The following is a 57671-nucleotide window of genomic DNA, read 5'->3' as shown; positions in this document are numbered from 1 at the left end:
ATTTTCCAATTTATGAAAATCGTCTTTGCCAACTATTATAGTCGAGGAAAAAATGATTATGATATCGATGCATTAATAGATATTCCAGGTAAGGATATTTATCGATATGTAGATGACCATGGCGTTGAAGCGGTGTACGAACAATTCGAAAAAGCCTTTGTAGATGCCGAATATATTATTCCTACACGCTTTAAGGAATATGAAAATCGAACACGTGATGAGTACCTACGTGTCCGCAATAATTATTATTTCTTATGGGAAATGGCAGAAGAGATGAAGAAGGAATTTTTCCGCAAAACAGGTATATTAAGAAGTCGTTTTTATGCGGATAGCGATATGCAGCACGATAGTGATTTAAATGTCACAGCAGTAGATCGCTGGTGCCTATCGTTGGTAGAAAATAATCAATTTAAGGAAGTTTATGACTTCCCAAATGTCTTTTTCAACATTAAAGAAATCAATCATCTCATAAAGGCAGATATTTATGATATCGTACGAGAGTTTTTAGAGGAATTTTATGAGACTGGCATACTGAGTGACTATTCCATCATTAAATTGACGGGACAATCCTGTAAAATAGACGCATTTCGCGAGGCTTTAAAGGAATTTGTACCAGGACGCAGCATTGAATTTAGACAAAAGGCTGAAAATATCGGTAAAGTTCCAGAGTTAAAGCTTGCTTGTTTAAGGGGAGCACTTCGTTATTTAAATGCTAAGAAAATCGGCATGATTGAAACAGAAGTGACGAACCATGCGCCAGTTGTGCCTTATGCTGTCAGTGCCTTTACGCATAATCGTCAGGAAAAATTACTGATTAGTAGCTTAGAAAGACTGAATCAAATACATGGTACGATTTCTCGCCCATGGGGTGTAAAAGAGGTGGAGTTTTTCCTCACTGGCAGCGACCATCACACAGCGTATAAATACACTTATTTTAATCGTCAGGAGGATTATGCACCTGTTCTTTATGAGAATATTGCAATGCACTATCAAGATAAAATTCCGCAGGACGAGACGGATTCTATCACGAATGGAGAAGTGAAGTTCTTTGTCTTTGCAGGCGAAGATCATTGGGGCTTCCATGTAGTTCCAGTAGCAAGAAAAGACGAACAGTTGTTTATCGGTAGCAAGGAATTCTTTGCCTTTGAAACCGATTTGTCTGAGCTAGATTTCTTTGATGGATTAAAGTAATGCAGCCTCCGGCGGATGTCATGGAATCGGCTTTGTATAATCAAAAACCGATTCCTGACTCAATTATGCCGAGGCATAATTGATCAGTGAAAAACAAGAAAAGAGGTGGGTGACAGCTTGTTTGCCAATCAATATCCACATTTTCAAAAAGGCCGCATTTTAAAGCGAGAAATGCTGGAAAATTTGCGGGATTATCCCAGAAGATTTTTAGATTTATATTTCCAAGATTATTCAAATGGCATCATTGCGGGTGCCAATATTATCGTAGCAGATACAAGCCTCATTATAGCGAAAGGCATTATCAAGCATAACGGAAAGCTCTATATGCTACATAGTAGCTATGAGCTTCCTTATGAGGCAACAGGAAGCGAGACGATTCTAAAAGTACGGTTTGCTGAAGAAGTGAATGAATTAGATTTTAAAAACCATACAACAGAAATAGTCCTAGATGATTCATTAGAACTTGCAAATAATGAGCTAGAGTTGGCGCGCTTTAAATTAAAATCGGGTGCAAAACTGCGCTCGGAGTATATTGATTTTTCCGATTTTGCTACTGAATACAATACGGTAAATTATCTTCACAGTCAGTATGCAGGTTTTCAAAAAAGCACATACCATCCAATCATTTTGCGCTATTTTGCACGAGAGCTGTTAAAAAATCGCCCAGCGAATCCGTATGATATAGCTTTTGCTTTAGAGTGCATAAATCAGGAGCGGGTTCAACGAGATGCGATTGATTTTTATATTTGCAATCGGCTAGAGCTAGACTACCAAACATTTTCTAATAGTCAAATTCATAAATACTTGAACCGTATTTTATTGGAATCAAAGCGCGGAGGTCGTATGACAGGACACAGTCAAGGGCGACCAAAGCGCATGATTGTTGACTAGCTGATAGTCTGCTGATGAAGAAATGTTCAAGAAATGGAAGGTGAATAGATTGAAATTTTTAGATGAACAAATTATCGCTCTTAGAAATGAAATGCGAGAGCAGGAACAACATGAATTAGCTCAAAAGGAAGCAGCTTTAAAAGAGAAGCAAGCGCCGCCTGAGGAGCCTATACAGGAGGAACAGCCTGAGCTAGAAGCAATTGACCTTTACAAGGACTTTGTCAATATAGACGAGCAGGAAGTACCGGTCATTGATCAGCATGTCCTGGATGGAAAAATTTCGTTCCGAATGCCGAAGATATTTTCAATCATGCCAGCTCAGTTAGCCTCATTAAAATACCCTTCAGAACGAAGACCAAACATTATATATACGGATGAATCATCTACTATCAATCTAGCTTTCAACAAGACATCACATTCTTTACCTGATGAGGGTGTAGCTGAGTTTCAGGAAAATATGATTGACGTTCTTGAGCAATCTCAGCCCGCAGCAGAATGGTTTGATACAGATGTAATCAAAATAGATGACAAAACAGTCGGATTTATCGAGGTCATTACACCTGCTATTGATGGTGAGATTTTTAATTTAATGTTCTTTGTATCGATTGATGAGAAAGCGCTTATTGGTACGTTCAATTGTACGGAGGAAGATACTGAGACTTGGCGTCCTATCGCTAGAGCGATGATGAAAACAATGAAATTCGCTTCTAACGGAAGTGGAGGGGGCGTATTACGATGAGTGGAGTAGTAACTGCCTATCATAATATTCAAATATTACCATTTAAGCTAGTGAGCATTCAAGAGCTTACACTCACAAAGAAAATGAATGAGCACGCGACATTACGCTTCACGGGTATTGTACCTGAGGAAGTTCGAGATCAGTATGTCGAAATGACAGAGGTCCATTCAGCTATTGAAGTGAATCAGCTCGATCATTTAGGTGCACCTACCCCGTTATTTAAGGGGATTATATTAGGTGTCAAAGTAAGTGCGATTCGAGATATTTATTATATCGAAGTAGAAGCTGCTTCCAATACATATCAACTCGATATTAAGAAGAAAAACTGCTCCTATCAGGATAAAGGGATGGCCTATTCATCTCTATTCAAACGAATGAGTTCCTTTTATCCTGGTCTCGATGTGATCGATGAGGCTACAAAGGGAGGAAAATTAGAGAAGTTTACCCTACAGTACCGAGAAACCGATTGGGAATTTTTAAAACGTCTTGCCTCCCGCTATAACACTGGACTAGTTCCTGCTGCTACCTTTGATAAGCCAAAGTTCCATTTAGGTGTCCCTGCTGGTCATGCGAAAGGAAAGCTAGAAGACTATCATTATACGACAAGAAAAAAACTAGCAGACTATCTCCTCTATACAGAGAACGGCAATGGTGGTATGGGAGAACATGACTTTATGTACTATGAAGTGGAAACCGATAAGGTACTTGCAATAGGTGACCACGTAACCTTTCATAAACACATCCTCTATGTTTGTGAAGCCTATACGTCGATGAAGGATGGTTTACTAAAGCATCGTTATACACTTTCAACGAAGAAAGGTATGAACAAGAGTGAAACCTTTAACGAAGAAATTTCGGGTGTATCCATCGAAGGTAAGGTGTTGGAAGTTGCCAAGGATCATATTAAGGTCCATCTAAATATTGATGAAAAACAGGATAAAGGGAAGGCGCATTGGTTCCTTTATTCAACGCCTTATACAGCTGAAGGGCATAGTGGTTGGTATTGTATGCCTGAAATTAACGACTTTGTTCATGTATATTTCCCTTCTTATCGTGAAGAAGAGGGAATTGCCAGCAGCTCGATTCGAAAAAATTTAGACAGCACCGCAACGAATAAACTAGATGATCCTTCGACGAAATATTACAGAACTGCCTTTGGTAAAGAAATTAAGATGAGCCCTACGGAAATTGTCATTACAGCACAGGATAACGATATTTTTATCCGTTTAAATGAAGCGAGCGGTATTGAAATTTTTAGTAAAAAGGAAATTAAACTTATTTCCGAGGCAGATATTTCAGTCAATGCAAGCAAGAAAATTCTTATGTCTGCGGAGGAAGAAATTTCACTAAAATGCAAGGGAAGTAAAATAACGATGGATGGCAGTGTGCAAATTTTCGGGAAAGAAGTAAAGGCCAATTAATAGCCCTATAGATGGGTTTCTTAATGAAGAGAAAGAAGGAGACACATATGCAAGCAGAGGAAATTTTACAGCATTTTTATGAAACGGAAGTAGAGAAAAGACGGTTGAAATATCTCTTGGCGTTAGAGGATTTTTTCCAAGCCTCAAAAGAAGAGCTTGCTGAGGAATTTAGAAAATCCTTTCAAATCATTTGTCGTCAGCTACAGCAGCAACAATCCCTTCAACAGAAAGGGCCAATTGGACATATCACGTTTTCCATGCTGCGTACAGAGCTACTGGAGGGGCGTCACCACTATCTAGTGGAGGGAACAGATGAGGAATGGTTCTTTGACCTTCGACCTATTTTAACTACCTATGATGCAAGCTGGGCTCTGAGCTTTTTAGAGCAATTCGTTGAGGAACTATATTTATACAGCAAAACATTCATGGGGGCCATTACCCAAGCGGATATTGAGCAAATCAAGCTTAAGGAAGTAACTCATTTTCATCAATATGTTATTAGCCTTGCTAGATATGCATTGCCAGATATTATTAGATGTCCCGAATATTTAGCACTTGATCGTGATGCTGCTGTAGAAATTCGTATAGGTGAATTTCTGGATGTCAATGAAGTTGTCTATAGCGAGGATTTCTCTTCGAAAGATATCGAAGAAATTAAGGCTTGGCTGGCTCAAAAATTAGAGGATGAATATGCGTATGAAGTATTTAGCAACTTAAATCTATCTGGTGGCAACTATGAAGACTTAGATATTCAATATGCCTTTTTCCAGAAAACAAATTTAGCACAGAGTCAAATGCGTAATTGCTTACTCATTGGCGCCAATCTTAGGAATAGTAAACTAATGGAAGCTGATTTAAGCTTCAGTACGATTCATGAAGCCGATTTTAGCAATAGTCAATTGCAAGGTGCTAACTTCCAACAAGCTCAGGGTGCAAGCGGACTAACTGATCGACAAAAGTGGGAAATGCCAGGCTATCTCCCAGTGCGCTTTACTGATGCTAATTTAGAGGGAGCTGATTTTGAGCTAGCTAATTTACGAGGTGCTAGCTTTATCGGCGCTAACGTCAAGAATACCCATTTTGAAGGAGCTAATTTAGAAAAAGCTGTGTTCTCGAAGGAAGCACGAGAGCATCTGAAGCTAGATCCATTCCAAATAGCAAGTGTCATTTGGAAATAGATGTCGTGAAAAAGGAGATTAAAAGATGAACTATTTTATTCTATCTCAGGATGAGCGTATCTCGAATGCTGTAGAACCAGTTGGACTATCAAAAATTATAAAAAAAGAACTATTAACAGTGGAAAAAATGGAGGAGCTAGATGAGCTCGAGCGTCAATTTCCTGTTTTAGATAAAAGTGAAAATGTCTATATCGATTTTATCGAAAAGCCCATTGCTCTTTTAGCTAATCCAGTGAAGCAGTTAGTGGAAAAATATGAGCCGCGCTTACCATTTAAAGCAGTTGTTCTCGTAGATATGCCGAAATTAAAACAGACGTTATATTGGCTCTCCATTCCGCCAAAAGTGGCCTGTCTTTCAGCACAAACCGAATTCAATCTAGACGGAACGCTGAAAAAGCTAGTTATTGATGAGACTTTAGCCGCACCATACACCTTCTTTCAAATTGAAGGTATTAAAGAGGATTACATCATTGTCAATATTGAGCTAGCAGAAAGTATATTGCGCCGATCATTTCGAGGTATTCGATTACGCAAAGTGCAAACGGAAGGCAAATGGAACGAGATCCTTCATGTATAGATAACTAGAAATACATAGAGTAGGAGAGCATTAACATGAAAAAAAGATGGGCAGCGGCTGCTTTCGCAGCAATAGTACTAGCTGGTTGTGGGTCAGGTGAAGCTGAAAAAGGTGAGAAAAAAGAGCCAGTAGCTGAACAGGGTAGTGCAGTTAAAATAGATTTTAGCAAAGAGAATTTGGCTAAAAGCTTTAAAGAAGGCACATTCAAAGCAGATGTCATGGCAATTGGTCTTCCAGCAGATTTAAACGAGAAAGCAGAGAAAATTACAGCAGCGATGCAGGCTTCTCTCGCAAAAAATAAAGCTTGGTATTTAGAAACAGTAGCTGGGCTAGCTGAAGGTGAGAAGCTTCCCTATGATGAAAAATTAGGCATTACAGAAGACGAATATAAGTTTTTCCTAGAACTTAATCAGCATTTCCAACTCGGAAAAATTGGCGAAAGTGATATTACTATTGCAAAAAAGGATGATCAGTTAACGATTGAAAATCCTACTGCTACAATCGTGAAAAAGCTAACGATTAGCGCGGATGGAAGCACATTGCAAAGTGATTTAGGTGACCTTGCATATGTAGAGGAAATCAAAGCTTCCGATGCACAAAAAATAACAGGAAAATGGAACGGTCATTTATATCGCATGGGTGGCGATGATACAAAGCAGGTTCTCAAAATTTCAATTGGCCAGCTAGAGGATAGCAAGAAAAACATTATTTATACAGAGTTGTATGAAGAAGGTAAAGAGAAAAAAGACGAGATCATTATGTTCTAAATTGATTAGTTATTAAAGCGATATCTAGGCATTTACGCATCATGATAAAGATTCTCCAAAGCGAAAATAGTAACGTATTATTTTCGCTTTGGAGTGTGCAATGTGAAGCGACGTGAATGCACACTTTTCTTATAGAAAGGGTGGTTTTCAATGGCAGATGAAATGCAGACAAAAGGCGATGAGCAGCGCAGTTATGTAGTTGCTGGTGCCAAATTATCGTGCTCGCAGGGCGATCAGACAAGCATATTAAAGATGCCTGTAAGCCATGGCGTTTATACAAAAGACAAGGCAAAGATGAACACGATGGATTATAAGCCCTATGTCAATATTCAGCCATTTGGTTTATGTCAAACATTATCTAATCCTACGGTGGCAGCTGCAACAGCGGCTAATAATGGTGTCTTGAAACCGATGCCGTGTACACCAGTAGTCACGATGCCATGGATTAACGGAAAGTCTGATCAGTTGATTGAGAATTCTCCCGCGCTTATCAATCAATCTACTAATATGTGCATATATTGCGGGACGATAAAGGTAGAAGATGATGGTCAAGAATAAGTCATCATCCACTGAGGAAAGAAGGGTATTCATGTGAACACGTATGAGGAAGTGATTGGATACGGAGAGCTTGAACTCGTATCCCCCTATGAGGTTCAGACGTTGCATGATCTCAGCTTGACCCAAACTGTGAATGACCATGCAAGGTTATCAATTACGGGATTCATCCCAGAGGAGAAGAAAGATCGCTGTATGCAGATTGCCAGCAGTTCAGATCGGATAGAGCTCTATCAAAAACGCAATGGACAGCGTGTGCGACCGCTTTTTAAGGGGCAAGTATCTGAAGTGGCCGTTCGTATGGTGAGAGGCGTGTACCAAATTGAGTTAGAGGCGGTGTCATCTACATTTACCCTAGATTGTAAACGCAATGCTCGCTCTTTCCAGCATGACAAGATGACGTATAATGCCATGCTTAAGAAAGTACTTGCTAACTATCCAGGCTCCGATGTTATTGACACTGCGTCAAAGGCTACTCCTCTAAAGCAATTTATATTACAATATAGGGAGACGGACTGGCAATTTCTAAAGCGCATGGCCTCGCATTTTCGAACAGTGCTTGTACCAGCAGTAGATGCCGATAAGCCTAAGCTATGGTTCGGTCTCCCAGAAGGTCGAATAGAAAAACTGTCAGCTACTAGCTATACAATCACCAAGGATCGTTCCAAGTATTTACATACGCTGCAAAATGACATTGAGCGACCAATGGAGGAGCATAATACAGTATCCTATGTAATCGAGTCCAAAAAAACATTAGCACTTGGTGACCGTGTCCAACTCCAAAACAAGAAGCTAGTTGTGGCCAAATCCATAGCACGCATGCGACAAGGTGTCCTTACATATGAATATCATCTACTGTCCGAGGCAGGCATTCGTCAAGAAAGACTAAACATTCCGTCCCTGTCAGGCACAGCGATTGAGGGTAAGGTATTAGAGGTCAAAAAAGATCAAGTATGCCTGCACCTATCCATTGATGAGGCACAAAAAAAGGAAGAAGCCACATGGTTCTCACTTGCAACGCTTTATACTGCAGAAGGGCATAGCGGCTTTTACAGCCCGCCAGAGGAAGGCGATAGCGTTCATCTTGCCTTCCCGACACACCGGGAGGAAGCAGCCGTTGTCCGCCACAGTGTACGAAAGAGCGGCGACGCCAACCCAAAGACAGCCGATCCGAAAACGTCCTACTGGGGTACGCCAAAAGGCAAGGACATCAAGCTAGACGCACAATCTGTCACATTTACTGCACAGGAAGGCGCCGTTTTCCTAAAGTTAGATCAGGGAAGCGGAGTAGAAGTACATAGTAAGCATCCGCTAACACTAACCACCAATGATACGATCACCTTTGCAGGTAAAAGCATCTCCATGAGCGCAACAGAATCTATGCGCTTAACATGTGGCTCCAGCAGTCTCGTTTTTGATGGAATCACCGATATTCAGGGACAGGTTGTCACAATGGAAGGCTCGAACAAAGCACCTGTAACCGTGTCTAATACATCGGGAGAAGGCGCTGACCTTGACTCCGCACTAGACGTCATGGGCATGATCCCTATTGGTGGGGGTGATGCTTAATGGCGAAGAAGGGTAAAGGATTCTTCGGAGCAGTTGGCAGTTTCCTTGGCAGTATCCCTGCCGTTAAGAAAGTAAAAAAAGCTGCGAAGTCTGTTAAAAAGAAAATCAAAAAGGCCAAAAAGAAACTAAAGAAAGCCTTAAAAAAAGCAAAGAAAAAGCTCAAGAAAAAGTTAGGCAAGGTCTTGACAAAAGCCAGGAAGCTAAAAAATAATTTATCCAAGAGCAAATTGGTCAAGAGGTTTAAAAAGGCTGTGAAAAAAGCAGTTAAAAAGGCCAAAAAGTATGTAAAAAAAGTTGTAAAGACAGTTAAAAAGGCAGCGAAAACAGCTGTTAAAGCAGTTAAAAAGGCAGCCAAAACAACTGTTAAGGCGGTTAAAACCGCAGTAAAAACAACTGTTAAAGCGGTGAAAACAGCTGTTAAGGAAGTTAAAAAGGCAGCCAAAACAATTGTAAAGGAAGTTAAAAAGGCAACAAAAGAAGCTGTCAAAGTCTATCAGTCGTTAGAAAAAATGGAACCTCTAAAAATCACTAAAGATATGTCTGCTAAAGAAAAATGGTTACGAGAGGGATACAATGCAAGCTTAAATTTAGCTCAAAAATCCAAAGGAACGTTTGACGGAACCGTAGATGCAGTGAAAGGTGTATATGATGATTTAAAAGAATTAGTGACTAATCCGATTGGAGTATTTAAAAATACGGTGGAAGCAATTTCACACCCTATTGAAACTGCAAAAACCATAGGTAATTCAATTAAAGATTCCTTTGAGAGAGATGTCGTCAATGGGAATGCATATTCACAAGCATACTGGGGTACTAAAGCAACAATAAACACTGCAACTGCTGTGGTTGGTACAAAAGGTCTTGGTTCACTAGCAAAAACAGGGAAGCTTCCTAACGTTAAAACGCCAGATATTCCTGCGAAATTTCCAACCAAACAAATTGATCCTATAGGAGATCAACATATTATTGATAAAGTAGCAGAAGCTAGGGGACAATTAGGTAGAAGATATAAGGAAAAAGGTAACTTTGCTTATGCTGAAGTAAATATTTCAGGAGTTAGTAAGAAAGATTTTTATGCCCATAGCAGAATTCAAGATCGCGAGAAAAATATACCTGGTGCTGAAGAGTTTTCATTTAAACCAGATAATCCAACATTTAAAGCAATTGATGCTCCTGATAAATCAGGAGAAACTTTTTTTAGAGATGTAGATACAGAGTATAAAATTTTAAATGATTTAGCAGAGAGAATAGGAACTAATTATGAAGCAAAGGGTAAAGTAAAATTATTTACTGAAAAAGTTGTATGTGATAGTTGTGATCAGGTAATCCAACAATTTAATAAAAAATATCCGAATATTGAAGTCGAGGTAATTCATAATAGTGATAATTCTATTTCACCAAAATAATCAAGGAGGTTTTTAAATGGTTTTTAGTTATGATGAATATGAAGAGGATATTTACGAAGATTATAATGAATTAATAGAGGAAGAAAAAATTAGTAGGAGGGAAGCGTTAGCTAGGAATTTTTATGACTATGATATGTTGGCTAAAAAAAGTGAAACAGATAAAGCAATAATTTTTGTGATATTTTCAGAAATAGCAGTCTCCCATGTTAAAATTCTACATTCTTTTAAGGATTATTTGGAAAAAAATCTAACTGAATTGGATTTTAAAATAATTCAACAAGAGAATAAATTAACACCACAACAATATAGTGATTTAGCATCGAGAAAGGAACGTGTTTTACAGAAATTAAAAAACATGTCTCTAGATTATTTTCCTAGAGTTTGTTGGTATTACGACGAATTAGTAGAAGAGGTCCAAAAATTTATTAACAATTTTAAGTTAGAAAATGAAAATACCGATTCAATAGTTACTACTGTGTTGCAACGATTTGAACGAGATTGTAAGAATACTAAAAGTGAAAAGTTCATTGTCTATACAATACTTGCTGAAAATTTGTACAACCAAGGGTTAACTGGAGTAGAGGGTATTGAAGATGTTAAACATGTGTTGCAATCGTTCAGTATCGAAGATGTATCTGATGAGCAATTGACTGAAGATGAACAAGAAAAGTTAGCTGATCGAATTAAAAGTGTTTTATCTAATTTAAAATGAAATTATTGTGGTTTAATCGTTAAAAGACAATAAGTTAAAGACTATTTTCTAATAAGACAAATAATTTCTTAATATCTTAAGCCCATTAACCATACATAACAGTGGTTAAATGGGCTTTTTTTATTATTAGAATCGGAAGGACATAGCGGCTTTTACAGCCCGCCAGAAGAAGGCAATAGCGTTCATCTTGCTTTCCCGACACACCGGGAGGAAGCAGCCGTTGTCCGCCATAGTGTACGAAAGGGCGGCGACTCCAACCCAAAGACAGCCGATCCAAAAACGTCCTACTGGGGTACGCCAAAAGGCAAGGACATCAAGCTAGACCCACAATCTGTCACATTTACTGCACAGGAAGGCGCCGTTTTCCTAAAGTTGGATCAGGGAAGCGGAGTAGAAGTACATAGTAAGCATCCGCTTACACTAACAGCCAATGATACGATCACCTTTGCAGGTAAAAGCATATCCATGAGCGCCACAGAATCTATGCGCTTAACATGTGGCTCCAGCAGTCTCGTTTTTGATGGAATCACCGATATTCAGGGACAGGTCTTGACAAAAGCCAGGAAGCTTAAAAATAATTTATCCAAGAGCAAATTGGTCAAGAGATTTAAAAAGGCTGTGAAAAAAGCAGTTAAAAAGGCAGCGAAAAAAGCTGTTAAGGCAGTTAAAACCGCAACGAAAACATTAGTACAAGCAAAGAAAAATGATGTTAATGTGGCAACTAAAAAAGCAAGTAAAGCTGCAGCATCAATAGTACAAAAATCAAAGTATATAAATTTAGAAAACTCCTGTCCTGTTGAACAATCAGTAAAGAAACCAGGAATATTATTAACATTACTATCTGCAATTGCAGATTTTGTCCCGTTTCTTGGAAATGCTAAAGCTGGTTTTGAGGCGTACGAAGGATACGATCCAATTACAAAGAAAGAATTGGATTATACAGATCGAGGGATAGCCACAGCAGGTATCATTCTTGGTGGTATTGCTAAAGTAGCAAAAGGAGGGAAAGTTGCCACTGAATTAATTTCTGAAAGCAAGAACGCGACTAATGTAGCTGAAACAGCTGCAAATTCATCGAAAAATACGACATCAGTAATATCATCTTTAAAACAAGACCCTAGACTAGTTAAAGCAGCAGAGCAAATGGGTAAAGATAAAGTTATTCAACAAGAAGCAGATGAGTTAATACAAAAATTTATAAGCGGAAATACAAATCCTGGATTAGGAAGTAAGAATTTATTTGGAAATATCTCGTACTTACGTGGAAGAAATGGTGCAAGGGTATTTTATAGAATGAATGATGGTAAGATGGAGATTTTAGGTAAATCAAATAAAAAAAATGAGCAAACTGTAATTAATATTCTAAAAGAATTATATGGGGAATAAGGAGGGATATGAGTGAAAATTAATAGAATTAATTTTCCAACTTCATTACTACAAGTAAAAAATATAAAAGATGATAATATTGATATTTTTGTGGAACTAGATGATGGTTTTACCTATACTTTAGTTGTCTGTACTCCCAAGAATCTTGAGACATTAATGAAAAGAGAAAACATTGAATATCTTCCTGCCATGCCTCCAATGATTATCGTTCAAGAGATTACAGAAGAAAATATAAGAAAAGCACTTGATACTTATCTTGACAATAATGCTTATTGGTTAAAACTATACTATTTAGCTGGAGAATTTGATATGGAGATACTTGAAAATACATTAAGTAGAGTTAAATCAGAAATTGAAGAAATTTTATAAATTTTAGATTTTAAAAGATATTTATATAAAAGGTGAAATTCTGGCGGTTATCTTTAAGATAACCGCTTTTATTGTATTCGTTGAAAATCCCCTGCTGTGCAAGAGGGTCCGGATAGCTTTTAGCTATAGACAATAAAAAAAACTCCAAACGTACAATCAAGTCAGGTCTGTTCAACCGACTTCGTACGAAAGGTGCCTTTAAAAATGAATAATAAAAGTTTAGCACATACAACATGGAATTTTAAGTATCACATAGTGTTTGCTCCAAAGTATAGACGATAAATTATTTAGGTCGAATTAAAGCAGATGTAGGAAGAATATTACGCCAATTATGTGAAAGAAAAGGTATAGAAATCATAGAGAGCAACAGCGTGCCCAGATCATATTCATATGTTGGTAAGCATTCCACCAAAACTAAGTGTATCTGCGTTCATGGGCTACTTAAAAGGGAAGAGTAGTTTAATGATTTTTGATCGACACGCTAATCTAAAGTATAAATATGGTAATCATCAATTCTGGTGTCGAGGATACTATGTAGATACAGTGGGGCGGAATAAGAAAAAGATTCAGGAGTATATAAAAAATCAATTACAGGAAGATATCTTGCAAGATCAAATGACGATGAAAGCATTGATCCATTCACAGGAGAAGAAATCAAGAGAAAGAAAAAATAAGTAAGCCGCTTTAGCGGTTTGTGTGGAAACGGAGTGCGGTTGGCAGACCTTTCAGAATGTCTTTAGAAATGGGCCAGTCCCCCAGCGTTTCACGCGCAGAGCAAACGACCAGTTATACTGGTGGATTCTGATTGTATCCTTCGAAAACCCCTTGCTATGCGAGAGATTCCGGAAAGCTTTTAGCTATGGACAAGAAAAAAAAACAAATCATACAATGAAGGTGGTCTGGTCAACCGACTGCATGTGAAAGGGGTACCCAAATGGATAATAAAAGTTTAGCACATACGAAATGGATTGTAAGTATCACGTTGTCTTCGCTCCAAAGTACAGAAGACAAATCATTTATGGTCAAATCAAGTTATATATAGGCAGAATATTTAGTCAATTACGTGAAAGGAAAGGTGTAGAAATCATCGAAGCCACTGCATGTCCGAATCACATTCATATGTTGGTAAGTATTCCACCGAAGTTAAGTGTTTCGGCATTCATGGGTTATTTATAAGGAAAAAGTAGTTTAATGATATTTGAATGACATGCAAATTTAAAGTATCGATATGAAATCGTCAATTTTGGTGTCGAGGGTATTATGTGGATTCAGTCGGTCGAAGTAAGAAAGTGATTCAAGTGATTCAAGTGATTCAAGAGTATAGAAAAAATCAATTACAAGAAGATATTCCTCAGGATCAAATGACAATGAAAGAATTCATTGATCCATTCACAGGAGAAGAAATAAAGAGAAAGAAAAAATAAGTGAACCGCTTAAGCGCCTGCACCTATCCATTGATGAGGCACAAAAAAAGGAAGAAGCCACATGGTTCTCACTTGCTACGCCTTATATAGCAGAAGGACATAGCGGCTTTTACAGCCCGCCAGAAGAAGGCGATAGCGTTCATCTTGCCTTCCCGACACACCGGGAGGAAGCAGCCATTGTCCGACACAGTGTACGAAAGGGCGGCGACTCTAACCCAAAAACAGCCGATCCGAAAACGTCCTACTGGGGCACACCAAAAGGCAAGGACATCAAGCTAGACCCACAAGCTGTCACATTTAATGCACAAGAAGGCGCCGTTTTCCTAAAGCTGGATCAGGGAAGCGGAGTAGAAGTACATAGTAAGCATCCGCTTACACTAAAAGCCAACGATATCACCTTTGCAGGTAAAAGCATCTCGATGAGCGCAACAGAATCTATGCAAATAACCTGTGGTACTAGTAGTCTTGTCTTAGATGGCAACACCGATATGCAAGGACAGGTTGTGAGAATGGACGGCTCCAACAAAGCACCTGTGTCTGTATCCAATAAATCGGAAGATGGAGCTGACCTTGGCTCTGCATTAGACGTCATGGGCAGTATCCCTATTGGTGGGGGGGCTGTTTAATGGCGAAGAAGGGTAAGGGCTTTTTAGGGGCAATCGGCAGTTTCTTTGGTAGTATCCCTGTCGTTAAGAAAGTTGTAAAGACAGGAAAGCGTATGTGGAAGGGCATCAAAAAAAAGGGAAAACAACTGTTTAAATTTTTTAAAAAGTTTATGAAAAAGCTTGGCAAGCTATATACAAAGGCACGAAAAAAAGCAAGAAAGCTCAAAAAGTGGGCCATCCGATGGGGGAAGCGTACTTGGAAGGCGGGAGTACTCTGGTTAAAAAACACTGCCCAGAAGGGAGCAAGGTGGGTAAAACAGAAATCAAAACAAGTGTACCAGAAGACAAAACAGGTGTACGAGAAGACAAAACAGGTGTACCAGCAGACAAAACAGAAAGTAAATGAACAAGTAAAAAAAACAGTTGAAGTATTGAAGCAAGAAATGAAAGTAGAGTCTGAAAAATGGAAGAAAGAGTTTGAAAAATGGAAAAAAGAGACTGAGTTATTAAAAAAAGATTTTAAGTTACTAAAGGACGATCTTGGATTATGGCTAAATAATGATGGGAGATCTTTCAAGGAGAAATGGGAAGAATCAAAAGGAAATTTAAAAGAATCTAATGAAAATCTCAAAGAATCCATTGTAAATATCACAGATTCGAACCTACCTGCAAAGAGTGATAATATAAATAGATCCTTCAGAGAAACTACACAAGCAGATATTGAACTTGTTGGAAATTTAAGGGAAAAATATAATGCTGGTAAAAGAAGGAATGTCGCGGGGGCGAAAGGTAAAATAGACGGTGTGGATATAAATTTGGAAAGCGTTAGTGGAGAGTTTACAAATAGTGATTACTTTAATAAAGGTAACTTTATGCCCCCACAACCAAAGGATTATCATTATGAAGGCCCAATCAGTGAGTTTACAAGTCATACTGAACAAAAAATTGTAGAGTTTTTAAGGCTGGAATATAAAGATAGGCCGGATGTAAAGGGAAGGATTGAAATTATTTCTGAACGTCCGTATTGTGATAATTGTATTGATTTAGTTGATCAATTCCAAAAAGAATTTCCAAACATTGAAGTAATTCGTGTTGAAGTAATTCCAAAAAAAGGAGAATAATAATGGTATATTTAAATGAATTTGTTGCCCAACTTCAAAAAGACAAAATTCCTATGCAACCTTGTACAAAGGAAGAAGTAAATGAAGTGAAAAAATTGATAGGAAATAATAAACTTCCTGAAGCATACATTGAGTTTCTTGAAGTAATGGGTGGAGGAACAGAGCATACTTTTTTACGAGGTGAGTCATGTTTTATTGACGAGTTATTGGAGTTAAACGAATGGGGAGCAGAATTATTAGAAGAAAATAACGTGCAGTTGAGCCTTACTCCTAACGACTTTGTATTTTGGATGAGTCAAGGGTGTATGTTTTGTTTCTTTAAATTAGATGAGGGTGAAGATCCTGCAGTCTATTTTTATTCTGAAGGCAAAAAGAAAGATGGTTTTTATAAGATTACAGATACTTTTACAGAATTTTTACAGCGTAGGTATATAAAAGATAAGTATATTTTTCAAAAAAGGGATTAAAAGGTTATTATAATTTACTATGGATATTTTTAGCTCACAAAATCATAATTGCTTCATTACAATAGTTATTATCATAAGCTAAAAAAGCTTTTCATCTACTCAAACAGCTCATACAACCATTTTATTGGTAAGTGTGAGCTGTTTATTTTTGCATTGTGACAAAGTCGACATTTTTTGAAATAAGTTGTCCCTTCCTATATAAAAGACTAAACATTCCTTCACTGTCAGGCATAGCGATTGAGGGAAAGGTATTAGAGGTCAAAAAGGATCAAGTACGCCTGCACCTATCCATTGATAAGGCACAAAAAAAGGAAGAAGCCACATGGTTCTCATTTGCTACGCCTTATACTGCAGAAGGACATAGCGGTTTTTACAGCCCGCCAGAGAAAGGCGATAGCGTCCATCTAGCCTTCCCGACACATCGGGAGGAAGCAGCCGTTGTCCGCCACAGTGTAAGAAAGGGCGGCGACTCTAACCCAAAAACAGCCGATCCCAAAACGTCCTACTGGGGCACACTAAAAGGCAAGGACATCAAGCTAGACCCGCAATCGGTGACGTTTACCGCAAAGGAAGGCGCCGTTTTCCTAAAGCTGGATCAGGGAAGCGGAGTAGAAGTACATAGTAAGCATCCGCTTACACTAAAAGCCAATGATATCACCTTTGCAGGTAAAAGCATTTCGATGAGCGCAACAGAATCCATGCAAATAACCTGTGGTACTAGTAGTCTTGTCTTGGATGGCAACACCGATATGCAAGGACAGGTTGTGAGAATGGAAGGCTCCAACAAAGCACCTGTATCCAATAAATCGGAAGACGGAGCTGACCTTGGCTCTGCATTAGACGTCATGGGTATGATCCCTGTTGGTGGGGGTGGTGCTTAATGAAAGGCTTTTTTTAAGCAGTCGGCAATTTCCTTGGTAGTATCCCTGTCGTTAGGACAGTTGTTAAAGTAGGTAAGAGAGCGTGGAAGGGAATCAAAAAATTTGGAAAAAAGCTAGGGAAATTTATAAAAAGGTTTGCGAAAAAATTGGGCAAGATCTATACAAAGGCACGGAAAAAAGCAAGAAGGCTCAAAAGGTGGCTCATCCGACGGGGGAAGCGTATTTATAAGACGGGAACGCTCTGGTTAAAAAACACTTCCCAGAAGGTAGGTAGGTGGGTACAACGGACGTCAAAACAAGTGTACCAGAAGGCAAATCAATATTATAACAAAGCTGTAAGCGTAGTAAAAACCGCTGCAAAAGAAGTTGCCAAAACCTATGTGGCAATAGAAAAAGGAATGTTTGATGCAAAAGTAGATATAGTGAAAGAAGTATTCGGTGAAGTAAAAAAATTTGTGGCCAACCCAATTGGATATGTAAATGATTCAATAGCTGGGACAGTGGAAGGTGTAGCGAATCTAGCTCTCCACCCAGTTCAAACAGTTACTGCGATAAAAGATTCGGTAAAAGACTCTATTGAGAAAGATGTCATCAACGGGGATGCATATTCACGATCATACTTTGGAACTAAAACAACATTAAGCGTGGTCAAGGAACTTTTCGGTAGAAAAGGTACTGGTCTTTTGAACAACATTCCTATTCCTAATTCTAAGAACGGTATAATAACGAATACAACACACCCTAACCTAAGTAAAGATCCTAAGAAGCCTAATGAGACTGGAGGATCACCTCATGAGAAGGTGAATTATGGTGATCATTTCACTAAGAATGGTAGAAAAAAAGTTTTAAAACCAAATGTAGAATACAAATCACCAGATGGTTATACTTATCGTACGGATAGCAATGGACGTATTATCGATTGTGAGGGAACTCTTTTATTAGGTACAGCAGACCGAAATGCTTACGCACAGAGGACAGTGGGAGGAGAATACAGAAAACCTGATGATGACGGTGGACATTTAATAGGAGCACAGTTTAGAGGGCCAAAGGATATTGATAACTTAGTTCCACAAAATAGTCAGATTAACCGTTCTGGTGGTGAATGGTTCAATATGGAGACTGAATGGGCGAATGCTTTGAAAGAAAATCCACCGAAAAAAGTTACTGTACAAATTAATCCGATATATTCTGGGGATTCAACGCGACCAGATTCATTCAGAGTTGAATACGAAATTGAAGGGGACTTCCCAGTGATTCGTGAGATTGCAAATAAAAAAGGTGGTTGATATTGATGAGTTTTGAAATAGAATTAAATAAGCTATATAAAGAAATAGCGCAGCAGGTTAATGATATGGTTCCTGTTGAATGGAGTAATTTCTATTTTAATGGTGAGGTTAAGGATAAGGACGGAGGAGTTTTTTTCTTTTTTAGACCTAAAGGTAATGAAGAGAAATACGTTTTTTCACATTTTATTCCAAAATTATATGATGTAGATAATAGGGTTTATAATAAAGAACTGCATAAATTATTTGAACTAACTGTTAAACTTCAAGATGTGTTTATTGATCACGACCAAGAACCTTGGTTTTCAGTGACATTATTACTTAATGATACTGGTAAATTAAATGTACATTTTGATTATACAAATTGGCACAAAAGTGAATTTGGCCCAACGGCAAGGATTAAGTATTTTGAGTATAAACATGTAAGTAACGACAATGAAAAACTAGATTTAGATTTAGATTTAATAGAAAGAATGAAGAAATTTGAAGAAAATAAAATGTGAATTTTCCTCTACACCATGATTTTTTAAATGGTGATGTTACAGGTGTAATTTTTTGTATATATGTGTTAGGAGTACTTATGAAGAGTTAAAAGGTTCTGTTGATTTTAGGTTCAGGAGTACATTAGAAAAAAATAATTACAATACTGCCCAAGCTTCTGCAAGATTTCTAGAGGAGGATTGGTGATTACTAAATGAAGTGGATTATAGTAAAATAGCGTTTTTCATACGCATAGCTATAGAAAGTCTCAAAATTAATGAATAGCAGATTTTTTTTACTTATAAAATTCACTAAATGTTTTTTGAGAAATTGATATGAATATCTATTAATTTGTAAGGAAGACTGGTATTTCTAAAAATATCACAAGTTAAAAAGCTTTCCCTTAAACAGCTCATACAACCTTTTTTATGGTGAGTATGAGCTGTTTCTTTTTGCATTGTGATAAAGTCGACTTTCTTTGAAACAAGTTGTCCCTTCCTCTATAAAAAACTAACTTCCTTCACTGTCAGGCACAGCGATTGAGGGTAAGGTATTAGAGGTCAAAAAAGATCAAGTACGCCTGCACCTATCCATTGATGAGGCACAAAAAAAGGAAGAAGCCACATGGTTCTCACTTGCTACTCCTTATACAGCAGAAGGACATAGTGGCTTTTACAGCCCGCCAGAAGAAGGCGATAGCGTTCATCTTGCCTTCCTGACACACCGGGAGGAAGCAACCGTTGTCCGCCACAGTGTACGAAAGGGCGGCGACTCAAACCCAAAAACAGCTGATCCCAAAACGTCCTACTGAGGCACACCAAAAGGCAAGGACATCAAGCTAGACCCACAATCGGTGACGTTTACTGCACAGGAAGGTGCGATTTTCCTAAAGCTGGATCAGGGAAGCGGAGTAGAAGTACATAGTAAGCATCCGCTTACACTAACAGCCAATGATACGATCACCTTTGCAGGTAAAAGCATCTCTATGAGCGCAACAGAATCCATGCGCTTAACATGTGGCTCCAGCAGTCTTGTTTTTGACGGGATCACCGATATTCAGGGACAGGTTGTCACAATGGAAGGCTCAAACAAAGCACCTGTGACCGTATCTAATACATCGGGAGAAGGCGCTGACCTTGAATCCGCACTAGACGTCATGGGCATGATTCCTATTGGTGGGGGTGATGCTTAATGGCGAAGAAGGGTAAAGGATTCTTCGGAGCACTAGGTAGTGCTTTATGCAGTATCCCTGTTGTAGGAAAAGTTAAAAAAGCGGCTAAAAAGAAAATCAAAAAGGCCAAAAAGAAACTAAAGAAAGCCTTAAAAAAAGCAAAGAAAAAGCTCAAGAAAAAGTTAGGCAAGGTCTTGACAAAAGCCAGGAAGCTAAAAAATAATTTATCCAAGAGCAAATTGGTCAAGAAGTTTAAAAAGGCTGTAAAAAAAGCAGTTAAAAAGGCCAAGAAGTATGTAAAAAAGTTGTAAAGACAGTTAAAAAGGCAGCGAAAACAGCTGTTAAGGCAGTTAAAAAGGCAGTAAAAACAACTGTTAAGGCAGTTAAAACCGCAGCAAAAGCAACTGTTAAGGCGGTTAAAACCGCAGCGAAAACAACTGTTAAGGCGGTTAAAACCGCAGCAAAAGCAACTGTTAAGGCAGTTAAAACCGCAACAAAGGCAGCTGTTAAGGCAGTTAAAACCGCAACGAAAACATTAGTACAAGCAAAGAAAAATGATGTTAATGTGGCAACTAAAAAAACAAGTAAAGCTGCAGCATCAATAGCACAAAAATCAAAGTATATAAATTTAGAAAAATCCTGTCCTGTATCAATTAATTATGAACAACCAGAAAAGAAACCAGGAATAATATTAAAGATACTATCTACAGTTGCAGATTTTGTCCCGTTTCTCGGAAATGCTAAATCTGGTTTTGAGGTGTACAAAGGATACGATCCAATTACAAAGGAAAAATTGAGTGCTACAGAACAAGGAATATCAGCAGCAGGTATCATTTTTGGTGGTATTGCTAAAGTCGGAAAAGGAGGGAAAATTGCCGCTGATTTAATCTCAGAAGGCAAGAACGCGACTAATGTAGCTGAAACAGCTGCAAATTCATCGAAAAATTCGACATCAACTAAAGGGGATATTCCTCAGGGTACGGATAAAGGTGGTACACCAAAAGGTTTTGAAAAGCAAGCTAAATCAGCAAATGATATTAGTAAAAAAGCCAATGAAGGAAAAATTAAATATGCAAGTAACTATCATGGTAGACTTGGAAAAGAAAAAGAATTGGAAATATTATCTAATCCTGATTCGGTTTATGTTGCAGGTAATAATTCACAGAACCTAATTTATATGAAGGGAGGAAATGTAGTAATAGTTGAAAGCAAAGGCAGTTCAAAAGGAAATACAATTACAAGTTATGGACCTGATGGAGCAAGAGGAGAAAGTGGTGCCGCAATCTTTGGTGGTAAGCCCACAGACCCAGGTAAGCCCGTCACACATGACTCAATTGTAAATGGAACTATTCCAACTCCAAGTGGGGGGACCATGCCACCTGCTACGCAAATATTACCATGAAAAAATGAAAATAAATATTAATAATAAACAAATTATAAGTAATACTGATGTAAGATGGTACTTATCGAGTCAAATTATATGGATTGGTAAAGAGAAAAATTACGACGAAATTGAAGAATTAAAAAATAAAAGTTATGGAAGTTTTGAATGGCTGTGGTCTGATTCAGATACTGTATTATTTAATAAGGAAGATTTGAATTTTATAGGAGCAGTAATAAAGTTAAACGAACCAATAATAGTAAAAAGGGGAAAAATGGATAAAGTCTTATTAGAAGAGAGAGAGGGGAACATCAAAATAAGTGAGGAAAGGAATTTCAAATGTAATTTATCGGATTTTACCGAGTACTATATTGAAGAGGATAATTTACTATCCTATTCTGAAAAATGGGACAGAGCAAACCTCTCCATTGAAGTAAAGATAACCTCAGACTTTTCTATTTTTTTACAGAATAACGAGATGATGGGGATTTTGATTTATAATGCTAGTAATCATTTATTACCAGATGTAGTTTACCAAGTCGATGCAAATGAAAATATTGATTCGAACTTATGTATAAAGCTAGGTAGATTTTTTGAATTAATTGAAAAAATCGATAACGATGATTTAACCCAACATGAAGAATTAGAATTAAAAAAAGCATTTTTAGAAATTTACGAAGAAGTATTGCCCTATAATGAACTAAGTTATGTTGCATTAAAAGACACTATAGTAAATGTAGTTGACTATTTGTAATATTGGAAAAATTACCATTGTACTCTATGATATTGGATGGGATATAAGACCTTGTATTTGAATTAATAACACATGAAGGCTAAGCCATCAAGGAGTGCTATTTTAATAATAAAGCAATAAGAGCGAGAATAGGCGAGATGACAATTTACCTTACAAGGACCACTGTATGGGGTGGCATAAGCAACAAACACACGAGATTAAACAAGCTAAAGGGTTTAAACGTTACACTTACCATGTAGTAAAAAAGATGTCATACTTTCAATACTAAAATAACTTATAAAACTTGCAAATATTAATCAACTTATAAAATTTATAAACTTAAAGCACTTGATTGTCTATAACAGGCGACAAGTGCTTTTTTGCATGTTTAAATACGTAAATTGAAAAGATTACGATTATTAAATTAGTGTACTAAGTGTAAAAGTTTATACAAGTACTAGCTTTCAGGGGGAAGAACAGGCGATGGAAATAGAGGTTTCAATAGATAAGTTTGTTATAGATTATAAGGATGTACTACATTCGGCATTTTTACGTGTTTATATGGTCGGAGTGAAGAAATATAAAGTGAAAATGAAGATTTATAGTGGAACAGCTAGATATGAATTACACATGCGGAAAAGTGACGATGTATACATTCAGTGTATTTTAAAAACTTTAGGGAAACAGAAGGACATTTACATACCCTAAGGATTGAAACAAGGCCAGAGCATTACTCACATTTCAGAGAAATACTAGAGATGATAGGGAAGCGGGCAAGCCGAGTAGAATTTGTGAGCTGTGATGTAGGGTATGATATACAAATAGGCTTGGAAAATATAGTGATAATACCGACAGATGCACGGAGGAATATGACACACTTTGATACAACACGGTATTTTGGTAGAAGCGACCAACGTAAACGGAAGGGTTACTGTAGGATTTATGATAAACGGCTAGAATTAGCAAGGAATAAAGGAATTTATTTAGCACATGAAATAAGCCGAGCAGAAGTGGTTTACAAGGTAAATGAGCAAGTGCTGCTTAAAGACCTAATTGAACACCTACCAAAATAGTAGGAACCTTTTTTTGTATGCAAAAAGGTATTCTTCTAAATGAATATCATTTACTGTCGGAGGCAGGTATTCGTCAAGAAAGGCTAAACATACCTTCTCTGTCAGGCACAGCAATTGAAGGTAAGCTATTAGAGGTAAAGAAGGAACAAGTACGCCTGCACCTATCAAGGAGGTTTTTAAATGGTTTATAGTTATGAAGAATATGAAGAATATATTCATGAAGATTATAAAGAGTTAATAGAAGAAAAAATGAGTAGAGGTGAGGCAATAGCAAGAACATTTAATGAGTATGACATGTTGGCCAAAAAAAGTGAAACAGATAAAGCGCTGTTTTGTACAATAATTTCAGAAATATCACTTTCTCATGAGAAAATTCCATATACTTTTAAGAATTATATGGAACAGTCACTAGTTGAATTGGATTTTAAAGTAATTAAGCAAGAGAATAGTTTAACTTCAGAACAATATATCGATTTAATTAATCGAAAAGACTACGTTTTACAAGAGCTGAAAAAAAAACCGTTAGATTATTATCCAAGAGTTTGTTGGTATTACGACGAGTTAATAAAAGAAGTTCAAAAATTTATTAATAATTTTTTGATAGAAAATGAAAATACTGATTCAATAGTTACTACTGTGTTGCAACGATTTGATCGAGATTGTGAAAATACAAAAAGTGAAAAATTCATTATCTATACAACGCTTACTGAAAATTTGTACAACCAAGGATTAACTGGAGTGGATGGTATTGAAGATGTTAAACATGTGTTGCAATCGTTCAGTATCAAAGATGTATCTGATGAGCAATTGACTGAAGATGAACAAGAAAAGTTAGCTGATCGAATTAAAAGTGTTTTATCTAATTTAAAATGAAATTATTTTTTTAACTCGCTAAAAGATAATAAGTTAAAAACTATTTTCTAATATCTTGAGACCATAAACCATACATAACAGTGATTAATTATTGATACATGAGATCTAACTTCAGAACATGTGGTTCTATTAAAGGAAGCAATAAAAGATGCATGAGCTTCAGTTAGAGTAATTTGGTATCCAAAATAAAGACGGTGCTAACAATTAGAGATAATTAACCAAGAAGAGCTTATAGAACGTTTAAAATTGCACCGAGTTTGGATTAAATCAATTGGTGATCAAGGTAAAAAGCTAGGTGTCGATGAAATAGATTTTCGAGGCTCCGATTTAACAGGATATCCATTAAACCAAGCATTTCTGACAGAGTGTAAATTTGACGGGATGAATCTATGTAATATGGATATGTCCTCATCATTGTTATGTTCATCAACATTTAAAAATACAAATATAGTAAATGCTGATTTTTATAAAGCAGATGTATCTTACGCAGATTTTACAAATGCAAATGCCCAAAATGTAAGATTTGCTAAAACAGATTGTTCTGAAGCAATTTTTTAAAAAGCCAATCTAGGGAATTCAAAGCTAATTTCTTGTTCTTTATATCTTACTGATTTTCAAAATGCAAATTTAAAAAATGTAGACATTAGTTTATCTTCATTTGAAGAGACTTTGCTAAAAGGGACAACATTGGCAGGTATTAAAGGTTTAGAAGAGGCGTTAATTAAAAGCATCAATATCGGTACTCAAGAAAATCCAATAATTTTGTTGGGGGAAAAAGCTAGAGAGTGGATACAAAATAAAAGTTTAAATATATAATCTTAAAGTAAAGGGTATATTTAACGTTTAAATAATTATCTATAAATAAGGGGGTTTTAACTTACATCATAATGGGCTGTGGACTGGTTTTAGCAATCTGGCAAAATACAAGGGCTAGCACGAATTGTTTCAATCGTTTTTTAAAGAGGAGCAATAACAATGTTTGAGAAAAAAGTTAGAGCAGTCTTAGGTGCTCGAGCATTATTAGATGATAATGACCCAAGAATTGAGCAAAAATGGGAAGAGTTAATTGTTTTACTAAGTGAAGATGAAAACTTGACTTTGAATTTCTTTCAAGTTTGTACAAAAACAGAACTTTCATTTTTAAGTGAGGTTTTTGAAGAAGTGACATATAATTTGCAAAGTAAAAAGTATATTGAACTACTATACCGCCTAGATCTAAGATACCCAGACTTAAATTTAAAGAGAAGTATTCAAATCGCTGAGGAGTATATGGATTAAATTTGGGACATCAAAGTTTTTGAATCCAAAAATTTAAGCGGAAAAATATTTAGTTTAAACTAGTTTTACATCAAGAAAGATTAATCATGACTCCCAAGCAAACCTTGAATGGCTATATGCTTTTCAAGTTTTTTTAAAATTATACGAAAAACTGTTGGGATGTATATTAAATTTGGATTAATAATTAATGGTGGTCAGCTATGACACATTAAAATGATAACTGTTAAAAAAAGACAATCGAACTTATTTATCGATTATCTTATACATGAGAACAAAGCCTATAATACAAAATAATATTTTAGAGCGTAGAAGGAGAAGTGAAAGTGTGGATATTGATATTCGTGAGATTCGTGACTACTATGACTCTGAAATAAGAGACTATGATTACAATGAATTAGTAAGACTCGGTGTAAGTCATGATAATGCTGAGTTTATGGTCAGTATCGGTGGGCCAGAGGAATATAATGATTTTATGTTCTATGGATCAGATACTTTTCAAAAAATATTAATTGAAGGCGTACAGTATATTAAAATTGGTCATTTTGCAAGTTTCGGTATGCGTAACCCATATGGATTGTATTTTAAAGAAAGTAGCAGTGAATTTTTTACTACTTCATCCCTTCATGAACCTCATTTATATATGAAAAATAAAGATTTGAGGACATTTTTTTGTTCCATTTAATAAAAAATGAATTGGCAATGAAAATGAAACAAGGGAATGAATATAGTACACAAAAATATGCACATGAACTCCAAAAGATGTTTGACCAAATTGATCCCGTAGCAATGAAAGACGTTGAAGGATTCTGGTCACATTTTATAGAAGACTATGAAACAGGTTTGTAGAAATGAATCCATTATTCAACCAATAACACGTATAACCGATGTAATACCCGTATGAATATTTCGTCATTATGGTGTACTCACATCAATACTTTAATTTCGTAACCTAAATAACGCTTTGCTGGGAAAAGCATTTCCATGAGTGTAACAGCATCCATGCGCTTGACATGTGGTTTCAGCAGTTTCGTCCTTGACGGTATCACCGATATACAGGGACAGGTTGTCACAATGGAAGGTTCAATCAAAGCACCTGTGTCCGTGTCAAATACATCGGCAGAAGGCGCTGACCTTGAATACGTACTAGACGTCATGGGCATGATCCCTGGTGGGGGTGGTGCTTAGTGGCGAAGAAGGATAAAGGCTTCTGGGGAACCGTTGATAGTTTCTTTGGTAGTATCTCTGTTGCTAAGAGTGTTAAAAAGGCAGGCAAGTCTTTAAAAAAGAAAATCCAAAAGACGAGTAAATTTGTCAACAATGCTGATGATGTTGTATTCAAACAAAGTTCAATAGATAAGGCATTCAGTAAACAAATATTTAATTGAGACAGGAGTTGTTAAATAGTGAGATTAGTTAATACCTATATCTCAGAGCAAGAATTAAAGAAACAAGAAATTGAAGTAATTTATAATTTATTTATGAAACAATATACTGAAGTAATTGAAGTAAATAGCTATAAATATGATGATCGTAAATATTATGAAACTGATTTTGATTTAATTGACATAGAATTTAAAAAGGAAAATATTAGCAAAGAAATTGATAAGTTGATTAAAGTTCATGAAAAGGTTATTCAGACCATTGATCAAAAAGTAGAAATAATTGTTGCTAATGATGATACCGATGCGGAAATTCAATTATTTGAAAATGATTATAATAATGTATCTGGATTTGGATTGTTTATTACTAATAGAAATATCCAAGAACTTGAATCCTACTATACTTCTGATATTTGTAACGCATATTTGAATTTTGAAAATGTTAGTTTCGGCGTTATCTTCGAATAGCGCTAAACTTTATGTACTATTAAAAACCTCTCCTAAGCCGTACTTGCTCTTCTAAGTTCTCATCCTAACCAACAATAATATAAAAAATCTCTAACTTGATATAGAGATCGAAATGTTAATAAAGGTGCTGAATTTATTGATGTTACTACAGGGAGAAATGGGATGTAAAGAGTTTGGAATCTTATCCTTATAGTCATACTTTACCAAAAAAGGCGCTTTTACTATGGAAAAAATAAAATAAAGAATTTGAATGTGGTCATAATGTGATAATTGACAATAGAAATCTGACCACAGAGCATATTAATCAATTGAAAGTGGCAATATCAGACAAGATTAATTGGTATCCTTAAAAGGAGGTAACCAGCATTAATATTAATAATAAAGAGGAATTAGTTCAGCTTTTAGAATCACATAGATTTTGGGTTGATACTATGGGCTTACAGGGAAAAAAATTAGTTCTTGATGAAGTAGATTTAACAGAAATAGATTTAATAGAATATCCATTACACCAAGCTTATATTACTGATTGTATTTTTAATGGTATGGACTTGATAAAAAAAGACATGCATTCCTCAACTATTTGCTCTTCAAATTTTGTATTCGCAAATCTAGACAATGCTGATTTCTATAAGGCTGATGTTTCTTATGCAAATTTTACAAATACAAATCTTCAAAACGCACGATTTGCTAAAAGTGGTTGTATTGAAACTATATTTAATAATGCAAATTTAAGGAATGCAACATTAGTAGCAGCACTTTTTGATAATGTAGATTTCCGCAATGCTAACCTTCAAAATGCAGATATAAGCGAATCGACATTTGAAAAAGTGTTGTTGAAAGAAGCAAAACTAGAAGGTATAAGAGGACTAGAAGAGGCTATTATTAAAAGCATCAATATTGGCTCACTTGAAGAACCAATATTTTTAGTAGGTGAAGAAGCTAAACAATGGTTACTAAAAAATGCTCAAGATAATAATGTTTTGAAGGGAGAAGATTTAGTATGAACTTTTATAAAAGTAGTAATATAGAGGACTTCTTGACATCCTTAGAGAAGGACTCTTATCCGATGAATCCCTGCAGTAAGGATGATATATCAAAATTAGTAAAATCATCTCCAACTCGAACACTTCCAAAAACTTATTTGGATTTTATGAATAAAGCCGGTAATGGAATTGAATTTTTAGTTGGTACGGATTATTCCATGAAGTATATTTTTGAATTAAAAGAGGGGGCTATTGAACTTTTGGAGGAAAATAATTTCATAAAAAAGCTCACAGATAATCAGTTTATTTTCATGATGCATCAAGGATATATATTCTGGTTTTTTAATCTAAATGATGGGGACGATCCAGCGGTATATTTATGATGAAAGTGTAGAATTAGATGATTTTAATAAAGTCAGTGATACTTTATCAGATTTTTTAATTTCCCTATACAATTGATAGAAGAGTCTAAAAAACATAATGATTTTAACTTGACAATTATTTGATAATTTCAGAAAAGCTTATTTCAACTCGAACGATAAAAAGGAATAAGTATTTTGTAATACTGTTATAACTGCTGCAGTTGATATGAAAATGGGAAAAAAATTTTAATGGTGTCGGCACAGATTTTAGAACAGGAATCCTGAGTTAGTCCATATTATGGGACTTTTTTACATTTCCTTCCGATAGAAGAAAATCGTATTGAATTTATTGATTAAGAGGAGGAGAATTCAAGTTGCATATTAAGAATTACCAAAATATGATAGATAAGTTGGGTTGTTTGGGCCCATGGGCTTATGAAGAAATAGTTGAAATTAAATACAATATTGAACAAGATTATGAGGATAATTATATAACGGTACTTGATCTTACTTTCAAAGTAGAGGTAATAAAGACAAGGCAATGTTTTAAATTGAAGAAAAGATATTACAATGTTTCAAATTTTTCTTTAGAAAAAGTAACAAATCTATATTTAACAAATAGTTTAATTATCCATGATAAAAAAGAGTTAGGATGGGATAGTGATAAAAGATATCATGTTCATGATGATAGCGGATATGGAGAAAATGATGGATATAATTTTATTGAGTTTTATTGTAGTTCTATTGAAGCACTTTCTTTAGAGGAATTTTACTCGACTTCGGCTTAAGAAAATTCTTTGGCAATGAAAAAGTGATAATAAATTTGAATATTTCATCCTTTCTATGTAACGATTTAGACGTTATTAATAAAAGTAAATTTTCAAGGTTTTTCGAAAAACTGATGGATGTATAATTAATAATGTTCAGCTACGTAACTATTGTTGCAAATTGAAATAATAGTAAGAGACTGTGACGAAAGTGTTTCAACTAACAAAAAAACCGAACTATCGAATGAAAAGCTCATGAAATGTTTCGGAATAGTTAGGTTTTTCTATTTATCGTGTTTGTTAATTTAGAGATTTTTGGCTTTATGAAGGAACCCTTTAGTTATGTAACAGCCTCTTATTCCAATAGGTACCGAATTTTTATACTTCCCACTTGATACCTATTTCCTCAAAAGAAATTCTGCTTTCAGCTAACCCTTCTTCATCTTCAGATTCAATCATTTGAATTTCCTCTGCCGTTAAAACAATGGTTTTATAGGGATTGTCTATCTTACGATGGAAGATAGACTTTAGTAGGTTAATTTGTACATTAGTCATTTCAGTAACCTCTTGCCATTCAGCGATAGCAGTTTCTATGTCCATTGTTTGTCTTTCTAAGAGAAAGCCACCGTTTTCAATCATTTCATCAATTTCCTCTTGTGAATAGATTTCCTCGCCAGTTCCCCAAAAAGCAGCAGTAATCATAGGTCTTGTCTCTCCATTAATAACTTCTAACAAATATTGGAGCGTTTCATCTTTGGCTAACTCTTTTACTTCTTCGGGTGCATCCTTAAAGTATTCTAAAGCATTTTTATAGTCTGATACCCTTTTGTTATTATCATTACGAAAGGCGGCTACTAGGTAGTTAGAATGGAATGTTATTGTCCCTCGTGTGCCAGAACTATCCTGTACGTTGTAATTGAAGCCGTCCCAAGACTGTTCGTGAGCAAATTCTGGGAAGTGTGCAATGTTTATTGCGTGAGCGATAGAAGCCAACATACACCCTTTCCAAAGTTCCACTCTATTCCAAGTGATCTTTTTCATAGCTATTCAATCCCTTTCTAGTTTATATAAGTAACATTCTGTCTATCATTATGCAGCTTTCCTAAAAGAGTTAGTTGTCAAAAAAATTGACCTTACGACACGTTTGAAGAATCACTAATTTAGCATTTAGCTTTTTCTTGATTTGGGATTTTTTTATGAAATTCTAATTATCCAAGTAACGTGTCGCCACGCTTTGGAAACTATTGACGTATTGAATAGGGTAAATCCCTTTTCTAACTTATTTGCCTTGTCGCACATTAATGGCTTCGTGTTGTATCCCTTTCATTTTAGCAAAATTCTTATAGTTCGTTGTAGAATCTGTACATAACAAAACTGAGGTGTCGATGTAGTGACCTAATAACCCGTCCATTTCTTGTATATTAATCCGACCCTTGCCTTCCATTTGAGAGAGGACTCCTCTACCATTGTCGTGAGCAATGACCACACATATTTGTTCCTTTGATTTCCCTAGTTTCTTAGCGGCACCACCACGTTTGCGTGGCTCATGGTTACAACTTAAAATTACTCTCTTCATCATAAATGTATTCGCAGTTCGATCGAGTTACATTTCTATACCCCAATGATTAAAGTTTCATTTTATCCTTCTCCTCACACAGTATATCTAACTACTAAATTTCAAATTTTCCCGATCTTCAGGATTATTTTTTTGTCTATTCCAAATAATAGAACTTATGGATGTTGACTTTTTATCTATGGTTTATTAGCATATTTAATGATGAAAAACAACCAATTAATGGTTATATTTCCATATATGTATTTAATACTGGAATATTACTGAAAAAAATAAAATTAATAACAAAATGGTCTTAATAATCGGTGTTATTTAATAGGAAAGCAAAAAATACAAGATTCTGGGATAGAACAAATAAAAGAAATGTAAACAAAGGAGCGAAAAAAATGAATTTTATGGATGAAGAAGTTATTGAGATGACGAAACATGCAAGGCAGAAGAAACGAATGGAGAACATCGAAAACCAATTATTACATACTGATATTGTGAAAGCGATTAAAGATGGTCAGCTCATGATTGAAGATGAAACGATTGAGTTTAAAGAAGTGAGTTTTTATGAGGATCAAATCCGTATGTGTATGCCTGCAACATTTGACGTGATGGAACCTGAATTAATGGATATTAAATATCCTTCCAGTCGTAGACCCGATTATATTTATACAAGCGAAAGTACGTCCATCAATGTCACGCTGAAAATCATGGAACAGCAGATAAAAGCAGAGGAATTAGAAGACTTCACAGAGGCCATGAGGAACATCCTTCAAAAAACGCAGCCAACTGCAAAAATGTTGGATATCGGTATGAATGAAGTTAACGATCTACAAATTGGCTATTTTGATTTCATTACGCCAGCACTAGATAACAAGATTTATAATTTAATGTTTTTGTTTAGAGTAGGCGAGAATGTGACGATGGGTTCGGTAAATTGTTTGAAAAAAGAGATGAATATTTGGAAACCTATTGCTTACGGCATGATGGAATCTATCTATGTTGAAAACAAATTATTAGATGGAGAAGGTGTTGTCGAATGAATAAGGAAACAGCCTTAACGTATAAAGATATAATCGTGATGCCCTATAATATTCGCGTCGATCAAATCGAAATTACGCAACAAATGAATGAGCATGCTACATTGCATTTGACGGGCGTGATTCCAGATGAACTCGAAGATTCCTATGTATATATGACCGATGCAGAAACGGCTATTGAAGTATTGCAAATCGGTAGTGGTGGACAAACTACTCCTATTTTTAACGGGCTGGCGTTAGATGTACAAGTGAAATCGGTTTTGGGCACCTATTATTTGGAGGTTAAAGCAGTTTCGCATACGTATGTGTTAGATGTTAGTAAGATAAACCAAACTTATCAAAATGCGAGTATGCCCTATAGTGAATTAATAAATGCATGTATTGCCGATCAAAAAGGTGCAGATTTCATGGATTATGTCACTAAGGGTGCTAGTATTGGCCGTTTCACGATGCAATATATAGAGACAGATTGGGAGTTTCTTAAACGAATGGCATCGCGATTTCATACAGGCCTGGTGCCAGATACGGTTCATTCAGCCGCAAAGTTTTACTTCGGTGTACCGTTTCAAGCTGGGGGCACACAGAAAATGGAGGCCATCAATTATCGAGTTAAAAAGGCGATCGGCAATTTCCTTGTATCCAGTAAAAATCATCTCGACGGTATTACCGATAGTGACTATATGTACTATGAAGTAGAATCGTTTCAACCATTCAAAATAGGCAATGAAGTGACGTTCCAATCAAAAAAATTGTATGTCTATAAAATCTACTCAACTTTAAAAGATGGCTTGTTCAAGCATATCTACACGTTAACACCTCAGAACGGCTTCAGTGTTCATACTACTTATAATCAAGCTATTATCGGTGCCTCTATTCAAGGAAAAGTAATTGATGTTGCGGGGGACAAAATTCGTATTCATGTCGATTTCGATGAGGGTCAAGATAAAGATACGGCTTATTGGTTTCCATATTCAACGATCTATGCATCAGAAGATAATACAGGTTGGTACTTCATGCCAGAGCTATCTGATAACGTGAGAATCTATTTCCCAGGCAATCGTGAGGATGAAGGGATTGCGATTAGTTCCGTATCAAAAGCGCCTCCACAATCTGGTTCGATGTTAGCAGCAACGAATCCGCCTAGCCCAAGCGGTGGTGGAAGTGCCGGTGCTAGTGGCGGAGGCGGAGGTGGCGGCGGATCAAGACCTGCACCACCAGAGGATAGTCGCCAAGATCCAGCGCGAATGGCTGATCCAGATGTCAAAACACTTAGAACGAAGCACGGTAAACAAATTCTACTTGCACCCGATCGTATTGTCATATCTGGTGGAGGATTAATGATTTCGCTTATGGATGATAATGGGATATCCATCATAAGTGATAAAAATATTACCTTACAAGCAACAGATAAAGTTGCCATCAATGCGAAGCAAATTATGATTAATGCGACCGAGAAAATAGAGATGATTTGTAAAGACAGTTCAATCAAGATGGAAGACAAAATGGAGATCAAAGGAACAGAAGTACGAGCAAATTAATGAGGATGTGGACGCATGAAACGAGAAGAAGCAATACAGCATTTTATGGATGAATGCGTGTCAGTTCATATCAGCCGATTACAAGAGAAGGTTGATCGACAGTTTCGCCAAGAGAAGGAAATCTTACTAAAACCAATCATAAACTCGCTTGAACAGCTGTTTGCAAATATTAGAGATCAACAAGAGCAGGAAAGGTTAGCGCCAGTTGCCTTTATTCATTTTTCATTGCTGCGAACATCATTACTAGATAACAAGTGTACGTATTTGCTAGAAGCGTATGGAGAAAAATGGTACTACGACTGGGGAGAATGTACGGCACAGTATGAAGCGGATTGGCTTAGTGAGGCAATTATAGATTTACACAAAACGCTTGAAAAAGAAAGAAAGCCATATCTCTCCATCCAAGCAGCTGACGTTCGAGGAATTATTCAACAGACTGTGATTCTGTTTCATCAGTATATTATTCAATTGGTACGCTATCTCTTCCGTTATCAACAAGAAAGCGTACCTGAAATAGACTTTCAACGAGCCGCGTGCTTGCGATTTCGTGTCGGGGAATATAAAGGATTTAGTGAAGATGTTGCGATGCTCGACGAACGGGAACGGGTGGAAGAAAATCTTGTCTCATGGTTAGAGCAAAATGAGATGGATAAATCGTATACGTTTGAAAACTTCTCGAGCCTACCACTACAGCAAAAACATTTCAAAGAAATGGACTTTTCCTATGCGAATTTCAATGGCAGTGACTTAGAAGGGGCTTCATTGAAACAAAGTGTTTGCGTCGGTACTAGTTTTGTAGATTGTAGCTTAGCGAATGTTGATTTTTCCTATGCAGCCATTCAAGATGCTGATTTTCGAAATGCCAATTTAGCAGGTGCTAATTTTACGCATGCACAGGGAAAAACGCTGCTGCTTCCCGATGACGAAGTTGCATGTTACCTAGGCACTGATTTCAGTCATGCGAATTTGCAAAATGCAAAATTTGAGTTTGCGCAGATCGCAGGCGCCAATTTTACAGGTGCTAATTTAAAAGGAGCTACCTTCTTTAAACGTGATCAAGAGAAGTGTCTATTTAGCCCAGACCAGATAAAAGACATTCATTGGATTCATTAACGTTGAAATCAATAGAAATGATAGTTATAGGAGGAAAAGATGGAGTATTTTATTGTTCGACAAGATCAAAGTATTACAAATCCAATTATTCCTTTCAAGACAGACCTCGATGATAACTTTATCTGTTCATCTGTATTCGGGGAAGTAATAGAAAAAGAGAATGCGGTATATCTGGATTATTTAGAGAAGCCTCGAAGAATCGTGTCGGATGATTTAAAAGGATTGTTAGTGAAATACGAGGATAATTTAGAATTTACAGCTATTGTCTTTACGGATGTGAAGAAAGGAACACAGCGCGTGCATTGGCTTATGGACATTGTAAAGAAGAACTGTATTTCCGATGAGACTGCTTATTATCCAGATGGACAAATAAAGGAGCTCGTAATTGACCCGAAGAAAGTGGAACTGGATTGTATTTTTCAAGTCGACGGCAAAAAGGAATCGTTCACCATCGTCAATTTAGACGTGGCAGAAAGTATGTTGCGACGACCATATCTCGGGATTCAGTTGCAACGAGTAAAACTACAAGGACGATAGATCATTCTAATAAATCATTCCAAAACACTGTCGTAGTTTGAAACAGTGTTCAATCGATACGAAAGGAAGGATAGTCAATGGCTCAAGTTGTAGAAAGTTTGGAAACAGAAGGTTCGGAACAGGAGCAATTTAGTTATGTGGTACATGGCGCCATCATTTCATGTGAGCATGGTAGCCACCTCAATTATTTAAATTTGCCGCAAGACCATGGCGTTTATATTAAAGAGAAAGCCGTCATGAATGTAGGGGATCGAAACCCTGACAACATCCCAACCTTTGGTGTTTGTTTACAGTTGCAAAAGCCGTGTACGCCAACATGTTCCATTGATTGGATGGAAGGAATGGAAAATGTCAATATCGAGGGGAAGCAAGCGTTATTAAGCCGCTGCCATACCCAATGCTCAGCAGGTGGAGGCAAAATCGAAATTATTCATGACGGGCAAGAGGAAATAGAAATACCGAAACAAGGTTTTTAAAAGACAAAGTTGATGGAAAGGAGGTAAGTAATGAAATCGCTAGAAGAAAAGGAAGTACACATGATTAGTACGTATGAGGATCTTGTGCTCGAATGGCCTTATTCACTTATTCATTTAGATAAACTAACTATCAAACATAAGGGCAATGACCATGCGAGATTGTACTTTACGGGAATGATCGCTGAAGAGCAAGCGCAAAAGTATATTCAGCGGGTCAATCATACAGATGAAGTGGTTGTGAAATTTGGACGAGAAAGTGCCATATTGTTCTCAGGAAGAATTGAAAATGCAGAGTTGCAGGCATCACAAGGAGTGCACTATGTCTCCGTTGAGGCTGTATCATTTACTGCAGATATGGATATTGCGAAGCGCTCACGTTCTTTTCAAGATGCCAATATGACGTATGTACAATTAATAAATAACATCGTGAAAGCCTATCCTAACGGGGATTACATCGACCAAGCTTCTAACGGTCAAGCTATTGGTAGTATCGCGATTCAATACTTAGAAACAGATTGGGAATTTATTAAAAGAATGGCCTCTCATTTGCACGCAGTTGTTTTTCCAGATTTAAAAGGAAAAGGTGCTCGATTCTGGCTTGGTACACCTCAAAGTAGGAAAAGCATAAAAATCGACCATTTGCCTTCTATAGTACGTATGGACGTCGATGCGTATCGCTTGATTACTGAAAATGATGGTACGGATGTGAGTGAAGCAGATTATACATTTTGTGAGTTTGAAAGCACGGAGCCCCATGAGTTGGGCACGTTGGTGCAATTCAAGGGAAGTTCCTATGTCGTAACGGTTAGAGAAACCCATCTTGATGGGGGTGTGTTGAAGTTTCAATATACTGCCCAACCAGAGAAAAGTATTCGTCAGCGATTAGCACGCAATTTAGACCTCATTGGCGCAGCATTTACAGGAAAGATCATTGATGTCACGCAAAACACCGTTAAAATTCATTTAGATATAGATAAAAGCCAGGACCAAGCAAAAGCACATTGGTTTGCTTATTCAGCAGATGCCAATGGCGTTATGTATTTAATGCCTCAAATAGGTGCGCGTGCTCAATTGCATTTTCCTAGTGCAGTTGAAGAAGAAGCCATCGTTATCAGCTCGGTGCGTGTGAGTCCAGCCACACCAGAGGGCGGGCAAAAGCAGACGAAGAAAATGGCGGACACTACCGTTAAATCATTGGCGACCAATGTTGGGAAAGATGTGACATTAGGTGTTGGTGATATTACCTTTAGTGCAGTAGATGGCGTATTGGACTTAAAGATGGATGATGGAGATGGTGTAACATTTCAAAGTAACAGTACCATCATTCTAGCGGCAGATGAAACTCTCGAAATTAGTGGAATGAAAGAGCTTGCCGTAGAAGCGGAAGAATGGATTGCGATATCAGCGAAGGAACAAAGTCATGTGATTATGGCCGCTGACACACAATTAATTAGTACGCTCATTGATCAAGAAGGTATAGAGAAGCAGAGTCAACCACCGAAGTTAAATGAAGAAGCCATCGAAGCTATGAGTAAAGTTGACTTAATTTTCCCGCAAAAGGCAGAAGAGAAAAAAGAGAAAAAAGGCTGGTTTAGTAGTTTAGTAGATGGCGTAAGTGCAGCATTGGATGTTGCTGGATTTATTCCTGTCATAGGAACATTTGCAGATATTGCGAATGCTGGAATTAGCTTGGCAAGAGGGAATTACATGGATGCAGCCATGAACTTAGTAGGTGCGGTCCCATTAGTTGGTGATGCCGCCAAGGCAGCCTACAAGGTCAAAAAAGGGGCAAAACTCTTAGATAAAGCTGCTGATGTCGCAAAAGGAGCGAATAAGGTAGCTGATGCATCAAAAGTAATAAAAGGAATGAAAGCTGCTTACACAAAAGTGTCTAAAACGCTAGATGCAGTATCGGCGCTAGCCAACAAAGGATCTAAGGCCGTGAAGACGGCAGCAGATAAAGTTGTCTCATCGATGGATGAATTGCTCGGTGTATCGAAGGTATTAGACGGTATGAAGGATATGGCCAAGGACGCGCTAAAGAAATTTAATCGTAAAGGATCAAAGAAGCAAAAGTGTACAGATGGGCCAAGTAAAAAAGATAGACATTCATGTGGAGATCCTGTTGATACAATTACCGGGCGTATGATTTATGAAGGTATCGACTTTGAACTACCTGGACCTATCCCCCTTTCATGGGAACGCGCTTGGTACAGTGATAGTAGTCGCATTGGCTTATCAGGTCATGGTATGCACTTTACATATGATCTAGCCTTAGAAATTTTTGAAGAAGAAGACCTGATTGGGATAGTTGTAACGGATGGTCGCGCGATAGGATTTCCAATTTTACCAATAAACTTGCCGTATTTTAACAAACGAGAAAGAATGACCTTAACAAATACAGGTGAGGAGTATCATCTATTTGAGCATGATACACGATTGATTTATGTATTTGAACAAACAACAGAGACAACATACCGATTAAAAGAAGTAAGAAATGAGCAAGCGCATCATATTCAATTTGCGTATAACCTTAAAGGGTTCCTTTCCCAAGTAATAGACAGTGTTGGTAGAGTGCTCGAAGTTACGACCAATGAGGTAGGCAGAATGACAGAAGTCGCCCTACGTAACCAGATGAGTCGTGAAGTCTTAGTTCGCTATGATTACAATGATGGACAAGATTTAATCGAAATCCAAGATGCGTTAGGGCAAAGTACGCATTTAAAATATGTTAATCATTTGATGATGCAAAAAACAGATCGCAATAAAAATAGCTTCTTCTGGCGCTATGATGGCCCAACCACAGGTGCACGATGCATCAAAACATGGGGAGATGGCAATGTCCTTGCTTATGAGCTTTCTTATCACGAGGGCTATAACGAAATTACGAATAGCCTAGGTCATAAGAGTTATTACTATTTTAACGAAGATAACCTCTGTACGAAAATTGTTCACCCAGATGGTAGTGAAGTTAGCTATCAATATAATGAGGACTTTGAATTACTGCAAGAAGTAGATGAAGATGGTCGTGTGACGACATATAACTATGATGAATGGGCAAATCCAGTGACGATTACTCTTGCAGATGGCAGTACCGTATCCTCTCAATACGATGAGAAGGATAGGCTGATTCAGGCAGTTAACGCGGAGGGCGGAAGTCGTCAGTGGATTTATAATGAAGATAGTACATTACAGGCAAATGTTTTAGAAGATGGCACAAAGACTGAATTTTCCTATAATGAACAATATTTAATTAAAACGGTGACAAATGCGCAAGGCCATGTGGTAAGCTTATCTTATGATGCTGATCTGAACTTAAGTCAGGTGACATTGCCAGACGGGACAAGTTCGACATGGGCGTATGACCGTCGTGGGAACTGCACAACAACCACAAATCCGCTAGGAGCCACAGAGAAATTCCGTTACGATAACTTGAATCGTCTTGTACGGGCAAATCTATCCGATGGAAACGACGTTCAATTAAAGTACGATGCCTATGATGATGTTGTTTTTGCAAAAGATAACCATACGCAGGTAGCCTTTGATTATACCATTCTCGGCAGCTTAATGTCTCGAGAACAAGGTGGAAAGAAAGTTAAGTTCAACTATGATACAGAAGAGCAGTTAACCGCTGTCATCAATGAAAAAGGCGAAGCGTATCAGTTTGAACGTGATACGAAAGGAAATATCATAAAGGAAATCGGCTTTGATGAGCTTACAAGAACGTATGAGCGAAGTCTGGCAGGATTAGTTCAGAGAATTCAACGTCCGGGTGGTCGTTGGACAGCGTACCAGCATGATGGCCTTGGGAATATCATTCGTGCTGATTATTATGATGACACCTGGGAAACGTTTGGTTATGACAAAAATGGTTCTTTAATTGAGACTGAAAATGAGCATGTGACCATAAAGATGGATCGAGACCCATCTGGTCAAGTGATCAAAGAGTGGCAAAATGACCATTGGATTGCGAGTAGCTATGATGAAATAGGTAAATGTTCACAGATTACGAGTAGCTTAGGCGCAAAAATCGATGTCGCTCGTAATGAAATGGGCAATGTTTCACAAATCACAGCCTCTCGGTCAGAGCAAGAAAACTGGGCAGCAGTGATGCAGTACAATGAACTCGGTCAAGAGATTGAGAGAATCTTACCAGGAGATGTCATCAGTAAATGGCAGTATGATGTAGCAGGTAGACCAACACATCATCGAATAAGTAGCCAAAACCGCGATACAAGAAGACGTGCTTATAATTGGGACGTCAACAATCGATTACGAAGCATGGTAAACGAGTTAACAGGTGTAAAAGTTACCTATGGTTATGATGAGTTCAGTAACCTCGTTTGGTCCAATCAAGGCGGTCAATTTGACTTCTTACACCGCAGTGTCGACGATGTCGGGAATTTGTATGAAACGAAAGAAAAGACAGATCGTGTCTATGGTGCCGGAAGTCGATTGCTTGAAACGAAAGAGGCAACATTCTCTTATGATGAGGAAGGAAATCTGGTTCAAAAAGTCGAAAAGAATGGTGGTACGTGGAAGTACGAATATAATGGAAATGGAATGATGTCGAAAGCTGTACTTTTTTCACAGAGCAAATTGGTGAGAGAGGTAACGTTTAAGTATGATTCACTTGGTAGGCGTATTGAGAAGAGTTATGATGGTAAGACTACTCATTTTGTTTGGGATGGAAATAAGATTCTGCATGAGTGGGTAGAAGATGATGGTTATACTTGTGAAGGCAGTAAAGCTTCCACTAAAAATGTAAATCAACATCCAAATGATATTGCCAAGAGTCTTGTAACTTGGGTTTTTGAGCCAGATACGTTTATTCCATCGGCTAAAATTACGAGTGAAGGTAATTTTAGCATTATCAGTGATTACCTTGGTACGCCAGTTGAAGCATATGATACAGAAGGTAAGCAAGTTTGGTCCAGTGAGTTAGATATTTATGGTAGAGTGAAAGAACTTACTGGAGACAAGCACTTTGTACCATTTCGTTTTCAAGGTCAGTATGAGGATTTTGAGACTGGGCTTTACTACAACAGGTTCAGATATTACGACCCTAGTATAGGGATGTATACTCAAATTGATCCGATTGGTCTTGATGGTGGTTTTACTCTTTATTCTTACACAAAAAATACACTCATTGAAATTGACGAATTTGGGCTAGCAGGAAATCCATATAGGAGAAAAAGTGGACAATATGCTAAAAAACCTGGAAGAAAACCGAAACCTAAGGCTAGTATTCATGGAAATAGCAGAAATTCTCCTGCAGTAGTTGCACTTTATGCAATGTATGATGATCAAGCTAATTTTCAAAAGTGGGGTATAACCCAAGAAGTTGATGACTTGACTAAGCGATATGGTACTGAATTGCCAAAAGGGTGGACTGTTGAAGAATTGCGTCGAGGAAGTCGCTCTGACATGTTGGATTTGGAAAAAGAATTATCTGAGAAAAATCCAGGGAAGCTTAATAAAGAAAAACACGCAGGCAGTAAACTAGGTGAAGCATTAAGCCCCAAAGCGCAGAAAATATATGAGAGGGCAGGAAGCCCATGTCCACATTCATAGTGATAGAGGAGAGTTTTTGATGGATATATATATAACCGTGGCAAATGGTGGAGTTTCAAATATTCGATTAACAGTTTATAAATATAAAGATTTAATAAAGGAAAAATTCGCAAATGGAAACTATGGAAATGATATAACAGAGATTTCTTATTTTTTATTTATTAATGGAGATGTGACTAGATATTACGAAAGAAGTGGGGTCTATAAACTTAGTTATAAACCAAAAAAAAAGTGTATGGATCTTCATATTTGTATGGATGAAACTGGTTGGAGTGATGATGAAGACAGAAATGAAGTGATATTCAAAAATGCTTTAATGAAACTTTTAATATATAGTTCGGAGTCCATAAAGGAAAAAAGCATCGCTAAGAAATTAGATTTTAATAAAGATTTGTTCAACCAAACGTTAAAAAGTTGTTTTGAATAATTTTCTTTCGTTAGAATTTGATAACCTGAAAAAACAATATAATTATAAATTAACATTATGGGGGCATTAAGCACTTGAATAAATCCGAACTTAAGTAAAGAATTTTTCAAACACGATGAAGTTGTATCATATCTTGTAGAATTACAAAATAATATGATTGAAGATCAAAGAGCAATAGGGGGAGTTTAGCTTTAAAAGATGCACCTTGACGAAAAACAATTAAGAACGCTTTTTCATTGATTGTTTTTTGTCAAGGCATGTAAGCGGAAGCGCGCAAGTTGAACGGTATTTATTTTTAACAAACGTGTTCATTTGATAGCAATCACAATCCAGAAAACCAACATAATGGAGTCGAAAACATCATATGTTGGTTTTTCTGCATCTCATGGGAAATGCGTATTAATCTTCTGAATTTTCCTTCTGAGTCTCAAATGCGCATATTCATGATTTTGTTCTCGCAAAAGTTCCTCTGCCCCATTCCGAACAATTTCGTTAAGTTGTTGGTAGTACAAATAATCAGCAATCTCAGCAAAGTGATCAGTTCGCCATGCAAAAATGTTGATAATCTGATCAAGATACTGCTTTCTTCAAATTCATTTCTGCGTTCTTTAGCCAATTTTGCCTTTGCACGTAGTTCTTCAACGGTATTCATGACAACTACAATATCTGTAACAGAGTGATCCAGTGCAGAAAGCTGTTCTTCTTTCCATTCGAAAAAATCATAATCTTTCACGTAACTTTTTTCTTATTCATGTATTTGTTCGAGGATTCTTTATCTGCTATTTGGTTGAGCTGGCGGGTTTGGGCAAGCCCATGATTTTTTTATGTGGTTTCGCAGGAAATTGCGGTTTTGAGGCTTAGGATATTGGAGCAAGCGGTAAACCATAGATTGATCTTACTATTTGTTTATCGCTTGGTCAGCGTATCAACATGATGGTCTAGGGAATGTCATCCGTTCTGATTATTATGATGATACTTGGGAAACGTTTGGCTATGACAAAAATGGGTCGTTAATTCAAACTGAAAATGAGCATGTGAGAGTAAAGTTCGAGCGAGATTCATCTGGACAAGTGATCAAAGAGTGGCAGAATGACCATTGGATTGCGAGTAGTTATGATGAATTAGGCAACCGTTCCCAGATTACAAGTAGCTTAGGTGCAAAAATCGATGTCGCTCGCAATGAAATGGGAGATGTATCACAAATCACAGCCTCTCGCTCAGAGCAAGCGCATTGGACAGCATCAATGCAGTACAATGAACTCGGTCAAGAAATTGAGAGAATCTTACCTGGGGATGTCATCAGCAAATGGCAATATGACGTAACAGGTAGACCGACGCACCACCGAATAAATAGTCAAAACCGCGACACACGAAGACGAGTCTATAATTGGGATGTCAATCATCAATTACGAAGCATGGTAAACGAGTTAACAGGTGTAAAAGTTACCTATGGTTACGATGAGTTCAGTAACCTCGTCTGGTCCAATCAAGGCGGTCAATTTGACTTCTTACACCGCAGTGTCGATGATGTCGGGAATGTATGAAACAAAAGAAAAGACAGATCGTGTATATGGTGCTGGAAGCAGATTGCTTGAAACAAAAGAGGTAACATTCTCTTATGAAGAAGAGGGTAATCTCGCTCAGAAAGTTGAGAAGAACGGTGATACGTGGAAGTACGAATATAACGGCAATGGCATGATGTCGAAGGTCATCAAACCAGACAACACAGATGTTACTTTCAAGTATGACTCGCTAGGTAGACGAATAGAGAAGTGTTCTGACGAGAAAACTATGAGATTCGTGTGGGATGGGAATACTATCCTACATGAGTATTTCTCGCAGAATGATTCAGATAAATTTGAAAACCTAGAGGAGTATTCTTCACAGAACAAGACTGAAATACCAGACAATTTAGTCACATGGGTGTTTAATGATGGGTTCGTACCTTCTGCTAAAATTACGAGTGAGGTAACTACAGTATTATTAGTGATTATCTTGGAACGCCTGTAGAAGCCTATGATGAAGAAGGTAATAGGGTTTGGTCAGCTGAGCTTGATATTTATGGACAAATGATGGAGTCCACTGGTGAGCGAGATTTCATTCCGTTTAGGTATCAGGGGCAGTTTGAAGATGTTGAAACAGGATTATATTACAACAGATTCCGATACTACTCTCCAAGTGAGGGAATGTATTTACAACAAGATCCAATTGGGCTTGCTGGTGGGAATCCTACGTTGTATGGATATGTTTATGATCCTCTGACAGAGTTTGATTTAGTTGGATTTAAGCCAACTAAGTTTGAGGATAGATCGTTCTTAAAAGAGTTATTAGGTCCTTTTGCCAAAAAAAGGTGGCGTTTATTTCTTCCCAGAAGGAAATGAAATGTATGTCGGGAAAGCAAAAAAGCTTTATAAGAGGTTGTATCAACATCTAAACAAAGGGAAACTAGATCCAGCTGTTCTAGATAAAGTTGGCTTTATCCATGATCCTAATGCTTTAACAGATAAAGACTTATTTAAACTAGAAGATGATTTAATAGAGAAATACAAAACAAAGAAATTTAATCCTGATAAAATAGAACTATCGAATAAAATTAACAGCCCTGGAAAAAACATTAAGATAAGTACTAAATGTAAACCTTAAGGGGGAAATCAAATGTATGATATAGTTACTTCAAAGACTGATTTTAAAAATTATAATGTGTTTATCCAAGAATCGAAATCCATAGATAAAGATGTAATAAATTTTTTGAAGGATAATAACGTGAATGGAATATCTTTAGAGATGGAAGAGAAGATTTTACCGAATGTAGATTTTTTAAGTGAAATAACTCAGTTAGAATTCTTAGATTTAGGTAGAAAAAGTTATGGGAATTTGAAAGCCGTCGAAAAGTTAGTGAACTTAGAATATCTCAGTTTAGAAGGAAGCTGTGAAGAAAGCTTAGACTTATCAAAACTAATAAAATTACAAGATTTCTTTGTTTTGTACAACAAAAAAATTGAAAACATTTTTGACTGTGTGAATTTAAAACGTTTAATAATTCAACATTATAAAAAGAAGAATGTTGACGAGTTTGTAAAATTAGAAAAATTAAAAATATTAGGGATTTGGTCGTCACCTATTCAAAATATAGATGGATTAAAGAATTTAAAAGAAATAGAGCAGCTGAAATTACGATATCTGTCAAAATTAGAGTCAATTGATGGGATTAAAAACAACTCTTCGGTTAAAGAGTTATGGATTCAAAATTGTAAAAAGGTTAATGATTGGGAGGTTCTCGGAACATTATCAAATTTGAGAGTCTTAACTATAGAAGCATGCGGGAATATACCATCTTTAAAATTTTTAGATAAGTTAGAATTTCTTGAATCTATAAGATTAGTTTCAAATACATTTATAGAAGACGGAAAATTGTCATGGTTGATTGATAAAGAAAGTATGAAATATTTTAATACGCCAATAGAAAATCATTATGATATTAGCCTTGAAACCCTCAGTAAATTTAATACTTTTGGGATAAGAAACAATTGACAATTTTTAACTTGTGTAGAGAAAAAGTATAAAAGATACAGAAGTATCTAAATAGTTTGGTTTTTCGATAATGCTAATACGCTATTGCCTTTTATTCTGGGTTGTAATTTAAGTTCTTACACTGTTGTGTAAATCATCATTCTCTATTCTCTATGAATAAAAGAAAAGAAATGTTACATGTTTTAAACACCACAATATGATTCGTACAAATTAAAACCTTGGTGAATATTGTAAAGATATTTATACTTACATCAAAAGAGTGGCATAAATCCTGATCGGGTTTTATTGCAACTCTTTTTTTAAAATGAAATTTAGAAAACGATTGATGTATAAATCTAGCACTTGAACAAATAAGTAAGAGCAAAGAATAGTTAAAGAATACCGGTCACAGAAAAGTTCCGTTATGATAACTTAAATCGACTTGTACGGGCAAATCTATCAGATGGAAGCGATGTTCAATTAAAGTACGATGCCTATGATGATGTTGTTTTTGCGAAAGATAACCATACGCAAATAGCTTTTGATTACACCATTCTCGGCAGCTTAATGTCTCGAGAACAAGGTGGAAAGAAAGTCAATTTCACCTATGATACAGAAGAGCAGTTAACAGCTGTCATCAATGAAAAGGGTGAAGCGTATCAATTTGAACGTGATACGAAAGGCAATATCATCAAGGAAATTGGCTTTGATGAGCTTACAAGGACCTATGAGCGCAGTTTAGCAGGATTGGTTCAGAAAATTCAACGTCCTGGTGACCGTTGGACAGCGTACGAACATGATAATTTAGGAAATGTCATTCGATCTGACTACTATGATGGCACTTGGGAAATGTATGGCTATGACAAAAATGGTTCGTTTATTCAGACTGAAAATGAGCATGTGACCGTAAAGCTGGAGCGAGACCCATCTGGACAAGTGGTCAAGGAATGGCAAAATGACCACTGGATTGCGAGTAGCTATGATGAATTAGGCAAACGTTCACAGATTACGAGTAGCTTAGGCGCAAAAATCGATGTCGATCGTAATGGCATGGGCAATGTGTCGCAAATCACGGCTTCTCGCTCAGAGCAAGCCCATTGGACAGCATCAATGCAGTACAATGAACTCGGCCAAGAGATTGAGAGAATCTTACCGGGAGATGTCATCAGTAAATGGCAGTATGATGTGACAGGTAGACCGACACATCATCGAATAAATAGTCAAAACGGTGATACACGAAGACGCGTATATAATTGGGATGTCAATCATCACTTACGAAGCATGGTAAACGAGTTAACAGGTGTAAAAGTTACTTATGGTTATGATGAGTTTAGTAACCTCGTGTGGGCAAATCAAGACAGTCGTCAATTTGATTTCTTATATCGCAGTGTCGATGATGTCGGAAATTTATATGAAACAAAAGAAAAGACTGATCGTATCTATGGCGCCGGAAGTAGATTGCTTGAAACGAAAGAGGCTACATTCTCTTATGATGATGAAGGGAATCTTGTTCAGAAGGTTGAAAAGAATGGTGATTCGTGGAAGTACGAATATAACGGTAATGGGATGATGTCAAAAGTCATCAGACCAGACAACACAGAAGTTACTTTCAAGTATGATTCGCTAGGTAGACGGATCGAGAAGAGTTCAGACGACAAAACTATGAGATTCGTATGGGATGGAAATACTATATTACATGAGTCTTTATCAGAGAATGATTCAGCTGAACTAGAAAATGATAATCTAATCACATGGATATTTAACGATGGGTTCGTACCTTCAGCTAAAATCACGAGTGAAGGTAATTATAGTATTATTAGTGACTATCTAGGAACGCCTGTTGAAGCCTATGATGGAGAGGGTAATAGGGTTTGGTCAGCAGAGTTTGATATTTATGGACGAGTGAAAGAATTCACAGGGACGAAAGACTTTATTCCATTCCGTTATCAAGGGCAGTATGAAGATGTAGAAATAGGATTTTATTATAATCGATTCCGATACTATGATCCTGAACAAGGGAACTATACTCAACCGGATCCGATTGGTCTTGAAGGTAAGAATCCAACTTTATATGGATATGTCCGCGATACGAATAAGAATATAGATAAATTTGGTTTATATTCAGATTTACTAGGAACAGGTATGGGTCATCATTTGATGCCGAGATCAATAGCTGAGGCTTTAGGTATTATAGAATTAAGCCAAAAAACTTCGATTGCATGGTATCCAGATAAAGGAGCTGGAACAGCAGATCTTCACAAAAAATTGCATAGAGAACTTATAGAAGAAGGGATACCTTATCACGGTTCAAAATATACTGGAACAGCAAATGAATTTTTTGAAAAAGCTGCTAAAGCATACCAAGATATTGACGTTAAAGGTTATTTGAAAATCCCTTACACTGATGATAAGTTATTCGAAAATTTAACCCCTGCAGAAGCATTAGATAAAATAAAAGAATTACATTCAAATGGGAAAATTCCTTGTAAATAGAAGAATAGGAGATGTTATTATGGATAGAATTTTAACTGTCTCAAGTTACGGTATTTGTTTATTTTCATTAGACGTATTAGAAGATTTTTTTAAAAAAGAAAAAGTTAGGTCAAAAAAACTTTTAAAGAACTTTCAGGATAATCATAATCGATATTTAACTTTACTTACTGAAGGTATTTGGATTCCTTTTTTACCAATAGACTCTATAAAATATGTAATCAAGCTTGATAACTATAATCAATCATTTGACGATGAATGGGAGGAAAAATTAGTATATCATGACTTCAATATTGAAGTTAAAGATACATTATGGATTGCTAGTATTGGTTTATTTTATGAATTCGATAAAAATAAATTTATAGGAAATAATGAAGTATCATATCAAACATTAGATGGAATTACATTAAATTCCGGATTTAGGTATAATGTATCTTCTGGTAAATATTCGGTATCTATAAAGGGCTATGCACGTAAGAATAAATTAGATTATCCTAATGCGAATTATGGTTTTTTGTTTTCTCTTGTTAAAGTAAATGAATTTGAAGGTTTTAATGATCCACGTGAAGATGAAAGATACAACTTTAATGTGGCAGATATGGATTAAAAATTAGATTAGATAATATTCTAAAAAACTGATAAAACATATTTTTCTAAAGGTTTCAACGTCAATAGAATTACCATAGTTAAGAAAATACTATAGTGGATCTATTCTGTAACAGATCTTTAGTGTATTAAAAGATTTGAAGTTAAATTAAAAAGGGCAATAAATCCATTTAAAAGGATTTTATTGCCCTTTTGATCTTTATATCTAACTAAAGCTAGCTTATGATGCTGATCTGAACCTGAATCAAGTAACATTGCCAGACGGGACAAGTTCGACATGGGCGTATGACCGTCGTGGTAACTGCACAACAACGACAAATCCGCTAGGGGCCACAGAGAAATTCCGTTATGATAAATTGAATCGCCTTGTGCGTGCAAATCTTTCAGATGGTAACGACGTTCAATTAAAGTACAATGCCTATGATGATATCGTATTTGCGAAAGATATTCATACACAAGTAGCCTTTGATTATACTATTCTTGGAAGCTTAATATCCCGAGAACAAGGTGGGAAGAAGGTTAAATTCGCCTATGATACAGAAGAGCAGTTAACCGCTGTCATCAATGAAAAAGGAGAAGCGTATCAGTTTGAACGTGATACGAAAGGAAATATCATCAAGGAAATCGGCTTTGATGAGATGGAAAGAACGTATGAGCGAAGTCTGGCAGGATTAGTTCAGAGGATTCAACGTCCGGGTGACCGTTGGACAGCGTATGAACATGACGGTCTAGGGAATGTTTTTCGTGCTGATTATTATGATGACACATGGGAAACGTTTGGCTATGACAAAAATGGTACCTTAATTGAGACTGAAAATGAGCATGTGAAAGTAAAGCTGGAGCGAGACCCATCGGGACATGTGATCAAGGAATGGCAAAATGACCATTGGATTGCAAGTAGTTATGATGAATTAGGCAATCGTTCGCAAATTATCAGTAGCTTAGGTGCAAAAATCGATGTCGCACGTAATGACATTGGGAATGTGTCGCAAATCACAGCATCTCGCTCAGAGCAAGAAAATTGGACAGCAGCGATGCAATACAATGAACTTGGTCAAGAGATTGAGAGAATCTTACCCGGAGATGTCATCAGCAAATGGCAGTATGATGTAGCAGGTAGACCAACACATCATCGAATAAGTAGTCAAAATCGCGATATACGAAGACGCGTGTATAATTGGGATGTCAATCATCAATTACGAAGCATGGTAAACGAGTTAACAGGTGTAAAAGTTACCTATGGTTACGATGAATTTAGTAACCTCGTTTGGTCCAATCAAGGTGGTCAATTTGATTTCTTACACCGCAGTGTTGATGATGTCGGGAATTTGTATGAAACGAAAGAAAAGTCAGATCGTATCTATGGTGCCGGAAGCAGATTGCTTGAAACAAAAGAGGCAACCTTCTCTTATGATGATGAAGGGAATCTCATTCAGAAGATTGAGAAGAATGGTTATACGTGGAAGTACGAGTACTATGGTAATGGCATGATGTCGAAGGTCATTAGACCAGACAAGACAGAAGTTACTTTCAAGTATGATTCGCTAGGTAGACGAATAGAGAAGAGTTCTGACGAAAAAACAATGAGATTTGTGTGGGATGGGAATACGATTCTACATGAGTATTTCAGGCAGAATAATTCAGATGAGTTTGAAAATATAGTTGAATATTTTTTACAGACTGACTCCAAAATAGTAGATAATTTAGTTACATGGGTGTTTAATGATGAGTTCGTACCTTCAGCTAAAATCACGAGTGAAGGTAATTACAGTATCATTAGTGATTATCTTGGAACGCCTGTCGAAGCCTATGATGAAGAAGGTAATAAAGTTTGGTCAGCTGAGCTTGATATTTATGGACGAGTGATGGAATTCACTGGTGAGCAGGATTTCATTCCGTTCCGTTATCAAGGGCAGTATGAAGATGTTCAAACGGGTTTGTATTATAACAGATTTAGGTACTACGACCCAGAACAAGGGAATTACACTCAAATAGACCCTATTGGACTTTCGGGTGGAAATCCTACGTTGTATGGTTACGTAAGTGATACATTATGTGAAGTTGATGTGTTTGGTCTATTAAGACGCCCATATATAAGAAAATCTACTAGGGAAGCAATTGAAAAGAAAGCAAAAATAAAAGATGGTCGTTTTTTAGATAGTAATGAGGGTACGCCAATATCTGGTGGAAAACGACGGAAATATAGTATTGCAGATGGATTGTATGATATTGGTCATAAACCAGGTCATGAGCACTGGCGTGAGGTTGCGAAAGCTGAAGCTGAAGGTTTAACTCAGAAAGAATTTAATGATAGAATGAATAACCCTAAATTATACCATATCGAGGACCCTGTCTTGAATCAATCTCACAAGAACGAAGATAAATCAGGGAAACCGTGTAGGAAAGGAAAGAAAAGAAAATGAATAAATTCGATGATACTCAGTTGTATACATTGCTAAATGAATCTAATTATGGGGAAATTAATGCGTTTTTACAAAAATATGGTTTGGATAGTGTTGATAGGGATGGGCGTACGTTTTTGATGTCCGCAATCGTCGAAGGGAAGGAAGATATTGTAAAACACCTTGTGGATATTGGATGTAATGTTAATAATAAAGATAAATCGGGCTTAACTGCACTACATTTTGCAGCTATCTATGACAGATATAATATTGTTAAGGTTTTAATAACTCATGGTGCTGAAATTGATGCAGTAGACAACATAGGTAATACTCCTTTATGGAGAGCGATAATGGAAAATAATAATGAAACATCAACAATAAGGTATCTATTAGAGAATGGGGCAGATCCTAATAAGGCAAATAATCGTGGGATAGCACCAAAGGATTTACTCGAATAGTGCGTTCTACAACCGATTCTATATTTATTTTCTTGGAATAATGTATTTTATTAAGTTTTAAAACATATGTAAAGAAGGTATTTATACGTCTTCTTTACATATGTTTTTTGTATTAGAAAATGGGAATGGTTATTTTTTGTATATTTATTTTCTATCTTCATTTTGGAAAAGTTTTTGACACGAGAAGCCAAAACCGATAGTAGACTTTGATAGTTTAAAAAGATAGTAACTGTTTTATGGATAAGTTGCATTTTAAAAAAGTATGATTTTAAAAAAAAGAAACAAATACATATGTTCAATTGAAAAAGTTAAATCTATCCGATGGAAACGACGTTCAATTAAAGTACGATGCCTATGATGATGTTGTTTTTGCGAAAGATAACCATACTCAGGTAGCCTTTGATTACACCATTCTCGGCAGCTTAATCTCTCGAGAACAAGGTGGGAAGAAAGTTAAATTCACCTATGATACAGAGGAGCAGTTAACCACTGTCATCAATGAAAAAGGCGAAGCGTATCAGTTTGAACGCGATGCGAAAGGTAATATCGTCAAGGAAATTGGCTTTGATGAGGTGGGAAGAACGTATGAGCGAAGTCTGGCAGGATTGGTTCAAAGAATTCAACGTCCTGGTGATCGTTGGACAGCATATCAGCATGATAGTCTAGGAAATGTTATTCGTGCTGATTATTATGATGACACTTGGGAAACGTATGGCTATGATAAAAAGTTCGTTAATTGAGACTGAAAATGAGCATGTGAATATAAAGCTCGAGAGAGACTCGTATGGACAAGTAATTAAGGAATGGCAAAATACTCATTGGATTGCAAGTAGCTACGATGATTTAGGCAATCGTTCACAAATTACGAGTAGCTTAGGTGCCGAAATCGATGTCGCTCGTAATGAAATGGGGAATGTGTCGCAAATCACAGCCTCTCGCTCCGAGCAAGAACATTGGACAGCAGCGATGCGGTACAATGAACTCGGCCAAGAGATTGAGAGAATCTTACCAGGAGATGTCATTAGCAAATGGCAGTATGATGTAGCTGGTAGACCAACACATCATCGAATAAGCAGTCAAAACCGTGATACACGAAGACGTGTGTATAATTGGGATGTCAATCATCGTTTACGAAGCATGGTAAACGAGTTAACAGGTTTAAAATTTACCTATGGTTACGATGAATTCAGTAACCTCGTTTGGTCTAATCAAGGCGGTCAATTTGACTTCATACACCGCAGTGTCGATGATGTTGGGAATTTGTATGAAACGAAAGAAAAGACAGATCGTGTCTATGGCGCCGGAAGCAGATTGCTTGAAACCAAAGAGGCAACATTTTCTTATGATGAGGAAGGAAATCTGGTTCAAAAAGTCGAAAAGAATGGTGATACGTGGAAGTACGAATATAACGGCAATGGAATGATGGCGAAAGTCATCAGACCAGACAACAGAGAAGTTACTTTCAAGTATGACTCGCTAGGTAGACGGATAGAGAAGTGTTCTAACGAGAAAACTATGAGATTCGTATGGGATGGAAATACTATCCTACATGAGTATTTCTCGGAGGAAGATTCAGGGAAATTTGAAAACCTAGAGGAGTGTTCTTTACAGAGTAAATCTGAAATACCAGACAATTTAGTTACATGGGTATTTAACGATGGGTTCTTACCTTCTGCTAAAATTACGGATGAAGGTAATTACAGTATTATTAGTGATTATCTTGGGACGCCTGTCGAAGCTTATGATGAAGAAGGTAAAAAGGTTTGGTCCGCTAAGCTTGATATTTATGGACGAATGGTGGAGCTCACAGGTGAGCAGGATTTCATTCCGTTTAGGTATCAGGGACAGTATGAGGACATAGAGATTGGATTATACTACAATAGATTCCGATATTACTCTCCAACTGAGGGAATGTATTTACAACAAGATCCTATTGGGCTATCTGGTGGAAACCCTACGCTTTACGGGTACGTGAATGATCCGAATACTTGGATTGATCCTTTTGGATGGGCTCCTTGGAAAAGAAATAAATTCAATGAATGGTTTAACAAAGCAACTCCAGAGGATATTTCAGATAATAAAGCTGCTGTTGAACGTCAATTAAGAAACGGTGGAGGAAAACATGAATTATTCCCTGTAGCTAACGCGGCAAAAGCTAGAGATCTTGGTTTTACTGCAGAAGAATTGAAACGAATGGCTGTAGATAAAAATAGAGTAACATTTGTTGATGTACCTGATAAGGATGGTGTTCTTCATTCAGGACCTCATTCAACAGGTAAGAAAAGAGTTTTTGGTCAATCGAGTAAAGCAAGTGGGAACTTCCATCGACGATTATCAGATGCTTTAGAAAATGCAAATACTAAAAAAGAGGCAAGGAAGATAATAGGTCAACATCATAAAAAACATATGAGAGTGAGTTGTAAATAGTAATGAATATGTCTAAAGTACATGTATGGATAGGAATTAATGACTCTGACGATGAAACATTCGAAAAATATTTTGAATTAGATTATAATACGGAGGTAGAAATGGACGACCCTGAATATAAGGTCTGTCAATTTTGTGTCGATACTAAAACCGAATGGTACGATGAGGACATGATAGCTATTTATAAGATCGACCATTTAATAAGTGTTGAAGAAGCACTAGAAGAAATACCTGTTTCTAAGGAAACATTATTAGAAATCAATACTATCTGCGTTGGAAAAGGGATTAAAAATATAAATGCAATGTTTTTCTACACAGACGCGGATTTAAAAATAACTGACACTGATAAGTTATTTAATGGTTTAGTTTACTTAGGAGAATTTAAGACAAATATCTAAATATAATCAATAATATACTAGTCGTTAAATTAAAAGGGTTTAATTTATTGAATTAGATTAGGTGGCAACACACATTAATTCTCGTTAGGGCAAGGAAAATAGTTGGTATAAATTTTTATAAAGCAACACTACTGTGATCCCCAAAAAATAATTATTGATGGCTTTACTTGTAATAAGTTCTATAAACAAAGAGTAGCATAAATCCCTGAGTATATGGATTTTTTGCTGCTTTTTGTTTTTAATGTGATTTTAAATTAAAATTGCCGTATAATGGTTTTTTCTTCAGGATAAAAGAAACGCATCCAAATCATGGTAATTGTGAGAAATGGCTAAGTTGTCATCAATGAAAAAGGCGAAGCGTATCAGTTTGAACGCGATACGAAAGGAAATATCATCAAGGAAATCGGCTTTGATGAGATGGAAAGAACGTATGAGCGAAGTCTGGCAGGATTAGTTCAGAGAATTCAACGACCGGGTGATCGTTGGACAGCATATCAGCATAATAATCTAGGAAATGTCATTCGAGCCGATTATTATGATGACACATGGGAAACGTTTTGCTATGACAAAAATGGTTCGTTAATTGAGACTGAGAATGAGCATGTGATCGTAAAGCTTGAGCGAAATCCATCGGGACAAGTAATCAAGGAATGGCAAAATGACCATTGGATTGCAAGTGGCTATGATGAAATAGGCAACCGTTCACAGATTACGAGTAGCTTAGGTGCAAAAATCGATGTCGCTCGTAATGAAATGGGGAATGTGTCGCAAATCACAGCTTCTCGCTCAGAGCAATCACTTTGGACAGCATCAATGCAGTACAATGAACTCGGCCAAGAGATTGAGAGAATCTTACCGGGAGATGTCATCAGCAAATGGCAATATGATGTAGCAGGGAGACCAACGCACCATCGAATAAGTAGTCAAAATCGCGATACACGAAGACGCGTGTATAATTGGGATGTCAATCATCAATTACGAAGCATGGTAAACGAGTTAACAGGTGTAAAGGTTACCTATGGTTACGATGAATTCAGTAACCTCGTTTGGTCCAATCAAGGCGGTCAATTTGACTTCTTACACCGCAGTGTCGATGATGTCGGGAATTTGTATGAAACAAAAGAAAAGACAGATCGTATCTATGGCACCGGAAGCAGATTGCTTGAAACTAGAGACGCAAACTTCTCTTATGATGATGAAGGGAATCTCATTCAGAAAGTTGAGAAGAATGGTGATACGTGGAATTACGAGTACTTTGGCAATGGCATGATGTCGAAGGTTATCAAACCAGATAACACAGAAGTTACTTTCAAGTATGACTCACTAGGTAGGCGAATAGAGAAGAGTTCTAACGAAAAAACTATGAGATTCGTGTGGGATATAAATACGATTCTACATGAGTATTTCTCGCAGAATGATTCAGATAAATTTGAAAACCTAAAGGAGTATTCTTCACAGAACAAGACTGAAATACCAAACAATCTAGTCACATGGGTGTTTAATGATGGGTTAGTACCTTCTGCTAAAATCACGAGTGAAGGCTACTATAGCATTATTAGTGACTATCTAGGAACGCCTATAGAAGCTTATGATAAACAAGGTAATAGGGTTTGGTCAGCTGAGCTTGATATTTATGGACAAGTGATGGAGTCCACTGCTGAGCAGGATTTCATCCCGTTTAGGTATCAGGGGCAGTATGAGGACATAGAAATCGGATTATATTACAACAGATTCCGATACTACTCGCCAAGTGAGGGAATATACTTACAACAAGATCCTATGGGGCTTGCTGGTGGGAATCCGACTTTGTATGGATATGTAAGTAATCCAAATATTCAATTCGATCCTCTTGGTTTATTTACAGCGGGACAAGTAATGAATTTTGGTAATAAAAATTTAGGTGATTGGGGAGAAAAAATTGCTTCCAAATACCTAAGTAGCAACGGATTTAATGTGTTAGGTTCGGTCCAAAATATATCAAACCAAGGCTTTGATCTAGTTGCAATAGAACGAGCTACAGGTGAACTCAATGTTATAGAAGTCAAAACAAGTAGAAAAGGTTTTAGATCTAAATCAAATATGCCTACATGGACAAGGAATAACATAAATACAATTACTAGAAATGCTAATGGTCATTGGAGTAATATGCCGAAATATCAAAATGACTTAATGAGACAAATTAGAAATGCACAAACCCAAGGTACTTTAAAAAATAAATTGGTACAAATAAATGTTGATAAAAGGAGAATTACGATTAAGTGCAAATAAAACCGCGATTTAAACATAATCTGATTAAAAAAGCACTGAAGAGATATAGATATGATGAGGTTCTTAATCAATGTGATACTAAAGAGAATTTCTATGAAGACTATTCCTTTTTCTCTAAAAAAAAGAATTTAAGGAAAAATATTAATGTTGTCTATGAAACTTTATCTGGAACGCCTAATTGTAAACATATTGCTGCTAAAAATCTTCTTTTTCAAGGTAATGATGAATGCTGGAAATTCTTTGAACGTACTGCACAATTCGATGCTTACTCATATACAGGCGCTAGTTTTCCTTTTATTGATCCAATAGCACCATTATTAAATTATGCGCTATATGTGGAAAGAATAGATTTAATAGAACTACTATTAACGAAAGCTGCTGCTGATTTAGAAAAAGATGAGTATAAGAATAACAAGGAATACATTAAGCAAAAGGTATACCCAAGTACGTATTTGATACACTTCTTAATTGAGAAATTAGGGATACCGAATCCTGTAAAAGAAAAAGTTATGCAATACGGTGATGGATTAGGTATCTATGAGCGAATTGTAGCTGAGTGGGATAATCATTTCAATGAAATTGAGGATGAGTATTGGGATAGTTTGTGTGAGTATCATTTAAATGGAATAGGTGTTACGGGAACTAAATGGAAAGATGAGGAGTTTCTATATTTTGGACTTGTTCCAATTGAACTAATTAATCTATTTAAAGTGAGACAAAAGCTAGGATTAGATGTCCCTGTAATTAAACACGAGTTATTTTCAACGCCTATGGCAGTCTATCCCATGATTCCTTCTGGTTATAGTTCAGACCTAGACGTAAAGTTTCAACTTGTTGAGAGAACTAAGAAAGATGAAAAAATATATACATTTGAAGATATAGTGGAGCAATTAAAAAAAGAGCATGGAGAAAATGCTGATTTATTTTACTAAACTTAGCTGCACCTTATAAAATAGTCAGTTTAATAAAAATGGAGTGCCGTAAAATGCGGCAATCAGATGACTTCGGTATCCTGCGAGGTCACTGAAAAACTTACGTTTTGTATGAAGACTTAACTTTTTAGATGAAAATAAGGTACATTTTGTTCGAATCGAACAGAATGTTTAATTCCTGCTTCACTTCATTTGATGTTGGTTTTGGGGGGAATTTCTCTTTCATTTCTTCATCCAGTTGATAGACGGCTTTTCGCACAAATTTTGATTTTTCTTGTAAAAATTCCTTCGGTGATTTTTGATTGTAACGTGCTTTTGTATGTGTGGAGTCGACGATAATTATTTTACTTGTAATTATTCCTTTTTTTAATGCAATTTCAACTGTTTTTCCAATCAATAAATCAAGTAAATTTATATCTTGTAA

62 protein-coding genes and 6 pseudogenes (1 of these 68 running past the window's edge) are annotated in these 57671 nt (G+C 36.6%); 64 read left to right on the top strand and 4 right to left on the bottom strand.

The window, feature by feature from the left end; translation table 11 throughout:
- The 43 genes and pseudogenes from AC1DCY_RS16495 to AC1DCY_RS16285 form a co-directional block, all read left to right on the top strand.
- Positions 1 to 1191, top strand: the 3' end of a protein-coding gene (locus tag AC1DCY_RS16495; protein ID WP_477351837.1) for a molecular chaperone. 1458 nt of this gene lie to the left of the window's left edge; 1191 of the gene's 2649 nt are visible here — the last part of the coding sequence; its start codon lies beyond the left edge, outside the window; it ends in the stop codon at positions 1189 to 1191.
- A gap of 117 nt (positions 1192 to 1308) precedes the next feature.
- Positions 1309 to 2082, top strand: coding sequence for a DNA and RNA helicase (locus AC1DCY_RS16490; protein WP_477351835.1), 774 nt, complete (start codon positions 1309 to 1311; stop codon positions 2080 to 2082).
- Positions 2083 to 2122: 40 nt separating this feature from the next.
- A complete protein-coding gene (locus AC1DCY_RS16485; protein WP_477351870.1) occupies positions 2123 to 2821 on the top strand; it encodes a hypothetical protein in 699 nt (232 codons plus the stop codon).
- Complete coding sequence (locus AC1DCY_RS16480; protein ID WP_477351834.1) at positions 2818 to 4242, top strand: hypothetical protein; 1425 nt, start codon at positions 2818 to 2820, stop codon at positions 4240 to 4242. The genes AC1DCY_RS16485 and AC1DCY_RS16480 overlap by 4 nt, the downstream gene beginning before the upstream one ends.
- A 23-nt stretch (positions 4243 to 4265) precedes the next feature.
- Positions 4266 to 5420 carry a pentapeptide repeat-containing protein gene (locus tag AC1DCY_RS16475; RefSeq protein ID WP_477351832.1) on the top strand — a complete coding sequence of 385 codons (1155 nt, stop codon included), beginning with the start codon at positions 4266 to 4268 and terminating at the stop codon, positions 5418 to 5420.
- A gap of 25 nt (positions 5421 to 5445) precedes the next feature.
- Positions 5446 to 5997 carry a serine protease gene (locus AC1DCY_RS16470; protein ID WP_427523966.1) on the top strand — a complete coding sequence of 184 codons (552 nt, stop codon included), beginning with the start codon at positions 5446 to 5448 and terminating at the stop codon, positions 5995 to 5997.
- Positions 5998 to 6032: 35 nt separating this feature from the next.
- Positions 6033 to 6764 (top strand): hypothetical protein, encoded by a 732-nt coding sequence (locus tag AC1DCY_RS16465; RefSeq protein WP_477351830.1) that lies wholly within the window; start codon positions 6033 to 6035, stop codon positions 6762 to 6764.
- Between the two features lie 150 nt (positions 6765 to 6914).
- Positions 6915 to 7322, top strand: coding sequence for a DUF4280 domain-containing protein (locus tag AC1DCY_RS16460; protein ID WP_337989495.1), 408 nt, complete (start codon positions 6915 to 6917; stop codon positions 7320 to 7322).
- Between the two features lie 192 nt (positions 7323 to 7514).
- A complete protein-coding gene (locus AC1DCY_RS16455; protein WP_477351868.1) occupies positions 7515 to 8888 on the top strand; it encodes a contractile injection system protein, VgrG/Pvc8 family in 1374 nt (457 codons plus the stop codon).
- A complete protein-coding gene (locus AC1DCY_RS16450) occupies positions 8888 to 10294 on the top strand; it encodes a deaminase domain-containing protein (protein ID WP_477351828.1) in 1407 nt (468 codons plus the stop codon). Before AC1DCY_RS16455 ends, AC1DCY_RS16450 begins: the two co-directional genes overlap by 1 nt.
- A 16-nt stretch (positions 10295 to 10310) precedes the next feature.
- Positions 10311 to 11006, top strand: a complete 696-nt coding sequence (locus tag AC1DCY_RS16445) for an Imm3 family immunity protein (RefSeq protein ID WP_477351827.1) — start codon at positions 10311 to 10313, stop codon at positions 11004 to 11006.
- Between the two features lie 372 nt (positions 11007 to 11378).
- A complete protein-coding gene (locus AC1DCY_RS16440; protein ID WP_477351826.1) occupies positions 11379 to 12392 on the top strand; it encodes a pre-toxin TG domain-containing protein in 1014 nt (337 codons plus the stop codon).
- A 12-nt stretch (positions 12393 to 12404) separates the two neighbouring features.
- Entirely contained in the window at positions 12405 to 12761 is a 357-nt protein-coding gene (locus tag AC1DCY_RS16435; protein WP_477351824.1) for a hypothetical protein, read from the top strand.
- A gap of 204 nt (positions 12762 to 12965) precedes the next feature.
- A pseudogene (gene tnpA / locus AC1DCY_RS16430) lies at positions 12966 to 13435 on the top strand (IS200/IS605 family transposase).
- Positions 13436 to 13695: 260 nt separating this feature from the next.
- A pseudogene (tnpA, locus tag AC1DCY_RS16425) lies at positions 13696 to 14185 on the top strand (IS200/IS605 family transposase).
- Positions 14149 to 14355: pseudogene (locus tag AC1DCY_RS16420) on the top strand (phage baseplate assembly protein V); the annotation flags it as partial. The pseudogenes tnpA (AC1DCY_RS16425) and AC1DCY_RS16420, both read left to right, overlap by 37 nt.
- A 249-nt stretch (positions 14356 to 14604) precedes the next feature.
- Positions 14605 to 14811 carry a hypothetical protein gene (locus tag AC1DCY_RS16415; protein WP_477351822.1) on the top strand — a complete coding sequence of 69 codons (207 nt, stop codon included), beginning with the start codon at positions 14605 to 14607 and terminating at the stop codon, positions 14809 to 14811.
- Positions 14811 to 15911, top strand: coding sequence for a deaminase domain-containing protein (locus AC1DCY_RS16410; protein ID WP_477351820.1), 1101 nt, complete (start codon positions 14811 to 14813; stop codon positions 15909 to 15911). Before AC1DCY_RS16415 ends, AC1DCY_RS16410 begins: the two co-directional genes overlap by 1 nt.
- A gap of 2 nt (positions 15912 to 15913) precedes the next feature.
- Positions 15914 to 16378 (top strand): SMI1/KNR4 family protein, encoded by a 465-nt coding sequence (locus AC1DCY_RS16405; protein ID WP_477351819.1) that lies wholly within the window; start codon positions 15914 to 15916, stop codon positions 16376 to 16378.
- A gap of 155 nt (positions 16379 to 16533) precedes the next feature.
- Entirely contained in the window at positions 16534 to 17259 is a 726-nt protein-coding gene (locus AC1DCY_RS16400) for a phage baseplate assembly protein V (RefSeq protein ID WP_477351817.1), read from the top strand.
- 82 nt (positions 17260 to 17341) lie between these two features.
- The gene (locus tag AC1DCY_RS16395) at positions 17342 to 17488 is read left to right on the top strand and encodes a hypothetical protein (RefSeq protein ID WP_477351815.1); all 147 of its coding nucleotides are present in this window, start codon (positions 17342 to 17344) and stop codon (positions 17486 to 17488) included.
- Between the two features lie 70 nt (positions 17489 to 17558).
- Complete coding sequence (locus AC1DCY_RS16390; protein WP_477351813.1) at positions 17559 to 18545, top strand: DNA/RNA non-specific endonuclease; 987 nt, start codon at positions 17559 to 17561, stop codon at positions 18543 to 18545.
- Between the two features lie 5 nt (positions 18546 to 18550).
- Positions 18551 to 19045, top strand: coding sequence for an immunity protein YezG family protein (locus AC1DCY_RS16385; protein ID WP_477351812.1), 495 nt, complete (start codon positions 18551 to 18553; stop codon positions 19043 to 19045).
- Between the two features lie 500 nt (positions 19046 to 19545).
- Complete coding sequence (locus tag AC1DCY_RS16380) at positions 19546 to 19833, top strand: phage baseplate assembly protein V (protein WP_477351866.1); 288 nt, start codon at positions 19546 to 19548, stop codon at positions 19831 to 19833.
- Between the two features lie 42 nt (positions 19834 to 19875).
- A complete protein-coding gene (locus AC1DCY_RS16375) occupies positions 19876 to 20214 on the top strand; it encodes a hypothetical protein (RefSeq protein ID WP_477351810.1) in 339 nt (112 codons plus the stop codon).
- Complete coding sequence (locus tag AC1DCY_RS16370) at positions 20214 to 20504, top strand: hypothetical protein (protein ID WP_477351808.1); 291 nt, start codon at positions 20214 to 20216, stop codon at positions 20502 to 20504. The genes AC1DCY_RS16375 and AC1DCY_RS16370 overlap by 1 nt, the downstream gene beginning before the upstream one ends.
- Before the next feature lie 254 nt (positions 20505 to 20758).
- Complete coding sequence (locus AC1DCY_RS16365; RefSeq protein WP_477351806.1) at positions 20759 to 21595, top strand: pre-toxin TG domain-containing protein; 837 nt, start codon at positions 20759 to 20761, stop codon at positions 21593 to 21595.
- Entirely contained in the window at positions 21534 to 22328 is a 795-nt protein-coding gene (locus AC1DCY_RS16360; protein ID WP_477351874.1) for a hypothetical protein, read from the top strand. Before AC1DCY_RS16365 ends, AC1DCY_RS16360 begins: the two co-directional genes overlap by 62 nt.
- Before the next feature lie 462 nt (positions 22329 to 22790).
- Entirely contained in the window at positions 22791 to 23015 is a 225-nt protein-coding gene (locus AC1DCY_RS16355) for a hypothetical protein (protein WP_477351804.1), read from the top strand.
- A gap of 382 nt (positions 23016 to 23397) precedes the next feature.
- Positions 23398 to 23571: a hypothetical protein gene (locus tag AC1DCY_RS16350; RefSeq protein ID WP_477351802.1), complete on the top strand. Its 174-nt coding sequence runs from the start codon at positions 23398 to 23400 to the stop codon at positions 23569 to 23571.
- Positions 23561 to 24253 carry an Imm3 family immunity protein gene (locus AC1DCY_RS16345; RefSeq protein WP_477351800.1) on the top strand — a complete coding sequence of 231 codons (693 nt, stop codon included), beginning with the start codon at positions 23561 to 23563 and terminating at the stop codon, positions 24251 to 24253. Before AC1DCY_RS16350 ends, AC1DCY_RS16345 begins: the two co-directional genes overlap by 11 nt.
- Positions 24254 to 24499: 246 nt before the next feature.
- Positions 24500 to 24811 carry a pentapeptide repeat-containing protein gene (locus AC1DCY_RS16340; RefSeq protein ID WP_477351798.1) on the top strand — a complete coding sequence of 104 codons (312 nt, stop codon included), beginning with the start codon at positions 24500 to 24502 and terminating at the stop codon, positions 24809 to 24811.
- 15 nt (positions 24812 to 24826) lie between these two features.
- Positions 24827 to 24901: pseudogene (locus AC1DCY_RS16335) on the top strand (hypothetical protein); the annotation flags it as partial.
- 39 nt (positions 24902 to 24940) lie between these two features.
- Positions 24941 to 25069 (top strand): hypothetical protein, encoded by a 129-nt coding sequence (locus tag AC1DCY_RS16330; RefSeq protein ID WP_477351796.1) that lies wholly within the window; start codon positions 24941 to 24943, stop codon positions 25067 to 25069.
- A gap of 159 nt (positions 25070 to 25228) precedes the next feature.
- Positions 25229 to 25531: a hypothetical protein gene (locus AC1DCY_RS16325; protein WP_477351794.1), complete on the top strand. Its 303-nt coding sequence runs from the start codon at positions 25229 to 25231 to the stop codon at positions 25529 to 25531.
- A 325-nt stretch (positions 25532 to 25856) separates the two neighbouring features.
- A complete protein-coding gene (locus AC1DCY_RS16320; protein WP_477351792.1) occupies positions 25857 to 26213 on the top strand; it encodes a hypothetical protein in 357 nt (118 codons plus the stop codon).
- Positions 26201 to 26377 (top strand): hypothetical protein, encoded by a 177-nt coding sequence (locus AC1DCY_RS16315; RefSeq protein WP_477351790.1) that lies wholly within the window; start codon positions 26201 to 26203, stop codon positions 26375 to 26377. The genes AC1DCY_RS16320 and AC1DCY_RS16315 overlap by 13 nt, the downstream gene beginning before the upstream one ends.
- A gap of 153 nt (positions 26378 to 26530) precedes the next feature.
- Positions 26531 to 26716 carry a hypothetical protein gene (locus AC1DCY_RS16310; RefSeq protein WP_477351789.1) on the top strand — a complete coding sequence of 62 codons (186 nt, stop codon included), beginning with the start codon at positions 26531 to 26533 and terminating at the stop codon, positions 26714 to 26716.
- Entirely contained in the window at positions 26716 to 26916 is a 201-nt protein-coding gene (locus tag AC1DCY_RS16305; RefSeq protein WP_477351787.1) for a hypothetical protein, read from the top strand. Before AC1DCY_RS16310 ends, AC1DCY_RS16305 begins: the two co-directional genes overlap by 1 nt.
- Before the next feature lie 18 nt (positions 26917 to 26934).
- Positions 26935 to 27378, top strand: a complete 444-nt coding sequence (locus tag AC1DCY_RS16300) for a hypothetical protein (RefSeq protein WP_477351785.1) — start codon at positions 26935 to 26937, stop codon at positions 27376 to 27378.
- A gap of 431 nt (positions 27379 to 27809) precedes the next feature.
- Positions 27810 to 28382, top strand: coding sequence for a pentapeptide repeat-containing protein (locus tag AC1DCY_RS16295; RefSeq protein ID WP_477351783.1), 573 nt, complete (start codon positions 27810 to 27812; stop codon positions 28380 to 28382).
- A complete protein-coding gene (locus AC1DCY_RS16290; RefSeq protein ID WP_477351781.1) occupies positions 28379 to 28744 on the top strand; it encodes an SMI1/KNR4 family protein in 366 nt (121 codons plus the stop codon). The genes AC1DCY_RS16295 and AC1DCY_RS16290 overlap by 4 nt, the downstream gene beginning before the upstream one ends.
- Before the next feature lie 353 nt (positions 28745 to 29097).
- Entirely contained in the window at positions 29098 to 29511 is a 414-nt protein-coding gene (locus AC1DCY_RS16285) for a hypothetical protein (protein ID WP_477351779.1), read from the top strand.
- Between the two features lie 357 nt (positions 29512 to 29868).
- On the opposite strand, the gene AC1DCY_RS16280 is transcribed toward AC1DCY_RS16285, so the two are convergent.
- Positions 29869 to 30531: a hypothetical protein gene (locus AC1DCY_RS16280; protein WP_477351777.1), complete on the bottom strand. Its 663-nt coding sequence runs from the start codon at positions 30529 to 30531 to the stop codon at positions 29869 to 29871.
- Positions 30532 to 30697: 166 nt separating this feature from the next.
- A pseudogene (locus tag AC1DCY_RS16275) lies at positions 30698 to 31033 on the bottom strand (IS1595 family transposase); the annotation flags it as partial.
- 416 nt (positions 31034 to 31449) lie between these two features.
- Here AC1DCY_RS16275 and AC1DCY_RS16270 point away from each other — a divergent pair.
- The 7 genes from AC1DCY_RS16270 to AC1DCY_RS16240 all read left to right on the top strand — a co-directional run bounded on the left by AC1DCY_RS16270 (position 31450) and on the right by AC1DCY_RS16240 (position 41756).
- Positions 31450 to 32094 carry a hypothetical protein gene (locus tag AC1DCY_RS16270; protein ID WP_477351775.1) on the top strand — a complete coding sequence of 215 codons (645 nt, stop codon included), beginning with the start codon at positions 31450 to 31452 and terminating at the stop codon, positions 32092 to 32094.
- Positions 32091 to 33629 carry a phage baseplate assembly protein V gene (locus tag AC1DCY_RS16265; protein WP_477351773.1) on the top strand — a complete coding sequence of 513 codons (1539 nt, stop codon included), beginning with the start codon at positions 32091 to 32093 and terminating at the stop codon, positions 33627 to 33629. The genes AC1DCY_RS16270 and AC1DCY_RS16265 overlap by 4 nt, the downstream gene beginning before the upstream one ends.
- 15 nt (positions 33630 to 33644) lie before the next feature.
- Complete coding sequence (locus AC1DCY_RS16260; RefSeq protein WP_477351771.1) at positions 33645 to 34742, top strand: pentapeptide repeat-containing protein; 1098 nt, start codon at positions 33645 to 33647, stop codon at positions 34740 to 34742.
- A 39-nt stretch (positions 34743 to 34781) separates the two neighbouring features.
- The gene (locus tag AC1DCY_RS16255; RefSeq protein ID WP_477351769.1) at positions 34782 to 35279 is read left to right on the top strand and encodes a hypothetical protein; all 498 of its coding nucleotides are present in this window, start codon (positions 34782 to 34784) and stop codon (positions 35277 to 35279) included.
- A gap of 77 nt (positions 35280 to 35356) precedes the next feature.
- Complete coding sequence (locus tag AC1DCY_RS16250) at positions 35357 to 35755, top strand: DUF4280 domain-containing protein (protein WP_477351767.1); 399 nt, start codon at positions 35357 to 35359, stop codon at positions 35753 to 35755.
- Between the two features lie 30 nt (positions 35756 to 35785).
- Positions 35786 to 41329: an RHS repeat-associated core domain-containing protein gene (locus tag AC1DCY_RS16245; protein WP_477351765.1), complete on the top strand. Its 5544-nt coding sequence runs from the start codon at positions 35786 to 35788 to the stop codon at positions 41327 to 41329.
- A 19-nt stretch (positions 41330 to 41348) separates the two neighbouring features.
- Positions 41349 to 41756, top strand: coding sequence for an Imm12 family immunity protein (locus AC1DCY_RS16240; protein WP_477351763.1), 408 nt, complete (start codon positions 41349 to 41351; stop codon positions 41754 to 41756).
- 427 nt (positions 41757 to 42183) lie between these two features.
- Here the strand turns inward: AC1DCY_RS16240 and AC1DCY_RS16235 are convergent, their stop codons facing one another.
- Entirely contained in the window at positions 42184 to 42489 is a 306-nt protein-coding gene (locus AC1DCY_RS16235) for a hypothetical protein (protein WP_477351761.1), read from the bottom strand.
- Positions 42490 to 42658: 169 nt separating this feature from the next.
- Here AC1DCY_RS16235 and AC1DCY_RS16230 point away from each other — a divergent pair, with 169 nt between their 5' ends.
- The 14 genes from AC1DCY_RS16230 to AC1DCY_RS16165 all read left to right on the top strand — a co-directional run bounded on the left by AC1DCY_RS16230 (position 42659) and on the right by AC1DCY_RS16165 (position 57247).
- The gene (locus tag AC1DCY_RS16230; RefSeq protein WP_477351759.1) at positions 42659 to 43300 is read left to right on the top strand and encodes a hypothetical protein; all 642 of its coding nucleotides are present in this window, start codon (positions 42659 to 42661) and stop codon (positions 43298 to 43300) included.
- Positions 43293 to 43766, top strand: coding sequence for a hypothetical protein (locus tag AC1DCY_RS16225; protein ID WP_477351757.1), 474 nt, complete (start codon positions 43293 to 43295; stop codon positions 43764 to 43766). The genes AC1DCY_RS16230 and AC1DCY_RS16225 overlap by 8 nt, the downstream gene beginning before the upstream one ends.
- Positions 43736 to 44137, top strand: coding sequence for an RHS repeat domain-containing protein (locus AC1DCY_RS16220; RefSeq protein ID WP_477351864.1), 402 nt, complete (start codon positions 43736 to 43738; stop codon positions 44135 to 44137). The genes AC1DCY_RS16225 and AC1DCY_RS16220 overlap by 31 nt, the downstream gene beginning before the upstream one ends.
- Positions 44094 to 44399 (top strand): GIY-YIG nuclease family protein, encoded by a 306-nt coding sequence (locus AC1DCY_RS16215; RefSeq protein ID WP_477351755.1) that lies wholly within the window; start codon positions 44094 to 44096, stop codon positions 44397 to 44399. The genes AC1DCY_RS16220 and AC1DCY_RS16215 overlap by 44 nt, the downstream gene beginning before the upstream one ends.
- 12 nt (positions 44400 to 44411) lie before the next feature.
- Positions 44412 to 45287 (top strand): leucine-rich repeat domain-containing protein, encoded by an 876-nt coding sequence (locus tag AC1DCY_RS16210; protein WP_477351753.1) that lies wholly within the window; start codon positions 44412 to 44414, stop codon positions 45285 to 45287.
- 546 nt (positions 45288 to 45833) lie between these two features.
- Positions 45834 to 47759 (top strand): RHS repeat domain-containing protein, encoded by a 1926-nt coding sequence (locus AC1DCY_RS16205; RefSeq protein ID WP_477351751.1) that lies wholly within the window; start codon positions 45834 to 45836, stop codon positions 47757 to 47759.
- 19 nt (positions 47760 to 47778) lie between these two features.
- Entirely contained in the window at positions 47779 to 48363 is a 585-nt protein-coding gene (locus tag AC1DCY_RS16200) for a hypothetical protein (RefSeq protein ID WP_477351749.1), read from the top strand.
- Between the two features lie 253 nt (positions 48364 to 48616).
- Positions 48617 to 50785 (top strand): GH-E family nuclease, encoded by a 2169-nt coding sequence (locus tag AC1DCY_RS16195; RefSeq protein ID WP_477351747.1) that lies wholly within the window; start codon positions 48617 to 48619, stop codon positions 50783 to 50785.
- A complete protein-coding gene (locus AC1DCY_RS16190; protein ID WP_477351745.1) occupies positions 50782 to 51222 on the top strand; it encodes an ankyrin repeat domain-containing protein in 441 nt (146 codons plus the stop codon). Before AC1DCY_RS16195 ends, AC1DCY_RS16190 begins: the two co-directional genes overlap by 4 nt.
- A gap of 299 nt (positions 51223 to 51521) precedes the next feature.
- Positions 51522 to 51962: a hypothetical protein gene (locus AC1DCY_RS16185; RefSeq protein WP_477351744.1), complete on the top strand. Its 441-nt coding sequence runs from the start codon at positions 51522 to 51524 to the stop codon at positions 51960 to 51962.
- Positions 51901 to 53649, top strand: a complete 1749-nt coding sequence (locus tag AC1DCY_RS16180) for an RHS repeat domain-containing protein (RefSeq protein WP_477351742.1) — start codon at positions 51901 to 51903, stop codon at positions 53647 to 53649. The genes AC1DCY_RS16185 and AC1DCY_RS16180 overlap by 62 nt, the downstream gene beginning before the upstream one ends.
- 8 nt (positions 53650 to 53657) lie before the next feature.
- On the top strand, positions 53658 to 54047 hold the full coding sequence (locus AC1DCY_RS16175; RefSeq protein ID WP_477351740.1) for an immunity 22 family protein: 390 nt from the start codon (positions 53658 to 53660) through the stop codon (positions 54045 to 54047).
- Positions 54048 to 54464: 417 nt separating this feature from the next.
- Positions 54465 to 56315, top strand: a complete 1851-nt coding sequence (locus AC1DCY_RS16170) for an RHS repeat domain-containing protein (protein WP_477351738.1) — start codon at positions 54465 to 54467, stop codon at positions 56313 to 56315.
- A complete protein-coding gene (locus tag AC1DCY_RS16165) occupies positions 56306 to 57247 on the top strand; it encodes a hypothetical protein (RefSeq protein ID WP_477351736.1) in 942 nt (313 codons plus the stop codon). The genes AC1DCY_RS16170 and AC1DCY_RS16165 overlap by 10 nt, the downstream gene beginning before the upstream one ends.
- A 172-nt stretch (positions 57248 to 57419) precedes the next feature.
- Here AC1DCY_RS16165 and AC1DCY_RS16160 read toward each other — a convergent pair.
- Positions 57420 to 57671: pseudogene (locus AC1DCY_RS16160) on the bottom strand (IS5/IS1182 family transposase); the annotation flags it as partial.

The organism is Lysinibacillus sp. 10T31, from assembly GCF_056394365.1.
The sequence above is the reverse complement of the archived record's forward strand: the minus strand, read 5'-3'. Positions and strand labels throughout refer to the sequence as shown.

What these genes read in the sequence shown, in the direction of transcription:
- AC1DCY_RS16480 (WP_477351834.1), top strand. Translation starts at nt 2,818, where the DNA reads ATGAGTGGAGTAGTAACTGCCTATCATAATATTCAAATATTACCATTT.
- AC1DCY_RS16475 (WP_477351832.1), top strand. Translation starts at nt 4,266, where the DNA reads ATGAAGAGAAAGAAGGAGACACATATGCAAGCAGAGGAAATTTTACAG.
- AC1DCY_RS16470 (WP_427523966.1), top strand. Translation starts at nt 5,446, where the DNA reads ATGAACTATTTTATTCTATCTCAGGATGAGCGTATCTCGAATGCTGTA.
- AC1DCY_RS16465 (WP_477351830.1), top strand. Translation starts at nt 6,033, where the DNA reads ATGAAAAAAAGATGGGCAGCGGCTGCTTTCGCAGCAATAGTACTAGCT.
- AC1DCY_RS16460 (WP_337989495.1), top strand. Translation starts at nt 6,915, where the DNA reads ATGGCAGATGAAATGCAGACAAAAGGCGATGAGCAGCGCAGTTATGTA.
- AC1DCY_RS16455 (WP_477351868.1), top strand. Translation starts at nt 7,515, where the DNA reads ATGCAGATTGCCAGCAGTTCAGATCGGATAGAGCTCTATCAAAAACGC.
- AC1DCY_RS16450 (WP_477351828.1), top strand. Translation starts at nt 8,888, where the DNA reads ATGGCGAAGAAGGGTAAAGGATTCTTCGGAGCAGTTGGCAGTTTCCTT.
- AC1DCY_RS16445 (WP_477351827.1), top strand. Translation starts at nt 10,311, where the DNA reads ATGGTTTTTAGTTATGATGAATATGAAGAGGATATTTACGAAGATTAT.
- AC1DCY_RS16415 (WP_477351822.1), top strand. Translation starts at nt 14,605, where the DNA reads ATGAGCGCAACAGAATCTATGCAAATAACCTGTGGTACTAGTAGTCTT.
- AC1DCY_RS16410 (WP_477351820.1), top strand. Translation starts at nt 14,811, where the DNA reads ATGGCGAAGAAGGGTAAGGGCTTTTTAGGGGCAATCGGCAGTTTCTTT.
- AC1DCY_RS16405 (WP_477351819.1), top strand. Translation starts at nt 15,914, where the DNA reads ATGGTATATTTAAATGAATTTGTTGCCCAACTTCAAAAAGACAAAATT.
- AC1DCY_RS16385 (WP_477351812.1), top strand. Translation starts at nt 18,551, where the DNA reads ATGAGTTTTGAAATAGAATTAAATAAGCTATATAAAGAAATAGCGCAG.
- AC1DCY_RS16370 (WP_477351808.1), top strand. Translation starts at nt 20,214, where the DNA reads ATGGCGAAGAAGGGTAAAGGATTCTTCGGAGCACTAGGTAGTGCTTTA.
- AC1DCY_RS16360 (WP_477351874.1), top strand. Translation starts at nt 21,534, where the DNA reads ATGGAACTATTCCAACTCCAAGTGGGGGGACCATGCCACCTGCTACGC.
- AC1DCY_RS16355 (WP_477351804.1), top strand. Translation starts at nt 22,791, where the DNA reads ATGGAAATAGAGGTTTCAATAGATAAGTTTGTTATAGATTATAAGGAT.
- AC1DCY_RS16350 (WP_477351802.1), top strand. Translation starts at nt 23,398, where the DNA reads ATGCAAAAAGGTATTCTTCTAAATGAATATCATTTACTGTCGGAGGCA.
- AC1DCY_RS16345 (WP_477351800.1), top strand. Translation starts at nt 23,561, where the DNA reads ATGGTTTATAGTTATGAAGAATATGAAGAATATATTCATGAAGATTAT.
- AC1DCY_RS16325 (WP_477351794.1), top strand. Translation starts at nt 25,229, where the DNA reads ATGTTTGAGAAAAAAGTTAGAGCAGTCTTAGGTGCTCGAGCATTATTA.
- AC1DCY_RS16310 (WP_477351789.1), top strand. Translation starts at nt 26,531, where the DNA reads ATGCGCTTGACATGTGGTTTCAGCAGTTTCGTCCTTGACGGTATCACC.
- AC1DCY_RS16295 (WP_477351783.1), top strand. Translation starts at nt 27,810, where the DNA reads ATGGGCTTACAGGGAAAAAAATTAGTTCTTGATGAAGTAGATTTAACA.
- AC1DCY_RS16290 (WP_477351781.1), top strand. Translation starts at nt 28,379, where the DNA reads ATGAACTTTTATAAAAGTAGTAATATAGAGGACTTCTTGACATCCTTA.
- AC1DCY_RS16280 (WP_477351777.1), bottom strand. Translation starts at nt 30,531, where the DNA reads ATGAAAAAGATCACTTGGAATAGAGTGGAACTTTGGAAAGGGTGTATG.
- AC1DCY_RS16270 (WP_477351775.1), top strand. Translation starts at nt 31,450, where the DNA reads ATGAATTTTATGGATGAAGAAGTTATTGAGATGACGAAACATGCAAGG.
- AC1DCY_RS16265 (WP_477351773.1), top strand. Translation starts at nt 32,091, where the DNA reads ATGAATAAGGAAACAGCCTTAACGTATAAAGATATAATCGTGATGCCC.
- AC1DCY_RS16260 (WP_477351771.1), top strand. Translation starts at nt 33,645, where the DNA reads ATGAAACGAGAAGAAGCAATACAGCATTTTATGGATGAATGCGTGTCA.
- AC1DCY_RS16255 (WP_477351769.1), top strand. Translation starts at nt 34,782, where the DNA reads ATGGAGTATTTTATTGTTCGACAAGATCAAAGTATTACAAATCCAATT.
- AC1DCY_RS16250 (WP_477351767.1), top strand. Translation starts at nt 35,357, where the DNA reads ATGGCTCAAGTTGTAGAAAGTTTGGAAACAGAAGGTTCGGAACAGGAG.
- AC1DCY_RS16245 (WP_477351765.1), top strand. Translation starts at nt 35,786, where the DNA reads ATGAAATCGCTAGAAGAAAAGGAAGTACACATGATTAGTACGTATGAG.
- AC1DCY_RS16240 (WP_477351763.1), top strand. Translation starts at nt 41,349, where the DNA reads ATGGATATATATATAACCGTGGCAAATGGTGGAGTTTCAAATATTCGA.
- AC1DCY_RS16225 (WP_477351757.1), top strand. Translation starts at nt 43,293, where the DNA reads ATGTATGAAACAAAAGAAAAGACAGATCGTGTATATGGTGCTGGAAGC.
- AC1DCY_RS16210 (WP_477351753.1), top strand. Translation starts at nt 44,412, where the DNA reads ATGTATGATATAGTTACTTCAAAGACTGATTTTAAAAATTATAATGTG.
- AC1DCY_RS16205 (WP_477351751.1), top strand. Translation starts at nt 45,834, where the DNA reads ATGTCTCGAGAACAAGGTGGAAAGAAAGTCAATTTCACCTATGATACA.
- AC1DCY_RS16200 (WP_477351749.1), top strand. Translation starts at nt 47,779, where the DNA reads ATGGATAGAATTTTAACTGTCTCAAGTTACGGTATTTGTTTATTTTCA.
- AC1DCY_RS16190 (WP_477351745.1), top strand. Translation starts at nt 50,782, where the DNA reads ATGAATAAATTCGATGATACTCAGTTGTATACATTGCTAAATGAATCT.
- AC1DCY_RS16175 (WP_477351740.1), top strand. Translation starts at nt 53,658, where the DNA reads ATGTCTAAAGTACATGTATGGATAGGAATTAATGACTCTGACGATGAA.
- AC1DCY_RS16170 (WP_477351738.1), top strand. Translation starts at nt 54,465, where the DNA reads ATGGAAAGAACGTATGAGCGAAGTCTGGCAGGATTAGTTCAGAGAATT.